The 45,087-nt window shown below is 68.2% G+C and carries 41 protein-coding genes, 4 tRNA genes and 1 pseudogene; 19 read left to right on the top strand and 27 right to left on the bottom strand.

Annotation, left to right across the window (positions count from 1 at the left end; all coding sequences use genetic code 11):
- Positions 1 to 157: 157 nt before the first annotated feature.
- Positions 158 to 628 (bottom strand): nitroreductase/quinone reductase family protein, encoded by a 471-nt coding sequence (locus UK23_RS23390; RefSeq protein WP_045313754.1) that lies wholly within the window; start codon positions 626 to 628, stop codon positions 158 to 160.
- Here UK23_RS23390 and UK23_RS23395 point away from each other — a divergent pair.
- From UK23_RS23395 to UK23_RS23410, 4 genes are all read left to right on the top strand, one after another.
- A complete protein-coding gene (locus UK23_RS23395) occupies positions 627 to 1,589 on the top strand; it encodes a lycopene cyclase family protein (protein ID WP_045313755.1) in 963 nt (320 codons plus the stop codon). The two genes, UK23_RS23390 and UK23_RS23395, sit on opposite strands and share 2 nt — an antisense overlap.
- 42 nt (positions 1,590 to 1,631) lie before the next feature.
- On the top strand, positions 1,632 to 3,308 hold the full coding sequence (locus tag UK23_RS23400) for a GGDEF domain-containing protein (RefSeq protein ID WP_045313756.1): 1,677 nt from the start codon (positions 1,632 to 1,634) through the stop codon (positions 3,306 to 3,308).
- Positions 3,309 to 3,436: 128 nt separating this feature from the next.
- A complete protein-coding gene (locus UK23_RS23405; RefSeq protein ID WP_045313757.1) occupies positions 3,437 to 4,525 on the top strand; it encodes a carboxylate-amine ligase in 1,089 nt (362 codons plus the stop codon).
- Between the two features lie 71 nt (positions 4,526 to 4,596).
- Positions 4,597 to 5,397, top strand: a complete 801-nt coding sequence (locus UK23_RS23410; protein WP_045313758.1) for an SAM-dependent methyltransferase — start codon at positions 4,597 to 4,599, stop codon at positions 5,395 to 5,397.
- 7 nt (positions 5,398 to 5,404) lie between these two features.
- Here UK23_RS23410 and UK23_RS23415 read toward each other — a convergent pair whose 3' ends face one another.
- The 3 genes from UK23_RS23415 to UK23_RS23425 are packed head-to-tail and all read right to left on the bottom strand — an operon-like array spanning position 5,405 to position 8,582.
- The gene (locus UK23_RS23415; RefSeq protein WP_045313759.1) at positions 5,405 to 6,235 is read right to left on the bottom strand and encodes a UbiA prenyltransferase family protein; all 831 of its coding nucleotides are present in this window, start codon (positions 6,233 to 6,235) and stop codon (positions 5,405 to 5,407) included.
- Positions 6,223 to 7,314: a cytochrome P450 gene (locus tag UK23_RS23420; protein WP_045313787.1), complete on the bottom strand. Its 1,092-nt coding sequence runs from the start codon at positions 7,312 to 7,314 to the stop codon at positions 6,223 to 6,225. Before UK23_RS23420 ends, UK23_RS23415 begins: the two co-directional genes overlap by 13 nt.
- Positions 7,311 to 8,582: a prenyltransferase/squalene oxidase repeat-containing protein gene (locus tag UK23_RS23425; RefSeq protein WP_045313760.1), complete on the bottom strand. Its 1,272-nt coding sequence runs from the start codon at positions 8,580 to 8,582 to the stop codon at positions 7,311 to 7,313. The genes UK23_RS23420 and UK23_RS23425 overlap by 4 nt, the downstream gene beginning before the upstream one ends.
- A 136-nt stretch (positions 8,583 to 8,718) precedes the next feature.
- Here UK23_RS23425 and UK23_RS23430 point away from each other — a divergent pair, with 136 nt between their 5' ends.
- Positions 8,719 to 9,129: a CBS domain-containing protein gene (locus UK23_RS23430; protein ID WP_045313761.1), complete on the top strand. Its 411-nt coding sequence runs from the start codon at positions 8,719 to 8,721 to the stop codon at positions 9,127 to 9,129.
- On the opposite strand, the gene UK23_RS23435 is transcribed toward UK23_RS23430, so the two are convergent.
- The 15 genes from UK23_RS23435 to UK23_RS23500 all read right to left on the bottom strand — a co-directional run bounded on the left by UK23_RS23435 (position 9,120) and on the right by UK23_RS23500 (position 17,950).
- Entirely contained in the window at positions 9,120 to 9,563 is a 444-nt protein-coding gene (locus UK23_RS23435; RefSeq protein WP_045313762.1) for an NUDIX domain-containing protein, read from the bottom strand. The two genes, UK23_RS23430 and UK23_RS23435, sit on opposite strands and share 10 nt — an antisense overlap.
- Before the next feature lie 21 nt (positions 9,564 to 9,584).
- Complete coding sequence (locus tag UK23_RS23440; RefSeq protein ID WP_045313763.1) at positions 9,585 to 9,995, bottom strand: hypothetical protein; 411 nt, start codon at positions 9,993 to 9,995, stop codon at positions 9,585 to 9,587.
- Between the two features lie 71 nt (positions 9,996 to 10,066).
- Positions 10,067 to 10,141 (bottom strand) — tRNA-Val (locus tag UK23_RS23445).
- 1 nt (position 10,142) lies between these two features.
- Positions 10,143 to 10,219 (bottom strand) — tRNA-Ile (locus tag UK23_RS23450).
- A 93-nt stretch (positions 10,220 to 10,312) separates the two neighbouring features.
- A tRNA-Leu gene (locus UK23_RS23455) sits at positions 10,313 to 10,385 on the bottom strand.
- Between the two features lie 99 nt (positions 10,386 to 10,484).
- Positions 10,485 to 10,557: transfer RNA gene (locus UK23_RS23460), tRNA-Gly, on the bottom strand.
- A 520-nt stretch (positions 10,558 to 11,077) separates the two neighbouring features.
- A complete protein-coding gene (locus tag UK23_RS51840) occupies positions 11,078 to 11,215 on the bottom strand; it encodes a hypothetical protein (RefSeq protein WP_156213326.1) in 138 nt (45 codons plus the stop codon).
- A 173-nt stretch (positions 11,216 to 11,388) separates the two neighbouring features.
- Positions 11,389 to 11,754: a metal-sulfur cluster assembly factor gene (locus UK23_RS23465; RefSeq protein ID WP_045313788.1), complete on the bottom strand. Its 366-nt coding sequence runs from the start codon at positions 11,752 to 11,754 to the stop codon at positions 11,389 to 11,391.
- Positions 11,755 to 11,792: 38 nt separating this feature from the next.
- Positions 11,793 to 12,233 carry a Fe-S cluster assembly sulfur transfer protein SufU gene (sufU, locus tag UK23_RS23470; protein WP_045313764.1) on the bottom strand — a complete coding sequence of 147 codons (441 nt, stop codon included), beginning with the start codon at positions 12,231 to 12,233 and terminating at the stop codon, positions 11,793 to 11,795.
- The gene (locus UK23_RS23475) at positions 12,233 to 13,510 is read right to left on the bottom strand and encodes a cysteine desulfurase (protein ID WP_045313765.1); all 1,278 of its coding nucleotides are present in this window, start codon (positions 13,508 to 13,510) and stop codon (positions 12,233 to 12,235) included. Before UK23_RS23475 ends, sufU begins: the two co-directional genes overlap by 1 nt.
- A 26-nt stretch (positions 13,511 to 13,536) precedes the next feature.
- A complete protein-coding gene (gene sufC / locus UK23_RS23480) occupies positions 13,537 to 14,310 on the bottom strand; it encodes a Fe-S cluster assembly ATPase SufC (RefSeq protein WP_045313766.1) in 774 nt (257 codons plus the stop codon).
- A gap of 47 nt (positions 14,311 to 14,357) precedes the next feature.
- Positions 14,358 to 14,672, bottom strand: coding sequence for a non-heme iron oxygenase ferredoxin subunit (locus UK23_RS23485; RefSeq protein ID WP_045313767.1), 315 nt, complete (start codon positions 14,670 to 14,672; stop codon positions 14,358 to 14,360).
- Positions 14,669 to 15,826: a Fe-S cluster assembly protein SufD gene (gene sufD / locus UK23_RS23490; protein WP_045313768.1), complete on the bottom strand. Its 1,158-nt coding sequence runs from the start codon at positions 15,824 to 15,826 to the stop codon at positions 14,669 to 14,671. Before sufD ends, UK23_RS23485 begins: the two co-directional genes overlap by 4 nt.
- Position 15,827: 1 nt before the next feature.
- Positions 15,828 to 17,282 carry a Fe-S cluster assembly protein SufB gene (sufB, locus tag UK23_RS23495; protein WP_045313769.1) on the bottom strand — a complete coding sequence of 485 codons (1,455 nt, stop codon included), beginning with the start codon at positions 17,280 to 17,282 and terminating at the stop codon, positions 15,828 to 15,830.
- Entirely contained in the window at positions 17,279 to 17,950 is a 672-nt protein-coding gene (locus UK23_RS23500) for a metalloregulator ArsR/SmtB family transcription factor (protein ID WP_330770193.1), read from the bottom strand. Before UK23_RS23500 ends, sufB begins: the two co-directional genes overlap by 4 nt.
- Before the next feature lie 287 nt (positions 17,951 to 18,237).
- Between UK23_RS23500 and mptB the strand changes: the two genes are divergently transcribed.
- The 4 genes and pseudogenes from mptB (at position 18,238) to UK23_RS53895 (ending at position 24,287) form a co-directional block, all read left to right on the top strand.
- The gene (mptB, locus tag UK23_RS23505) at positions 18,238 to 19,770 is read left to right on the top strand and encodes a polyprenol phosphomannose-dependent alpha 1,6 mannosyltransferase MptB (protein ID WP_045313771.1); all 1,533 of its coding nucleotides are present in this window, start codon (positions 18,238 to 18,240) and stop codon (positions 19,768 to 19,770) included.
- Positions 19,767 to 20,591, top strand: coding sequence for a serine/threonine-protein kinase (locus UK23_RS23510; protein WP_045313772.1), 825 nt, complete (start codon positions 19,767 to 19,769; stop codon positions 20,589 to 20,591). The genes mptB and UK23_RS23510 overlap by 4 nt, the downstream gene beginning before the upstream one ends.
- A 146-nt stretch (positions 20,592 to 20,737) precedes the next feature.
- Positions 20,738 to 22,330 (top strand): annotated as a pseudogene (locus UK23_RS55065) (patatin-like protein); the annotation flags it as partial.
- Positions 22,278 to 24,287, top strand: a complete 2,010-nt coding sequence (locus UK23_RS53895; protein WP_419503899.1) for a DUF3376 domain-containing protein — start codon at positions 22,278 to 22,280, stop codon at positions 24,285 to 24,287. The pseudogene UK23_RS55065 and the gene UK23_RS53895, both read left to right, overlap by 53 nt.
- Here the strand turns inward: UK23_RS53895 and UK23_RS23520 are convergent.
- Both UK23_RS23520 and UK23_RS23525 read right to left on the bottom strand, forming a co-directional pair.
- On the bottom strand, positions 24,268 to 26,253 hold the full coding sequence (locus tag UK23_RS23520; protein ID WP_045313773.1) for a glycosyltransferase: 1,986 nt from the start codon (positions 26,251 to 26,253) through the stop codon (positions 24,268 to 24,270). The genes UK23_RS53895 and UK23_RS23520 overlap by 20 nt on opposite strands.
- On the bottom strand, positions 26,250 to 26,825 hold the full coding sequence (locus UK23_RS23525; protein WP_045313774.1) for a DUF998 domain-containing protein: 576 nt from the start codon (positions 26,823 to 26,825) through the stop codon (positions 26,250 to 26,252). The genes UK23_RS23520 and UK23_RS23525 overlap by 4 nt, the downstream gene beginning before the upstream one ends.
- 177 nt (positions 26,826 to 27,002) lie before the next feature.
- Here UK23_RS23525 and UK23_RS23530 point away from each other — a divergent pair, with 177 nt between their 5' ends.
- Genes UK23_RS23530 through UK23_RS23540 form a run of 3 tightly spaced genes read left to right on the top strand, consistent with a single transcriptional unit; the run spans position 27,003 to position 29,621 of the window.
- Positions 27,003 to 27,932: an ABC transporter ATP-binding protein gene (locus UK23_RS23530; RefSeq protein ID WP_231114634.1), complete on the top strand. Its 930-nt coding sequence runs from the start codon at positions 27,003 to 27,005 to the stop codon at positions 27,930 to 27,932.
- Positions 27,929 to 28,687: an ABC transporter permease gene (locus UK23_RS23535; RefSeq protein WP_045313776.1), complete on the top strand. Its 759-nt coding sequence runs from the start codon at positions 27,929 to 27,931 to the stop codon at positions 28,685 to 28,687. The genes UK23_RS23530 and UK23_RS23535 overlap by 4 nt, the downstream gene beginning before the upstream one ends.
- Positions 28,688 to 28,706: 19 nt before the next feature.
- Positions 28,707 to 29,621 carry a COX15/CtaA family protein gene (locus UK23_RS23540; protein ID WP_045313777.1) on the top strand — a complete coding sequence of 305 codons (915 nt, stop codon included), beginning with the start codon at positions 28,707 to 28,709 and terminating at the stop codon, positions 29,619 to 29,621.
- Here UK23_RS23540 and UK23_RS23545 read toward each other — a convergent pair.
- The gene (locus UK23_RS23545; RefSeq protein ID WP_045313778.1) at positions 29,600 to 30,694 is read right to left on the bottom strand and encodes an ankyrin repeat domain-containing protein; all 1,095 of its coding nucleotides are present in this window, start codon (positions 30,692 to 30,694) and stop codon (positions 29,600 to 29,602) included. The genes UK23_RS23540 and UK23_RS23545 overlap by 22 nt on opposite strands.
- A gap of 9 nt (positions 30,695 to 30,703) precedes the next feature.
- Positions 30,704 to 31,168 carry a GbsR/MarR family transcriptional regulator gene (locus tag UK23_RS23550; protein ID WP_045313779.1) on the bottom strand — a complete coding sequence of 155 codons (465 nt, stop codon included), beginning with the start codon at positions 31,166 to 31,168 and terminating at the stop codon, positions 30,704 to 30,706.
- A gap of 139 nt (positions 31,169 to 31,307) precedes the next feature.
- Here UK23_RS23550 and UK23_RS23555 point away from each other — a divergent pair, with 139 nt between their 5' ends.
- From UK23_RS23555 to UK23_RS23575, 5 genes are all read left to right on the top strand, one after another.
- Positions 31,308 to 32,807 carry a glycoside hydrolase family 88 protein gene (locus UK23_RS23555; protein WP_082114911.1) on the top strand — a complete coding sequence of 500 codons (1,500 nt, stop codon included), beginning with the start codon at positions 31,308 to 31,310 and terminating at the stop codon, positions 32,805 to 32,807.
- Positions 32,808 to 32,809: 2 nt separating this feature from the next.
- A complete protein-coding gene (locus tag UK23_RS23560) occupies positions 32,810 to 34,366 on the top strand; it encodes a carbohydrate-binding protein (protein WP_045313780.1) in 1,557 nt (518 codons plus the stop codon).
- Positions 34,367 to 34,577: 211 nt separating this feature from the next.
- On the top strand, positions 34,578 to 36,644 hold the full coding sequence (locus UK23_RS23565) for a molybdopterin oxidoreductase family protein (RefSeq protein WP_045313781.1): 2,067 nt from the start codon (positions 34,578 to 34,580) through the stop codon (positions 36,642 to 36,644).
- Positions 36,641 to 38,077, top strand: coding sequence for an FAD-dependent oxidoreductase (locus UK23_RS23570; protein ID WP_045313782.1), 1,437 nt, complete (start codon positions 36,641 to 36,643; stop codon positions 38,075 to 38,077). Before UK23_RS23565 ends, UK23_RS23570 begins: the two co-directional genes overlap by 4 nt.
- A gap of 351 nt (positions 38,078 to 38,428) precedes the next feature.
- Positions 38,429 to 39,709 (top strand): MFS transporter, encoded by a 1,281-nt coding sequence (locus tag UK23_RS23575; protein ID WP_045313783.1) that lies wholly within the window; start codon positions 38,429 to 38,431, stop codon positions 39,707 to 39,709.
- A 35-nt stretch (positions 39,710 to 39,744) separates the two neighbouring features.
- Here UK23_RS23575 and UK23_RS23580 read toward each other — a convergent pair whose 3' ends face one another.
- From UK23_RS23580 to UK23_RS23595, 4 genes are all read right to left on the bottom strand, one after another.
- On the bottom strand, positions 39,745 to 40,212 hold the full coding sequence (locus UK23_RS23580) for an ATP-binding protein (protein ID WP_196777840.1): 468 nt from the start codon (positions 40,210 to 40,212) through the stop codon (positions 39,745 to 39,747).
- 130 nt (positions 40,213 to 40,342) lie between these two features.
- Complete coding sequence (locus tag UK23_RS23585; RefSeq protein WP_196777841.1) at positions 40,343 to 40,888, bottom strand: DUF742 domain-containing protein; 546 nt, start codon at positions 40,886 to 40,888, stop codon at positions 40,343 to 40,345.
- A 2-nt stretch (positions 40,889 to 40,890) separates the two neighbouring features.
- Positions 40,891 to 41,310: a roadblock/LC7 domain-containing protein gene (locus UK23_RS23590; protein ID WP_045313784.1), complete on the bottom strand. Its 420-nt coding sequence runs from the start codon at positions 41,308 to 41,310 to the stop codon at positions 40,891 to 40,893.
- A complete protein-coding gene (locus UK23_RS23595) occupies positions 41,307 to 43,940 on the bottom strand; it encodes a nitrate- and nitrite sensing domain-containing protein (RefSeq protein ID WP_052684970.1) in 2,634 nt (877 codons plus the stop codon). The genes UK23_RS23590 and UK23_RS23595 overlap by 4 nt, the downstream gene beginning before the upstream one ends.
- Positions 43,941 to 44,273: 333 nt before the next feature.
- On the opposite strand from UK23_RS23595, the gene UK23_RS23600 reads away from it, so the two are divergent.
- Together UK23_RS23600 and UK23_RS23605 are read left to right on the top strand one after the other, a co-directional pair.
- Positions 44,274 to 44,684, top strand: a complete 411-nt coding sequence (locus UK23_RS23600; RefSeq protein WP_045313785.1) for a DUF485 domain-containing protein — start codon at positions 44,274 to 44,276, stop codon at positions 44,682 to 44,684.
- The coding region (locus tag UK23_RS23605) for a cation acetate symporter (protein WP_045313786.1) at positions 44,681 to 45,087 on the top strand (407 nt) is incomplete at its 3' end. The genes UK23_RS23600 and UK23_RS23605, both read left to right, overlap by 4 nt.

A 45,087-nucleotide genomic window follows, 5' to 3' on the forward strand; every position in this document is an offset into this window, starting at 1 on the left:
CAAAGAACACGCGCTCACCGCAGTTACGTCAGCTTTTCGGCTGATTACTTCCGGGGCTTGTGTTGCCAGGCTCGTTCCGGCTTGTTTTCCGGCCCGTGTCGCTCTGACTTGGAGAACATTACATGGGGGTGTTTCGATCTCCAAATCGGGGGGTCACTTAGGCCTCTGCACCACCGTTGACCTGCGTGTTCTCGACCTGGAAGACCGGATGGCGCGAAGCCTCGGCCTCGAACGCCGAGACCGGGTCGCCGACGCGTGCGTCGAAGAAAGACCTAGTCACGGGCTCCTTCACGACATAAGCCGCCAGTACGGGCGCCGCAACGGCCGCGGAAACCTCCGTCAAACGAACCTGACGTGACCTACGTCCCCTTCGCACGACCGCCGAGCCGGCCGCCCGTGCGTTGCGCACCCAGTCGCGGACCCCGTACGGCGCGACGAACCACTCCTGGTCGTCGAAGCGCATCAGACGGATGGGGATCGTCCGCTCCGCACCACTGTGGCGTCCGCGGATGGACAGCAGCACGTAGTGAGAGGGCGCGATGCCGAGCTTGACGGCGCCACCGATGACGACGTTGCCGACGCGGCGGATGAGGGTCGAGCGGTAGGTCTTGGCCACAACGTCAATCATGGACCCCGTGTACGACGTGCTCGTGATCGGCGGTGGCCCGGCAGGCCGTGCGCTCGCCCGCGCGTGCGCACACGAAGGACTCCACACGGCGATCGTCGACCGCCACCCCCACCGCATCTACACGGCGACCTATGGCGCGTGGGCCGACGAACTCCCGCCCCACACATCCACCAAGACACGAAGCACGACCGTGAGGGCTTACGCGCGCGAAGAACACCTGATCCCGCGCACCTACGTCGTCCTCGACAACGCCCAACTACACCAACTGCCGGAACAAGTAGAGATCCTCAAGGCACCAACAGAGGCGCGCTACACCTTCAACGCCACAGGCGCACGCAAGGGCCGTGCCGAGCAAACGGCCGTGGGCACGGTCATCGAGTCGGACAACACCGATACGACGCTGATGGACTGGCGCAACGGCGACACGTTCCTCTACACGGTCCCGCTAGGCGACAACCGGACGCTCGTGGAAGAGACCTGCCTGGCAAGGCGCCCAGGCATGCCACTCAGCGAGCTCAGAAGAAGGCTCCACTCACGGCTGGAACCAGGCTCGCAAGAGGAGCGCGTCCGCTTCCCCCTTGACGCACCACGAGCGCCCAACGCGTTCGGCGCAGCAGCAGGGTTCATCCACCCGGCCACGGGCTACAGCGTCGCCACTTCGCTGCAACTCGCCCCGAAAGTCGCCCAGGCCATCAAGGCCGGCGAGAACCCAGAACACGTCATCTGGTCGCGAAAAGCCCGGACAGTGCATGCGCTGAGGCGATTCGGGCTGGCAGCGCTGCTGCGCATGGACGCGGAACAGACCAGGGACTTCTTCGAGCTGTTCTTCCGGCTCGACCCGGACCTGCAACGCGCCTACCTCTCCGGCCGCGAGGACGTACGCGGTACGACGGCCGCGATGGCGAAACTGTTCCGAGCGGCACCGTGGCGCCTTCGCGCCAAGATGATGAACACCTGGTGAACGCCCTTGGTGCAGGTCAATCGCACCGGCACGATCTGAGACGTGCCCGCATTGCTGGATGACGTCAGGTTCGCCTTCCAGCCGCTGTTCAACCTGAACACCGGGGGCGTCGTCGCGGTGGAGGCTCTGGCCCGGCCGCACGACGGCAGCGTGCAGGATCTCCTCCAGGCCGCCTTCCAGGCCGGACTGCTGGCGAACGCCGACGTCGGACTCGCCTGCCGCGCCATCCGCTCCGCGGCCGACTTCGACCTGATGCTGCCGTTGCACGTGAACCTGCTCGCGATCACCGTCGCGGACAAGCCGGAGATCATGAGCCCGCTCTACGGCGCGCTCAGGGACGCCGGCCGCTCCCCCGACAGCATCGTGATCGAGATCGGCGAGCCGTACTCACGCGCTAACCGCGCCCGTCTCGCGCGTGGGATGCAGACGCTGCGGAACAACGGCTTCCGGATCGCGCTCGACTGCGTGGGCGAGGGCGACGTGCCGCTCAGCCTGCTGACCAGCGCAGCGCCGGACTACGTGAAGCTCGACCGCGAGATCGTCCGCACGTTGCCCGGCGACGCAGCGCGCGGCGCGCTCGTCAAGTCGTTGGTGCACCTCGGCGAGTACACGGGCGGTCAGGTCGTGGCCGAGGGCGTGGAGACCGACGCGGAACTGACGTACCTGCGCAAGCTGGGAGTGGGGTACGCGCAGGGCAAGCTGCTCGCACCTCCGCAGCGAAGACCGGCTGTGAACGCCCGCATCGCCCCCGAGGCCGTCACGGAGACCGGGGAGATCCGCCGCCACAACACTGGTCCCCGGATCACCGCCTTCCTGCACCCCGCCACGACGTTGCCCGAACACGCCACCAGCGAAGAGGTGCGCGAGGTCCTGGCGGGCCAGCCGTCGGTCACCGGCGTGGTGCTGGTGGACGACGAGGGCCGCCCCAAGTGGTCCGTGGACCGCAACAGGTTCCTGCTCGCGGTCACCGGGCCGTACGGACACGCTCTGCACGCCAAACGGGAAGCCGCACGGCTCGCGGACAAGCCTCACATCATCGGCACCGAGTCGTCGGCGCTCGACCTCCTCGACGTGGTGGCGAGCGCGAACCGTGAGCGCACCAACGACGACCTCATCGTCGTGGACCACAACGAGCGGTGCATGGGCGTCGTGCGCGTGGCGGACGTCGTGCGCGGCGTCGCCGAGCTGAAGGTCGAGCAGGCGGCCGCGCTGAGCCCGCTCACGAGGCTCCCCGGCAGCGACGCGATCTCCACGGAGGTCGACCGGCGCATCGGGCTCGGCGAGATCTTCGCGGTGTCCTGGCTGGACGTCGACAGCTTCAAGCTGGTGAACGACACGGTCGGGTTCGCGGCAGGCGACGACCTGATCCGCGAGATAGGGCACGACCTGGCGGACCTCGCGCACGTGTTCCAGGGTGTGCAGGTCGGCCACGTCGGTGGTGACGACTTCCTGATTCTCGCCGGGCTGGACGAAACGGTGCCGCTGAGTGCTCGTTTGCTGGACAAGCCGTACACGGCAGAAGGACGACACATCACCCTCTCTCTTGCGACCCTTATCTGTGCACCGGGGTCAGTGGGGTCGTACCGCGAGGTGTCACGGTTGCTGGCACCCGTCAAGGAGCACGCGAAGTCGCTAGCCGGGTCGAGCTGGGTCATGGGCCGGCCGGGCACCGATCGACGCGACGTGCTGAGGGGTGTCGCGCAACGCGCCGTGAGCTGAAGTACAACCGAACGCCTCCTGTGCGACGACCTGATCACTCATAGCATCGAGGTCGTTACTCAGCGCACAGGAGGTTCGGCGTGCAGGTCGGCAGCAGAACTCAATCGGTACCCGCGCAACGCACGAGCATGGACGGCCTCCTCACCGTTGGGGTGGAAGAAGAATTCGTTCTCGTCGAGTCCTCGACCGGGCACTTGGCCAACCGTGCCAACGAGGTTCTCGCCGGAGCCGACCGCTACCAGGTCGACCTGCAGCAGGAAATCGCGCAGTACCAGGTGGAATCGGCGAGCGGCATCTGCACCGACATGAGCGAGCTGCGCGACGAACTGGCTGTCGCGCGCCGGGCGTTGATCGAACGGGCGGCGCGGCACGACGCTCGCCTTGCCGCCACAGGAACTCCCGTGCTGGGCCTGACGATGCCGACGCCGTTGACGAACTCCCCGCGCTACCACCGGATGGCGCAGGAGATGGGAGCGCTCACCAACGACCTCGCGATCTGCGGCTGCCACGTGCACGTCGGGCTGCCCGACGACGAGTCGAAGATCTTCGTGAGCAACCACCTGCGGCCGTGGTTGCCGACCTTGCTGGCGCTGGGCGCGAACTCGCCGTACTGGCTCGACGCCGACACGGGCTACGCGAGCTGGCGCTACGTCGTCTGGAACCGTTGGCCCACTTCGGGTGCGCCTCCCCACTTCGACTCCGCGGCCGAGTACTACGCGGCTCGGGAGGAGATCGTCGCGAGCGGCGCGGCGATGGACGCCGGGATGCTCTACTGGGACGTCCGGCTCTCCGCGCGCCATCCCACGCTCGAGCTCCGTGTCTCGGACGTCGCACCGACCGTCGAGGAAGCCGTTCTGATGGCCGCTCTGGTGCGCGGAATCGCCGCCACCGCACTGAGTTCCGGTGCCGCGCCCGCACCGATCCCCCCGCACCTGCTGAAGGTCGCGTTGTGGCGGGCCGCGCGCGATGGCCTGGAGGGCTTCGGCATCGACCCGGTGACCGGCTCGCCCACGCCCGCGTCCACGATCGCGGCGTCGATGCTGAGGTGGATCCGGCCGGCGCTGGAGTTCTCCGGCGACTACGAGATGGTGAGCGACGGCATCGACCGGTTGCTGCTCGACGGCACGGGTGCGGCCCGGCAGCGGAGGGCGTTCGCTCGTCGCGGCAGGCTCGACGACGTGGTGGGATTCCTCGTCGCACAGACTGCGCCGGTCTGACGTTCACTCGATCGGGTACATCTTCAGTCGGCTTGGTGTGCCTCCAAGCCTGGATCCGGTAGTTAGTCCCCGTGGCCACCCCCGTCTGGGCACCGGGAGTGAACGGTCCGGAGAAACCCAACACCGCACGCGTCAGGGACTACTGGCTCGGCGGCACCCACAACACGGAGGCCGACCAGGAACTGGCGGCCCATCTCGTGTCCGCGGCACCGCATCTGCCGTACCTGTGCCGCACGCACCGCTCGTTCCTGGGCAGAGTCGTGCAGCGGCTGAGCGCGCTGGGGATCCGGCAGTTCCTCGACCTCGGTTCCGGCCTGCCGACCGCGGACAACGTGCACCTCGTCGCGCCCGACGCGCGCGTGGTTTACGTGGAGATCGACCCGGCGGTGGCGAGCGAGGGCCGTGAGCTCGTCGCGCGCAACCCGCGGGTCTCGTACCTCTGCGCGGATCTCTGCCAGCCGGAGAAGGTGCTGGAGTCGGCGGAGGTCCGCACGACGCTGGACCTGTCCGAGCCGGTCGCCGTGCTGGTGCTGGACGTGCTGCACTTCGTCCCTGACGAGGCCGAGCCGCACAAGGTGCTGGCCAAGTACATGGACGCGTTGGTGCCCGGCAGCTGTCTCGGGCTGTCGCACACGTGCCGCGACCCGTTCATGCTGGCCGCGGTGGGGCTTTTCGGTGCCATGTACGAGGATCAGCCGCTGCCGGCGTTCACGTTCCGGTACCCGGAGCAGGTCGTGCAGTTCTTCGACGGCATGGAGATCCTGGAGCCGGGCGTGGTGCCGATTCCGTTGTGGGACCCGGATCCCGACGAGATCGAGGACCGCAACCCGGAGAACTTCCAGGGATGCGGCGGGCTGGCGCGCAAGATCTGAGCCTTGTCTAGGCGAGCAGGGGAATCGCGGCCAGCACGATCGTCGACACCACCGCCATCGACATGCCGTACCGCAGCTGCTGTCTGGCGGTCGGGAGATCTCTGGCGAGCAGGAACGCCGAGCACGCGGCCACGCCCACCGCTGCCCACATCCACCCGAACCTGAACCACAGCCCGCCGCCGACCAGCAGCAAGCCGCCGACGGTGAGCTGGGTGGTCGCGTTGATCGCATGTCTTGTGCCGTAGACGACCGCGGGCGTGTTCGAACCGACCCTGGCGTCGCCGGCGCGGTCCGGCACGGCCCACCACAGCGCCCGGCCGGTCGCCAGTGCCGCGACACCGGAGAAGACGAGCCACACCGCCGGGTCCGCCTGCCCGCCGGCTGCCGCATAAGCCGTGACGCTCGGCAGCAGCCCCGCCGCGATCGCGAGCACGACCGGGCCGGAATAGCCGCGGCGTTTCAACCTGATCGGTTCGAGGTTGTACGCCAGGTACAGCGCCAGGATCAGGCCGACGCCGACCGCCACGCGCCACGACACGGCGATCGCCAGCGCCTCTGCGAAGATCATCTCGAAGATCGCCAGTGCGAGGACCTTCCGCGCGCCGATCTCCTGGACCGCCTGCGCCAGATGGCGTTTCTCAGCGGTGTGGATGTCGTTGCGGATGTCGGCGTAGGCGTTGAGCGGGTTGCCGGAGATGATCGCGACGAAGTTGGCGAGCACCGCGATGATCACGGCGAGGTCGAATCTCGTCGCGTAGCAGGCACCCCAGGCGGCGCAGCACGCGTAGTGCACGCCGAAGGGGTGTTCCAGGCGGTGGAGGTAGGTCAGCGCCGGCACGTGGCCACCATCGCGAGGCTCGGCGGAGGCGCCATCGCGGCGCCCCGCAGCTGGGGTGTGCAGTGGGTGCTGTTGAGCCGGATTCTCCGGTGCCGCAGCAACGCCCTGACGATCGTGCGGATTTCCGTGAGTGCCAGGTCTTTGCCCGGGCAGTGCCGGACTCCCCCGCCGAACGGGAAGAACGCGCCGGGCGGCGGCTGGCTCCTGGTCGGGTCGAACGTGTGCGGGCGGTCGTAGGTGGCGGCGCGGCGGTGGGCGAGGTAGATGCTCGGGGTGATCACCATGCCGTCGTCGCTCATCCGGTTGCCCGCGAGCGCGGCCGGTGGGGAGAGCCTCAGCGACTCCATGATCGTGGCTTCGAGCAGGTCCAGGTCCAGGTCCGGGTTCAGGTCCGGGTTCCGGTCGAGCCAGTACAGGGTCCAGGCGGTGGCGCTCGCGGTCGTCTCGTGGCCCGCGAAGAGGAGTGAGACGACCTGGTCGCGCAGGTCTTCGCCGGGCAGGTAGGCGGCCAGTGCCGGTGGTTCGGCGGTTCTGGCTCTGTGCAGGAGCATTCGGTCGAGGTGCGGGTCGAATCTCGTGGTGCCCGGCGTCAGGTATCTGTGGGCGAGGGTGCGGACCCGGCTGTTCAGTCTGCGGTCCAGCCAGCGGGTGAACGCTTGGAGCAGCTCCTCGTCGTCGACGCCGAAGACGATGCGGCCGATGATTCTCAGGGTGAGTCTTCTGGTCCAGTTCGGCAGGCTCACCGGGTCGCTCGGCAGTTCGGCGATCGAGCGCTCGACCATCTCGTCGATGAGTGCCTGGTATCTGTTGCCGCGCAACATGGGTGCGAGGGTGCGGCGGTATCTCGTGTGCTCCTCACCGTCGAGCCAGAGCACGGATCTGGTGCCCAGCAACGGGCTCAGCGTGCGGCTCGGCGGGTGGTGCAGCTCGCGGTCGTGGCGGAAGAGCGCGGCGATGACGTCCGGGTGCCAGACGAGCCAGCGCTTGTCCCTCAGCTTGACCATGCCGTCCTCGAAGTCCTGCAGTGAGTCGAGGAACGGGATCAGGTGCAGTGCGAACCGCAGCTCGGTCCGGTTCATCGGCACACCGCGCAGGCGAGGTGGAGTGCTGCCATGCCTTCAGCTCTGACGATTCGCGTCGGGGTGTAGAGGTCCTTGTCGTGCCACAGCGGTGGGTGCTCCCGGTCGCCCCAGTCGTGCATGAACCTCGCGCCGCGGGTGATGGCTGTGGTGACCGGTTTTCGGGAGTGCGACAGGATTCTGATGGCGTAGGCCGTCTCCTCGTAGGTGCCTTCCCATCTGCCCCACGAGCCGTCGGTTCGTTGCGTCCGCAGCACCCAGTCGACCGCCTTCTCGTTGCCTTGCAGGGCATTCGTCACGCACGCGGTCGCGTAGTAGGGCGAGGCGTGCCACTTGTCGCGCCAGCAGCCTTCTGGTTCCTGCATGTCCCGCAGCCACTCCTCCAGTTTTTCGTCTTGTTCGAGGGCCTGGAGGGCGTGGGCGTTCGTGCTGGTGGACGGGGTGCGTTCGTGCGGGAAGCAGGCGAAGTGGCGGGCTTCCCGGTAGCGGTTGAGCACCTCGGTCGGTCGCGGGCTGCCGCACAACGCGAGGGCGTGCAGTGCGGTCGCGGTGTCGTCGGCGTCGGCGGGGAGCCCTGGTCCGCCTGCCGCGCCCTCCTCGGTGAGCTCGATCTGCTCGATCATGGGATCGGGGACGTCGAGGCCGGCGGACTTGAGGGCGACGATGATCCAGGAACGTTCGAAGAGCGGGACCGGAACGCCTGCCGGGACCGGTCCGCCGTGTCTTCTCTGGACGGCTTCGAGGTAGTCCAGGCTCTGGCTCCTGGTTGGTCTCCGCAGCTGAGTGGCGGTCGCGGCGGGGCTGGCGGCGACGATGCCGTTCGTGGTCTTGACCTCGGGGCGGGGGCCGAAGATTTCGAGGGTGTGCCAGAGCTTCTCGGGCAGCGGGCGGTGTCTGAGGGCGTGCAGCGGGCGCGGGTCGAGCGGAGTGCGCAGGCCGAGTCTCTCGGCGAGCGCGGGCACGATGAGCTCGACGGCCACCGTGTCCGGCAGTTTGAGCGGCCGTCTGAGCAGCTTTCTGAGTGCCTCGAAGCCTTTGCGCGCCGCCGGGTGGCGTTGGAGTGCGTCCACCGCGCTCAGCGTCGGGACCAGCGCGTACTCGCCGGGTCCGCCCCACGTGCCGTCGGAGTTCTGGGTGTCGATGAGGTAGCGGATTCTGGCGTGGTGGCCTTCGAGCCACGGTGCCAGCGCGACGAGTCTGCCGGTCTCGTACACCGACGGTGTAACACCGCTCCAGGGATCGTCGGTCAGTTCCGCTAACAGGTTCATCGCGGCCCCCGGAGATAGCAACTGCGTAACCGTAGGACCACAGAGAGTAGCACTTTGGACCATTGAGCCCGCAAGCGTCTAGGCCGTTCAGAGGACCACCCTGCAGAGTGGTTTAGCCAGGCGGATCCTGGGAGACATGACCACAGCGCGCGAGATCATGCACCCAGGAGTGCAGTGCGTGGACGAGGACGCCAGTTTGCTGGACGCCGCCCGCATGATGCGGGACCTCGACGTCGGCTCCCTGCCGATCTGCGGCAAGGACGACCGGCTGCACGGAATCATCACCGATCGCGACATCGTGATCAGGGCCGTCGCCGCGGGCATGGACCCGGCGACGACCCGCGCCGGCGAGTTCGGCGGCCACGTCCACTGGGTGGACGCTTCGGACTCCCTGGCACACGTGCTGGAAACCATGGGAGACAACCAGATCCGGCGGTTGCCGGTGATCGACGACCACCGGCTGGTCGGGATGGTGTCCGAGGCGGACCTCGCGCGGCACCTGCCGGAGGACCAGCTGGCGTTGTTCGTGGAACGGGTCTACGCCTGACGACCGTGTTCCAGGTAGCGGGTCTCGCCTGACTCCCGGGCTTGCAGCGCTTGACGGACGCGCCGTGCGAGCCTGGGGATCAGGCGGTCCGGCACCTGGTCTGGACTCACGAACTCGCAGGACCTGAGTTCCGCTGCTTGGAGGCTTATCCCGGCCGGGTCGGTGATCAGGCCGCCTTCGAAGACGAACAGGATCCGGTCGTCGTCCTGTCGTGGTGCCCAGTCGACGACGAGCAGCCTGCCGGGTTCTCTGATGAGACCGAGCTCTTCCTCGATCTCGCGCCTGCAGGCTTCGCGCGGGGTCTCGCCCCGCTCGATCACACCGCCCGGGATCTCCCAGTGCGGTTTGTAGTTGGGTTCGACGAGCAGGAGACGGCCCTCGTCGTCGAAGAAGAGGGCGCCGGCCGCGGAGATCGGTCTGCTGCTGTGATCCACAGCTCCTTTGTACGCGGGCGTTCAGCTCCACGGCGCGAAGTACCGGTGACCTCCGCAGCTCGGCTGCGAGGCGTGCATGAAGCAGACCTGGACCTCGATGTTCTGGGGCCTCCTGATGGGCAGCGCTCCCGAGCTGAACGGTCCAGCGTTGTCGCAGTGACTTGCCGGTGACGACTTCCACCGCTCGTCCATGAGGCTGTACTCGAGCTTGATGTCGCGACGCGACCCGCCGCAGTTCGAGCGGAGGTCACCGGTGACCTTGTAGGTGTCGTCCGACATGCGCCACACGGCACCCTTGAACGTCACGTTCTGCTCGCCCCACCAGTGCTGGGTGGAGAACTCGATTAGCCGCTCGACCTCGGGCCCGGCTTGGGCGGGCCCGCCCCAGAGCATCAGGGCCGTCGTCGCCAGCAGTGCCGTTGAGGTCCGCATGCGCTTGGACGTTAGAAACCAAACGGCTCAACCACCAGTTCCCAGGAGGCCCTTCACTCGAAGGTGGGGCTTGGTCGTCCGGCCAGGTTTCGAACCTGGGACCCTCTGTTTGTAAGACAGATGCTCTTCCGCTGAGCTACCGGACGGTGGTCGTCCCGCCAGGACTTGAACCTGGGACCTACCGCGTATCAGACGGACGCTCTCTCCAGCTGAGCTACGGGACGACAGTGGAAGACGAGGGTGTCGAACCCTCCAGGGCGATCTTGCAAGGATCACCTGCGCGCCGGCGCGTCCCCCGTCGATGTTCAGTTGTCGAGTGCCCTCACCAGGATTCGAACCTGGACTGGACGCGTTCTGAGCGCGTTGCCTCTCCCGTTGGGCTACAAGGGCGTGCGGATCCGGGGAGTCGAACCCCGACTGTCATGGCCCTCAACCATGTGCCTCTACCAGTTGGGCTAGTGGCGTGGCCCCTAGATCCACTTCGTCGCGAGCGGCCGGAGGGCATCGAACCCTCTGCTTCGGTTTGGAAGACCGACGTGTCCGCCGAGTTCACCACGACCGCATTGCGGTATTCAGTTGTGCGGCACCGACGGAAGGAGTCGAACCCTCGGGAAACGGGTTTGGAATCCGTTCCGCTTCCAAAGCTCGTCGGCATTGTTGGGCAGGGCAAAACAAAAGCCGCCTGGGATTCTCCCTGGCGGCTCCGAGGTCAGGACCTGCTACGAGGTCATGGCCTGGAACCCCACGCCAGCACCAGAAGGCAACCGGCGAGGAAGGCGAGAATTCGCCATCCCGCGAGCTGAGCCTTGGCGAGCATGTCTTCCTCCGGTTGATCTCTGTCGTTCGTGATGGGAACAAGTTAAGCGACGGCCACGAGAGCCCGCAACACATTTAATGGAGCTCTGCGCCACGTTCCAGATAGTGGATTCATTCGATGGGGACCAGGGGATCTCAGCCCTGGATCACGGCGTCACAGGATGGTGGCTGTCGCGGCCTCCATGCGGAGCGACTGGGCAGTCGTGCCCGCCTGCCTGCACTGGTCAGCACCGACGCAGTCGTACCGCTGCCACCCGCAGGCGAAGTCAGCCGACCGGATGATGGAGCTCGGCCGCGCGGGCCGCACCGAACTGCGCCGTGAGCGCTTCGTTGATCACCTGGTCGGCGGTGACGCCCTTCTTGGCGGCCACTTGCTCGATCACCGCGGTCGCGTACTCGGTCATCGCGGTGGGGTCGGCCTTCCACTCGCCGCCCTCACGGGCTGCAGGACACGGCGAACAACGCCAGCACAGCCAGGACCAGTGGTTTCACCGGCGGAGCGTAGCGCGCGCACCTGCCCCACAACGCCAAAACGGCGCGCACCCGGTGGATGCGCGCCGTTAGGCGAACGAGAACGTCAGACGGTGAAACCGAGCGCGCGCAACTGCTCGCGGCCGTCGTCAGTGATCTTCTCCGGGCCCCACGGCGGCATCCACACCCAGTTGATGCGGAAGTCCGACACCAGGCCACCGCCCCCGCCGCCGGTCAGGGCCGCTCGGGTCTGGTCCTCGATGACATCGGTCAGCGGGCAGGCCGCGGACGTCAGCGTCATGTCGATGGTGGCGACGTTCTTCTCGTCGACGTGGATGTCGTAGACGAGACCCAGGTCGACGACGTTGATGCCGAGCTCCGGGTCGACGACGTCGCGCATCGCCTCTTCGACGTCGTCCAGTGCGGCGACGTCCAGTCCGGCGACGTCAGCCTTGGGCTCGTAGACCGGCATGCCTTCGGCGCCCCGGACTACCTCTTCAGAACCGGTGCTCATGCTGCTCCCTGGCTTCGTGCTACTGCGTCTTTGAAGGCCATCCAGCCCAGCAGCGCGCACTTCACGCGCGCCGGGTACTTCGCGACGCCGGCGAAGGCGATGCCGTCCTCCAGGACGTCCTCGTCCGGCTCGATCTGGCCGCGGCCCTGCATCAGCTCGACGAACGCGTCCAGCTTCTTGAAGGCCTCGGGTACCGGCTTACCCACGACGAGGTCTGTCAACACCGACGTGGAGGCCTGGCTGATCGAGCAGCCCTGGCCGTCGTACGAGACGTCCCGCACCACGTCGTCGACCACGTGCACGCGCAACGTGACCTCGTCGCCGCAGGTCGGGTTGACCTGGAACGACTCCGCGTCGAACGGGTCGCGCAGGCCTCGGCCGTGCGGGTTCTTGTAGTGGTCCAGGATGATCTCCTGGTACATCTGCTGCAGCTGCATCAGGCAACCCCGAAGAACTTCTGCGCCTCGCGGACGCCGTCGACCAGTGCGTCGACCTCGTCCAGCGTGTTGTACAGGTAGAACGTCGCGCGCACCGACGACTGGGCGTTCAGGCAGCGGTGCAGCGGCCACGCACAGTGGTGGCCCACGCGGACGGCGATGCCCAGGCTGTCGAGCACCTGGCCGGCGTCGTGCGGGTGGACGCCCTCGATCTCGAACGGCACTGCGCCGCCCCGGTCGACGGCGTCGGCGGGACCGATCAGCCGGACACCCTTGATGCCCGAAAGACCTTCAAGCGCGGCAACGGTCAGCGCGTGCTCGTGCGCGTGGATCCGTTCCATGCCGACGACGGACAGGTAGTCCACCGCGGCACCCAGGCCCACGGCCTGGGACGTCATCGGCGAACCGGCCTCGAACCGCTGCGGCGGCGGCGCGAACGTCGAGCCCTCCATCTTCACCAGCTCGATCATCGAGCCGCCGGTGATGAAGGGGGGCAACGCTTCCAGTAGCTCACGACGTCCATAGAGGACACCGATGCCGGACGGGCCGAGCATCTTGTGGCCGGAGAACGACGCGAAGTCGACGCCCAGCGCGCGGAAGTCGACCGGGCCGTGCGGAACCGACTGGCACGCGTCCAGCACCGTCAGAGCGCCAACGCGTTGAGCCGCCGCGACCAGCACGTCGACCGGGTTGATCACGCCGGTCACGTTCGACTGGTGCGTGAACGCCACGACCTTGGTGCGCGGGGTGATCACACTGTCCACATCGGACAGGTCGAGACGACCGTCCGGCGTGAGCTTGAACCACTTGAGCGTCGCACCGGTCCGGGCAGCGAGCTGCTGCCACGGAACGAGGTTCGCGTGGTGCTCCATCTCGGTCACGACGATCTCGTCGCCGGGACCCACGACGAAACGCGCGGCCTCGGGACCCGAGGTGGCGGCGTTGCCCATCGCGTACGCCACGAGGTTGAAGCCCTCGGTGGCGTTCTTGGTGAACACCAGCTCACCGAAGTCGGCGCCGACGAAGTCCGCGATGCGCTGACGCGCACCCTCGTACGCGTCGGTCGCCTCTTCAGCCAGCTGGTGGGCACCCCGGTGGACCGCCGCGTTGGCGGTCTGCAGGAATGCCTTCTCCGCGTCCAGAACCTGCGTCGGGCGTTGCGAGGTGGCGCCGGAGTCCAGGTAGACCAGGCGCTTCCCGTCACGAACGGTGCGAGACAGGATGGGGAAGTCCGCCCTCAGGGCGATTACATCCAGTGGTGCTGCGGTGGTGGTCACAGCGCCTCCTCTCAACACCTTCAACGCTAGGAAATGGCTGCGGCTTCCGACTTTCCGGTGTACTTCACGTAACCCTCGGACTCGAGCTGGTCGGCGAGCTCGCGGCCACCGGACTCGACGATCCGGCCGTTCGCGAACACGTGCACGAAGTCCGGCTCGATGTACTTGAGGATCCGGGTGTAGTGCGTGATCAGCATGACGCCGACCTCACCGGAGGCCTTGTAGCGGTTGACGCCCTCGGACACGACGCGCAGCGCGTCGACGTCCAGACCGGAGTCGGTCTCGTCGAGGATCGCGACCTTCGGCTGGAGCAGGCCCAGCTGAAGGATCTCGTGGCGCTTCTTCTCACCGCCGGAGAAGCCCTCGTTCACCGAACGCTCGGCGAACGCCGGGTCGATGTCGAGGTCGGCCATCGCACCCTTGACCTCCTTCACCCAGTGGCGGAGGTTCGGGGCCTCGCCGCGGACGGCGGTGGCGGCGGTGCGCAGGAAGTTCGACATCGAGACGCCGGGAACCTCGACCGGGTACTGCATGGCGAGGAACAGGCCCGCGCGGGCGCGCTCGTCGACGGACATCTCCAGAACGTCCTCGCCGTCGAGCGTGACGGTGCCCGAGGTGATCGTGTACTTCGGGTGACCGGCGATCGCGTAGGACAGCGTGGACTTGCCGGAGCCGTTGGGGCCCATGATGGCGTGGGTCTCGCCGGCCTTGATCGTCAGGTCGACGCCCTTGAGGATCTCCTTGGGAGCGTCCTCGCTGACGACCGAGACGTGCAGGTCCTTGATCTCAAGGGTGGCCATGACTTGCCGTTCTCCTGGTGCCAATAAAACTAGCGCTGTGCTAGAAGTCAGTTCGTGGTGACGGTGACGTCGACGAAGACGTCGCCATCACGGATGTCGACGGCGTAGACGTCGACCGGTTCGGTGGCGGGCGGCGAGGAGGGCTTGCCGGTCTCCAGGTCGAAGCACGACCCGTGCAACCAGCACTCGATCCCCTTGCGGGAGACCTCGCCCTCGCCCAACGACACCGCCGCGTGTGAGCATTCGTCCGCCAGCGCGTGCACCCGCTCGCCGTCCCGCACCAGAACGACAGCGACGTCGTCGATCTCGGTCTGAAACGGCTTGCGGTTGTCCAACGAGGACAGTGCACACACGCGAATCACGCCCCGACCGCCTCGAGCTCAGCCTCGATGGCGGCCTCGAGGCGCTCGCGCACCTCGGGAACGGCGATCTTCGCGATCAGCTCCTGGAAGAAGCCGCGCACGACGAGACGACGTGCCTGCTCCTCCGGGATGCCGCGCGCCTGCAGGTAGAACAGCTGCTCGTCGTCGAACCGGCCGGTGGCGCTGGCGTGGCCCGCACCCTCGATCTCGCCGGTCTCGATCTCCAGGTTCGGCACCGAGTCGGCGCGCGCGCCGTCGGTGAGCACCAGGTTGCGGTTGAGCTCGAACGTCTCGGTGCCCTCGGCCGCCACGCGGATCAGCACGTCGCCGATCCACACGGTGTGCGCACCCTCGCCCTGCAGCGCGCCCTTGTACGTGACGTTGCTGCGGCAGTTCGGCTGCGAGTGGTCGATGAACGGCCGGTGCTCCTGGTGCTGACCCGCGTCCGCGAAGTACAGGCCCTGCAGCTCGGCGTCGCCGCCGCGGCCCGCGTACTGCACGACCGGCGTGATGCGCACGGCGTCGCCGCCCAGCGTCACGACCGTGTGCTTGATCGACGCGTCACGGCCGAGCTTCACGTGGTGCTGCGAGACGTGCACGGCGTCGTCGGCCCAGTCGTGGATCGCGATCACCTGGAGGTGCGCGCCGTCCGCGACGAGGATCTCGACGTTCTCCGCGTACGCACCGGAACCGCGGTAGTCCAGGACCACCGTGCCCTCGGCGAACTGCGCCGCCTTCACGAGGATGTGGCCGTACGCAACGGTTCCGGAGCCCGCGCCGGTCACCGTGACGGTGGTCGGCTCGGACTTCGCGTCACCGGGCAGCGTGACCACGGTGGCCGAAGCGAAGGACGTGTACGCCTGCGCCGCGATGCGGTCGCCGGGCACACCGGCCTTGCCGAGGCGGTCGTCGTCACGACCGACCGTCTCGACGGTGACACCGGAGGCGGCGTTCACCTCAACGGCAGCGGAACCCGTTGCCGCAGCGCCGGAGTGCAGACCGGCAAGACGCTTGAGAGGTGTGAAGCGCCAGATCTCCTCACGGCCGCCCGGCACCTCGAACGCGTTCACGTCGTAGGACGTGAAGTGCTCCGCGCGCGAGGCGACCGGGACGACGGCACCGTGGGAGTGAGGTTGAGTCGACAGGGCGGCCATGTCAGCCGACGGCCCCTTCCATCTGCAGTTCGATCAGGCGGTTGAGCTCGAGGGCGTACTCCATGGGGAGCTCGCGCGCGATGGGCTCGACGAACCCGCGCACGATCATCGCCATGGCCTCGTCCTCGTTCAGGCCGCGCGACATCAGGTAGAACAGCTGGTCCTCGGAGACCTTCGAGACCGTGGCCTCGTGGCCCATCGCGACGTCGTCCTCGCGGACGTCGACGTACGGGTAGGTGTCCGAGCGGCTGATGGTGTCGACCAGCAGCGCGTCGCACTTCACCGTGGACTTCGAGTGGTGCGCCCGCTTGTTGACCTGGACCAGGCCGCGGTACGACGTGCGGCCACCGCCACGCGCCACCGACTTCGACACGATGGTCGAGGAGGTGTGCGGTGCCATGTGGACCATCTTGGCGCCGGCGTCCTGGTGCTGGCCCTCGCCCGCGAACGCGATCGAGAGGACCTCGCCCTTGGCGTGCTCGCCCATCAGGAAGACGGCCGGGTACTTCATGGTCACCTTGGAGCCGATGTTGCCGTCGACCCACTCCATGGTCGCGCCCTCTTCTGCCTTGGCGCGCTTGGTGACCAGGTTGTAGACGTTGTTCGACCAGTTCTGGATCGTCGTGTAGCGGCAGCGGCCGCCCTTCTTCACGATGATCTCGACGACCGCGGAGTGCAGCGAGTCCGACGAGTAGATCGGCGCGGTGCAGCCCTCGACGTAGTGCACGTAGGCACCCTCGTCGACGATGATCAGCGTGCGCTCGAACTGGCCCATGTTCTCGGTGTTGATCCGGAAGTAGGCCTGCAGCGGGATGTCCACGTGCACGCCCTTGGGGACGTAGATGAACGACCCACCGGACCACGTCGCGGCGTTGAGCGCCGAGAACTTGTTGTCACCCGCCGGGATGACGGAACCGAAGTACTCCTTGAAGAGCTCCGGCTGCTCCTTCAGGGCCGTGTCGGTGTCCAGGAAGAGGACACCCTTCTCCTCCAGGTCCTCGCGGATCTGGTGGTACACGACCTCGGACTCGTACTGAGCCGCGACACCGGCGACGAGGCGCTGCTTCTCAGCCTCGGGGATGCCCAGCCGGTCGTAGGTGTTCTTGATGTCCTCCGGCAGGTCTTCCCAGCTCTGGGCCTGCTTCTCGGTGGACCGCACGAAGTACTTGATCGAGTCGAAGTCGATCCCAGAGAGGTCGGCGCCCCAGTTCGGCATCGGCTTGAGGTCGAAGAGCTTGAGCGCCTTCAACCGGTACTCGAGCATCCACTCGGGCTCGTCCTTCTTCGCCGAGATGTCGCGGACGACATCCTCGCTGAGGCCTCGGCGGGCGCTCGCGCCGGCAACGTCGGAGTCGGCCCAGCCGAACTCGTAGTTGCCGAGAGACGCAATGGTCTCTTCCTGCGTGAGCGGAGACTGCACCGTGGTGGGCGTGCGCTGCTCGGCAGCGGCAGTCATGCGGGCTCCCCTCCATCATCTGGGATCCGTTGAACGTTCGGGATGTGCGTCGTGCACACGGCGTGGCCGCTTGCGATCGTCGCGAGGCGCTGTACGTGAGAACCGAGGAGGTTGGCGAAAGCTTCCGTCTCGGTCTCGCACAGCTGGGGGAACTCAGCCGCCACGTGGGCTACCGGGCAGTGGTGCTGGCACAACTGCTCGCCCACGCCGACGTGACGTGCCGACGCAGCGTAGCCCTCCCTGGTCAACGCGGTCGCGAGGGCCTTGGCCCGGTCAGCGGGTGTGGCCTGGGCCACGATCGCTGAACGATGCCGGTCCACGAGCGCGTCGACACGACTCTGCGCGAACGCCTTGACCGCTTCTTCCCCACCCGTCTGGGCGAGGAACCTGATCGCGGCGACCGCGAGGTCGTCGTAGGCGTGGCCGAACCGGGCGCGTCCGGCGTCAGTGAGCAGGAAGAGCTTCGCGGGACGGCCACGACCGCGTTGGGTCTGGCGCGGCTGTTCCCTGGTGAGTGCCTCGCCGTCCGCGAGCAGTGCGTCGATGTGCCGGCGCACCGCTGTCGGGCTGATGCCCAGCTCCTCGGCAACTGCTGCCGCGGTGACCGGGCCCTGCTCCAACAGGAGCCTGGCGACAGCACGCCGAGTCTTGCCGTCGTGCTGAGGCACGGCGTCAAGGTGGGTCTCGGCGTTTTTCACAACACCAGTGTTGCGTATTTCGCCGGAGGTCGCAAAGATCGTGGCTACAGGGTGACCTGACTCACGGCTGAACGTGCCTAGTGCGGTGGTCGGGGCCCCTTGCCCCGGCTTTCGACGGTCAGACGGGTGGATCGTGGTGTCGGCCCCGCGTCCCCATATCGGGCATACGGGCGCGGGGCCGACGCCGCGAGGTGCCCTGCTGAGCGCCGAAAGACGCGGTGAGGGGCCCCGACCACCGCACTCGATAGTCTGCCCGCATGCCCACTTCCGGCGGAGCCGTGACTCCGGAGAGCGACCTCTTGAACGGTCGAGAGCGTCGTCAGCTGGACATCGTCCGTCGCTGGGGCACGATCGGTGCGCTGCTGCTGACGGTCGGGTCGCTCGGTGGCGGCGCCGCCCCGATCTACTCGCCGCTGTACGGCGTACCTGTTCTCGGGCTCTTCTCGCGGATGCCCTCGGTCGCGATGGGGGTCGTCTGGACCGGCATCTTCATGATCGTCTCGGCCTGGCTGGCACTGGGCCGCTTCGTGCGCCCCGGCCGCCCGCGCCTGGTCTCGCGCAGCCAGATGGACCGCACGCTGCTGATGTGGACCGTGCCGCTGGTGTTCTGCGTGCCGATGTTCTCGCGCGACGTCTACTCGTACCTGGCGCAGAGCGAGATCGCCGCGCGCGGTCTCGACCCGTACGTGCTGGGCCCGGCCAACGCTCTCGGTGTCGACCACGTGCTGACCCGCGGTGTGCCGAACATCTGGCGTGAGACGCCGGCGCCGTACGGGCCGTTGTTCCTCGCGTTCGGCCGCCTGACCGCGATGCTGACCGGTGACCACGTCGTGTCCGGCGTGTTCGTGCACCGGCTGCTGGTGTTGTGCGGCTTGGCGATGATCGTGTGGGCCCTGCCGCGGCTGGCCGCCCGGTTCGGCGTGCCCCCGGTCGGCGCGTTGTGGCTGGGCGCGCTGAACCCGTTGGTGCTCTTCCACCTCGTCATCGGCGTTCACAACGACGGACTCGCGCTAGGCCTGATGCTCGTGGGCCTCGAACTCGCGATGCGCGGCCTCGAACCGTTGAAATGGACGTGGATCACCGGCGGCGCGGCGATCATCGTCTGCGGAGCCATGGTCAAGATCCCCGCCATGGCCGCGCTCGGCTTCCTGGGCGTGATGGTGGCCCGCAAGCTGGGCGGCAAGTTCAAGCACCTGGCCCTGGTGGCCGGAGTCATGACCGCCGTCGCCGCCGTCGGTGTGGTGGCGATCTGCCTGGGCACCGGTTTCGGCTTCGGCTGGATCACCACGCTGGACGTCGCCTCGACCGTCAAGTCCTGGATGTCGCCGCCGACCACTCTCGGCATCGTCGGCGCGGGCATCGGCATCACGCTGGGCCTGGGCAACCACACCGACGCGATGGTCGCCGTGGCCCGCATCCTGGGTCAGGGCATCTCCGTGGTGATCACGATCGGGCTGCTCTGGCAGAGCTTCAAGGGCCGGATCAAGGCCATGAACGGCCTGGGCGCCTCCCTGGGCGCGATCCTGGTGCTCGGCCCGGTCCTGCAGCCCTGGTACGTCCTCTGGGCGGCCCTCCCGCTGGCCGTCGCGGTCGTGGGCCCGAAGTTCCGCGCCTTCGCCATGGTGACCTCGGCGGTCATCGCGGTGGTCCTCCCGCCCACCGGCTCGGCGTTCGACGGTCGCGCCTACACGATCCCGCAAGCCGTGGCGGGCGCCGTGATCACCTTCGCGGTCTGCGTCCTGATCGCCCGCAAACGCGTCGGCCCGTTCCTCAAGTCCGACCCGGCGTGAGGGACTGGCTCGCCCAGCAGTCCGACGCCGAACTGATCTCCCTGCTGGAGCGCGGAAGAGCGCTCGGCTCGGGCGCGGGTGGCGGCCCGGTTCTGCTCGACGTCGACGGCACGCCGGTGTTCGCCAAGCGCGTTCCGCTGACGGATCGGGAGCTCACGCGGCCGTTCTCGACCGCGAACCTCTTCGGGCTGCCGGTGATCTGCCAGTTCGGCATCGGGTCGCCGGGTTTCGGCGCGTGGCGCGAACTGGCCGCGAACCAGCTCGTGTCCGGAACCCTCGGTTTTCCCGCGCTGCACCACTTCCGCGTGCTGCCGGGCCGTCCGCCGGTCGCCCCGCTGTACGCCGACATCGACAAGGCCTCCGCGCGACTCGGTGGCTCGCGGGAAATCCGCGCGCGTTTCACCGAGCTGGCCGCTGCCACGCACAGCCTCGTGCTCTTCTTCGACCACATCCCGTTCGCGATCCGCGAGTGGCTCACCGTCGAGCGCGTTCCCGAGCTGGAACGGCAGCTCACCGAGCTCGTGGCCGTGCTGCGGGCACGGGATCTGCTGCACCTGGACATCCACTTGGGCAACATCCGCTCAGACGGCTCTCGCGTCTACCTCGCCGATTTCGGGCTGGCCACCTCGCCGCGGTTCGACCTGGATCCCGTGGAGCGCGAGTTCGCGCGCGTGCACGCCGGCCACGACGCGGAGCTGGTCGCGGTGCACTTGTTCAACTACCTGAAGGAAGCGGGCGTGACCGAATCCGAGCTGCTGACCCGGCTGGAACCGACCGCGACTCGCCTGAACGCGTTCTACGCCCGGCTGATGGGCCAGTAACCACACCCGTTCGGCGGGCGACTCCTTGGTCAGGGGAAGATCGAAGCCGGAGGGGGTGATGCGGCATGACCGAGCAGCAACCCATGTCGCGCGAGGAGGTCCGCTTCGCCGTCGTGCTGAACGGCGGCGTCAGCCTGGCCGTCTGGATGGGCGGCGTAGTCCTGGAACTGGACCGTCTGACCAGGCCGAATTCCACCTACCAGCCGCTGCTGGACCTGGTCGGCTGCACCGCGAGAGCGGACGTCATCGCCGGCACGTCGGCGGGCGGCATCAACGGGGCTGCACTGGCGTTGTCCCAGGTCAACAAGCAGGCGGACCTGAGCAGGCTCCGCGACCTGTGGGCTGAACAGGGCCGGATGGAACAGCTCCTCAGGACCCCGTTCCGGGGCGAACCGGCGTCGTTGCTCAAGGGCGACGAGTTCTTCCTGCCCCGCCTCCAAGAGGCCCTCGCACGCCTGACCACCGACTTCACCCCGACCGAGCCGGACCAGCGCCCGATCGACCTCAGAATCACCACCACGCTGCTGGGCGGCGTACCGGAGATCACCTACGACGACCTGGGCCAGCCGCTGACCCAGTCGGTCCACCAGGGCAGCTTCAGCTTCCGCCGCGACCCCTACAACTGGGTCAGCGAGCAGACCAGGGACGACTTCACCGCGGACACCCTCAACGACCGCGTCCTGCAGCTGGCCCTGGCCGCGAGGAGCAGCGCCAGCTTCCCGTTCGCCTTCGAGCCGAGCTTCATCCCGGTGGGCGGCCAGGCCTCCCCGGACCGCCCGGACATGGCCGACGTCGCCAACTGGTCCAACGGCGGCGATCGCAGCAGGTTCGCGGTCGACGGCGGCGTCCTGGTCAACACCCCCACGCGGGAAGCCCTGGAAGCCATCGACCGCATGCCGGCCGACGGCCCGGTCCGCCGCGTCATGCTCCTGGTCTTCCCGCACGCCGAACCTCTCGGCTCGGAACCGGTCGCGGATACCCTGGCCAAAGGCCCCACCACGGTCAGCTCGGGCGCCAAACTCCTGAGCGCCATGTCCAGCCAGGCGAACCGCACCTACGTCGAGAAGATCGAAGAGCACAACCGCCGGGCGGCCAGCAGCAGGGGTGGCCGCATGGCCCTCCTGGAACGCCTGCACACCAACGACAACAACGTGGTGGACGAGGTCTACTCGTTGGCGGACAAGCTCTTCGGCCACTACGAGGACGTCGAGATCAGGCTGGCCGCGCGCCAGATCACCACCCAGCAGTTCGAGCTCCCCAAGGGAAACCCGGCCAACTGGTCGTTCGAACGCGCGCGCAGGGCGGCGGAGTCCGCCCAGCGCGACTGGAAGAAGAGGCACGGCGTGCTGCCGTACGTGCCGGGTGTGAAGCTCCCCAGCCCCGTCTGCCGCGAAGGTGTCGGCTGGGAGTGGGGCATCACGATGGCCGAACGTCTTGGGGCGTCGGCACTCGACCTGCTCAAGCGCCTCGTGTGGGTCGCGCCGGACGGCAAGGCCGACCAGATCGCCACGTCCCGGCGCGAGCTCCACCAGGTCCGCGCGGAGCTGCGCAGGCTGCGGGGTGAGCCAGGAGTACTGGACCGGCCGGCTCGCCAGCTACCACGAGAACATGATCGACGGGCACCTCGGCCTGGAGGTGAAGGCGCAGATCGCGGAGATCGGCCGGATCGTCGGCGAGGCCCAGGAAGTGATCACGAGCCTCGACGAGCACCGGCTCAGGCTGGGCGGACTCGGTTGCTGGCACGCGCTGCTCGACCAGCAGCCGACCGAGCAGGAAGCCGGGCTGTCGGACGCGCAACGCTGCCTGAGCAGGCTGCTCGCGCTGGAGATCGCCGGCACCTGCCTGTCCGACGACGCCTCCACGGGCCTGGACACGCCGGTCGAACTGGTCCAGGTCTCGCTGCAGACCCGCAACGCCTTCGCCCAGCAGTCGATCACCGCCGACGACAAGGCCGGCGGCGCGTCGCTCAGCAGGTTCTCCGGGTTCCTCAAGCGGTCCTGGCGGGTCAACGACTGGATCTGGGGCCGCCTCGACGGCGCCACGATGCTCTGCCGCGTGCTGTTCGACCCACGCCGCCTGCGCAGGATGGACCTCCTCGGCCGCCCGGAGAACGACCCGCGCACGCCGGAACAACGCGCAGAAGCGGTCGTCGACAGCGTCATCGAGCACATGTTCGGCCCAGAGCTGCCCATCCAGGTCGCGAACTGCGCCGTGGAGGCCAAGAAGGAGCTGCAGGGCATCTACGAGGCGGAGCACGAGCTGTCCCCGTCGTCGATGAAGCTCGCCGAACTGGCCGCGTGGGGCCTGCACTGGCGGATCATCTGCGAGGAGCTGCCTCGGCTGAGGGCCGCGATCATCGCGGACAGGGGCGACGGGGCGGACAAGCGCTCACGAGGTGAGCTCTTCCTGGAGGAACACGCGGATCTGTTGCGGCGCTTGGAGTTCCCGCAGGAACACACGGTCACGATGGGCATGGCCGCGCTCAACGCCTTCGACCGCGCGGGGATCGGCCGCGAGCCGCTCACGCAGGAAGCCGCGTCGGACCAGATGATCCGCACCGCCGCGACGGCAGCAGCTGTCGCGGTGACGGTGGCCGACTCCGAACGCGCGGGGTTCGCCGCGGTCCGCCCGGTCACCCGCGCGGTGCGAGGCGCCGCGCTGCTCCCCTACTGGACGATCACCGGCCTCACGCGCGGCGGAAACCTGGCCCAGTTCCTGGGTTTGCTGGGCCTCGCGGTCGGTGGCGCGCTGGTCGTGATGGCGTTGTTCGGCATGCTCCCGACCTGGGCGGCGGGTCCGGGCGCGGCGATCGGCGCGGCCTGTCTGCTGGCCGCTTTCGGTTACGCGGCACTGAGAAGCGGCACGATGCTGCACGGACTTGTGCTGCTCTCGCCGGTGATCCCGTTGACAGCCATAGCGGTCGACCGGCTGCCGGACGACCGCTCGCAGATCACCACGGGCACGGTGACGGTCGCGGGAGTGGCGCTGGTCGTCACGGCGCTGCTGGTCCTGGGCTCGCTACCGGCCCCGATCCGCACCCCGCTCGCGGTGCTGGCCGACTTCAGGCCGTTGCAGATCATCAAGCGCCGCTGGAAGCAGGCGGCGACAGTGCTGGTGGCACTCGGGCTGGTGTGGGCGATCTGGCAGTTCGAGCTGCACACCAAGCCGTGGCTGGTGATCCCCACCTCTGTCCTCTGTGGAGTGTTCGGCATCTACATGGCGTTGAGCGGCGGCAAGTCGCTGCAGCGCTGGCGCCGGGTCGAAGGCGAGTGGGGCACCGAACGCGCGGAACCACCGGCAGCGGCCACTGCGGGATGGGCCGCGGTCTACGGCGTCGGTTACCTCGCGGTCGCCGACGTGCTGCTGCTCATCCGGCCGAGCGGATGGGGCTGGCAGGCGGTGATCGGCACGGCGCTGGCGTTCGGGCTGACGCTGCTGCTGATCACGTCCTGGTACGTGCCCCGGGTGGAACGGCGCAGGATCCGCCGCCAGCTCGTCAGCGAGGCGATTCCGGCGGTCTACCCGGACGGGTGCGATGTCGCGGAGATGCTGCGCGAACGGCTGGAAGGCCACGCGTCGCTCTACCGGTTCCTCATCGCGGGAAAGGGCGAGCACCCCTCGGAGCTCACCCTCTCCCAGACCGGACTCGTTGTCGCGCAACGGATCGAGCAGAAGCTCAGGCCGCCAGTGCGATGACCGGTGCCGTGTGGCCCATCGCTCGTGCGTAGAGCGCTTCGAAGCGCTCCAGGGTCGCCGCCAGCGCGTGGTGCGAGATGATCTCGCTGCTGGCGGCGCCCATCCGGGCCCGCATCGGCTCGTCGTGCACGAGCGTGTGCAGGCGCTGGGCCAGCTGGTTCACATCACCCGGCTCGAACAGCCAGCCGTTGCGGCCGTGGTGCACGAGGTGTGGCAGTGCCATGGCGTTCGCGGCGATCACCGGCTTGCCCGCGGCCATCGCCTCCATCGTGGCGAGGCTCTGCAACTCGGCGACGCCGGGCATCACGAACAGGTCCGCGCGGGCGTAGGCGTCGAGCAGCTCGTCCTCGGACACGAACCCGTGGAACCGCACCCGTTCGATGATTCCCAAGTCGCGGGCCAGCAGCTCCCACTCGGCCTTGCACGTGCCGTCACCGACGATCTCGCCGAACGCGCCGGGCACGCGGGCCAGTGCGCGCAGGAACTCGTCGACGCGCTTCTCCTCGTCCAGCCGCCCGACGAACAACGCCGTGGGACGGTCGTTGTGCGTGACCTCCCGCTGGTAGCGGGCGATGTCGATGCCGCACGACACCGGTACCGCGCGTTCGGGGAAGCCGCTCTCGTGCAACAACTGCACGGCCCGCGGTGTCGGCGCGGTGACGAGGTCGGCCCGCCCGAACACGCGCGCCAGGTCGCGGTAGGCGAACTTGCGGGCCATGCCCTGCAGGAACGCAGGCACGTGCGCGTGGCTGAACAGGTTCTCCGGCATGAAGTGGTTCGTGGCGAGCGTGGGAATGCCCTGGGCGACGGCGGAGTTCAGGACGAACCGGCCCACCACGAAGTGCGCTTGGACGTGCACGACGTCCGGCTTGAGCGACTTGATCAGCTCGTCGGCCTCCTTGGCGGCCTGCCACGGCAGGCAGAAGCGGAAGTCCGGGTAGAACGGCAGCCGGTGCGAGCGCAGCCGGTGCACGGTCACACCGTCGATCTCGGTGGCCTTCGGCGAGTCCGGGGCGATCACGTGGACGTCGTGACCGCGGGACGCGAGGCCCGTGGCGAGGCGCTGGGCGAACCGCGCCGCTCCGTTGACGTCCGGCGGGAACGTGTCGGCGGCGATGACGACGCGCAGCGCGCTGGAGGTGTTCACGGGAAGCTCCGATCGAGTAGAGACACGAGGTTGACGAGCGAGGGCGAACACACCGCTGGCTGCGGCGAACGCGCAGGCGATCAGCGCGGCACCGGTCCACGGGGACAGGTGCGCGGCCTCGCCGAGGAGGAAGGCGCCGATGCCGACCGCGATCAGTGGATCCACCACGGTCAGGCAGGCGACGGCGAGATGAGGGGGCCCGCCGGCGTAGGCGTGCTGGACGAGCCAGCCGCCGACGGCGAGCGAGAGTGCGATGCCGAGCACGGACGCGAGGTGACTCAGTCCGAACCCGCCTTGCTGCACCGACTGGCTCACGGCGCGCATGAGCACGGACACGTACCCGTACGCGACACCACCGGCCGATGCGAACGCCACGGCCCTGACGCGCGCGTTCGTCGTTAGGGCGGCAATGACTCCGGGCACGGCGATCGCGCCGATGACTATTAGTCCGGCCGTGAGCTCGGCGTCCGGTGCGACTTGGGTTGCGGTCGCACTGCCTGATGCGAGGAACACGAACGCGCCCACGCCCACGGTGGTGATCAGGATCGCGGGCAGCTCGCTCGTGCGGCGGTCCATGAGCGCCGTGATGCCGATCGCCAGGACGCCGATCGGCTGGACGACCGTGAGCGGCGCCATGCCGAGCGCGACGGCGTGGATCCCGGCACCCGCGACGAGCAGGGCGAGGCCTGCCAGCCAGCGCGGCTGCTTGAGGACGCCGACCCGTGCCCCGGTCTCCGCGACCGCGTCGTGCTGCAGGCGGGCCGCGAGCGCGAAGCACACGGCGCCGAACACGGCGAGCGTGATGGCGAGCATGGTCATGTCGTGCGCCTCACCTGTAGGGCCGCGATGGCGAAGAGAAGTCCGTAAAGGGATGCGAACAAAACGCGTTCGGTCAGTCCGCGCGCCTCAAAACCGGCGAACGAAACGTGACTGACCAGAAAAGCCGCACTCGACACGCTCGCCGTTATTGCGATACCGAGAAGGGCCGGAAATTTCTTCGCGATGAGCACACCAGCCGCCGGCAACGCCACGAACATGACCGCGCCCGCGTACCTGTGGACGTAGCCCGACAACGACGTCGGCGCGCCCGTCGGGTCGGTCGGGAAGATCGTTGACACGGTCAGCCCTGCCGACCAGACCACGATGAGCCACCGCGCTGACCTGCCGACTCCCCTCAGGTTGACGGCAAGCAACGCGGAGATGGCCGCGAGGCTGAGCGAGGTCGCGGCCAGCCACTCCGTGCCGTTGTGGACGAACACGTAGTCGCTGATCACGTCGGTGATCGGGTTGAGCTGCCCTGCCGACACCACATGCAGGTAGAAAACCGGGACCAGTGAGAACACCAGTCCCCAGATCACCAATCCCCGTCTGTTCGCCCCCTGCTCGAGCATGCCAAAAGTCTCTGGTGATCCCGTTGATCAACCAATGGGGAACTCCCCCGAGCAAACCCTGAGGTGTCCCTGAGTGCCCGGGGTAGGGCCAGCCCCACCTTTTTCAGCGCTCGTTCGGCAAACGGCCGCGAGCCCCACGTTCGGGCGGATCGCCGCGACCGCCTAGGCTGACCGTTCGTGAGCCCGAATCCCCAGCCTGCGGTGGAAGTGTCGGGGCTGGTCAAGAGGTACGGCTCGAAGACCGCCGTTGACGGCCTCGACCTCGTTCAGGAACCCGGCACCGTTCTCGCCCTGCTCGGGCCCAACGGCGCGGGCAAGACGACGACCGTCGAGATCTGCGAGGGCTTCCGCTCCCCCGACGACGGCACTGTGCGCGTGCTCGGCCTCGCGCCCGGTTCCGAAGAACTGCGACCGCGCATCGGCGTGATGCCGCAGGGCGGTGGCGGATATCCCGGCATCCGCGCCCTGGAGATGCTGAACCTCGTGGCGGCGTGCGCGGCCAACCCGCTCGATCCGAAGTGGCTGATCGAGGTGCTCGGGCTCTCCGGCGCGACGAAGACGCCCTACAAACGACTCTCTGGCGGGCAGCAGCAGCGGTTGTCGCTGGCGTGCGCCTTGATCGGCCGGCCAGAGCTGGTGTTCCTGGACGAGCCGACCGCGGGCATGGACCCGCAGGCCCGCCGTCTGGTGTGGGACCTCGTAAATGCCCTGAAAGACGACGGTGTGGCCGTGCTGCTCACGACGCACCTCATGGACGAGGCCGAAGCGCTCGCCGACAACGTCGTGATCATCGACCAGGGCCGCGTCGTGGCGCAGGGCTCGCCGGCCGAACTGACCGCGAACCGCGCCGACGACCAGCAGCTGCGGTTCCGCGCGCGGCCTGGTCTCGACACGTCGCTGCTCTCCGCCGCGCTGCCCGAGAAGCTCAAGGTGCGCGAGGCGACGCGAGGCCAGTACGTCGTGGAAGGCCTGATCGACCCGCAGGTCGTGTCGACCGTCACGTCGTGGTGCGCGCAGCAGGGGGTGCTGGCCGAGGAGCTGACCGTGGCCAAGCGCAGCCTCGAAGACGTTTTCCTGGAACTGACCGGCAGGGAGCTGCGTTCGTGACCACCTTCGCTCCCGGCACGTTCAAGCCGGCGCCCGGCCGCGGGTCGCTGCCGAAGATGCTGCTGACGCACGCCCGCACCGAAGCGGTGCTGACGTTGCGCAACGGCGAGCAGATCCTGCTGACGGTCATCATCCCGCTGGCGCTGCTCATCGCGCTGAGCCTGATGTCGGTCATCCCGATGCCGGAACCGCGCGTGGGTTCGGCCACCGCACGGATCTTCGCGCTGGCGATCATCTCGTCGGCGTTCACCGGACAGGCCATCGCGCTCGGCTTCGACCGGCGTTACGGCGTGCTCAAAAGGCTTGCGGCCTCGGCACTTCCCCGCTGGCTGCTCGTCGCCGGACGGGTCTGCGGCGCACTGGTCGTGGCCGCGATCCAGGTCGCGCTGCTGGCCGTGACCGCGTTGTTCCTGGGCTGGCGCTTCCCGCTGAGCGGCCTGCCCTGGGTCGTCGTCCTGATCGTCCTCGGCACGCTGACGTTCGGCGCGCTGGGTGTCCTGCTCGGCGGAGCACTGCGCGCCGAGATCGTGCTGGCACTGGCGAACATCATCTGGTTCGTGCTGCTGATGGTCGGCGGTGTCGCGCTGAGCGTCCCGGTCGGGTTCGTGCACCTGCTGCCATCGGCCGCACTGGCCGAGGCACTGGAAACCGCTGTGGTGCACGGCACCGCGCCCGGTGTGGGCCCCGTCGCAGTGCTCGTGGCCTGGGGCGTTGTCGCCGGCGCACTGGCGACCCGGACGACCCGCCTCACCTGACCCGGCCTACCATCAGTCCGTGTCCCGATTGACCGCATTCCTCGTTCCGTTGCAACGCGCCCTTGCGATTGCCGCCATCATCGCGCAGGGCGGTATCGCGGTCACCGGGTCGATCGTGCGCGTCACCGGCTCCGGGCTCGGCTGCCCGACGTGGCCGGAGTGCGTCGAGGGCAGCATCGTCCCCGTCGAGCACCCGGACGTCGCCGCGCTGCACCAGTGGGTCGAGTTCGGCAACCGGACGCTGTTCGGTGTCATCGGCATCATCACCGGGCTGTGCCTCATCGCCGCGTGGCTGAACAAGCCGCGTCGCAAGCGCGTCCTCTGGCTCGCCGCCGCCCAGGTCGGCGGTGTGCTCGCGCAGGCCGTCATCGGTGGCGCGACCGTCCGCCTCGGACTGGTGTGGTGGAGCGTGTCCGTCCACTTCATGGTCTCGATGGTGCTGGTGTGGTTCGCCGTGCTGCTGCTGAGGTCGCTGAGCGAGGGCGACGGACCGGCGCGCTGGCTCGTTCCCGCTGGGGCGCGCGGACTTCAGGTCGTCATGGCGGTCGTGATGTACCTGCTGCTGATCGCGGGCACGTTCGTGACGGCGGCCGGCCCGCACGCCGGTGACTCCGCGACGCCGCGCCTCGCCGTGCCCGTACCCACGTTGGCCCAGCTGCACGCCGATCTGCTGTTCCTGTTCCTGGGCATGCTGATCGCGATGGGCTTCTTCGTCCGCAACCGCGCCTACTGGACGTTGGTCGGCGTCGTCGTCGCGCAGGGTGCGCTCGGCATGGTCCAGTACTTCACCGGCGTGCCCGAGGTGCTCGTGTCGCTGCACGTGCTGGGCGCGGGCGCGGTTGTCGTTGCCACGGCCATGCTCTGGACCTCGAGCCGCGAGCGGACCGTCGAGGTCCAGGTTCCCGCCGAGGATCAGGCGCTCAGCAAGGCCTGAGCGTCCTGCTGGGAGTTGTGCCCTGCCCAGTTCGCGGGCGTCGAGTCGTAGTTCGCGTCCGTGATGGTCCGGTCCGCGCCCGCGTCGAGCAGGATCCGGATGACTCCGAGGTGGCCGCGTTCGGCCGCGAGGTGCAGCGCAGTCACGCCCTCGCCGTGCATCGGACCGCCGAAACCCGTGCGCTGGTTGGGATTCGCGCCCAGATCGAGCAGCGTGCGGGTGGCGTTCTCCAGACCGCACCACGCCGCCCATGCCAGCGCCGTGCCGCGGTAGACGTCCGCGTCGATGCGAGCGCCCCGCTTCAGGAGATCACCGAACACCTCGACCCGGTCGTTGCGCGCGGCCCACGACAGAGCCTCGTCGAGCACTTCCTGCGGGTCGGCAGTCGGCCACCAGCGCGGAAAGCCGCTGTGCGGGCGGTAAAAGCCGCGCTTCGCCTCTGGTTCGACGGCCAGGTCCAGGTTGCCCAGACCGGCCGCCACCCGCAGGTTCGGCGGATGCACGCCCAGCAGCGAGGCGACTTCCCTGTTGCCCCAGAACAACGCGACCGTGAGCGGAGTGCCGCCCTCGCCGCGGGCTTCGAGATCGGTCCTGGCGCCGGCCGCGAGCAGCATCTCCGCCATGTACCGGAGGTTCATGCACGCGGCCTGGTGCAACGCGGTCCAGCCGTGCACGTTCTGGTGGTCGACGTCCGCGCCGTCCTCCAGCAGCACCTGCACGAACCGCTCGTCGCAGGTGGCGGACGCGAGACCGAGCAGGTCGTTCCCGTTGGTACCGCTGGCTTTCACGAGCCACGGGTCCCGCATCAGGATCGCCTTGAGCTCACCGAGGTTGCGCGTCTCGATCGCCTGGAACGCGCGGGCGAACGGCCTGGGCCTGCGGATGTTGGCCTGGAGCGCCTTCCAGTCCTCACACCCGTGCGCGCGGGCGAGGACGTCGTGCGCGCCCTCCTCCGTCAGCGGCTCGCCGTCGAAGACCTCGAGCGCGCCCGGTGTCCCGTCCCACGCGGAGGCGAGCAGACCGCGCGCACGCTCCTCGTAGTACTCGATGTCATCGCGAAACGGGTGCCACATGGCACCACGCTACTTGGGCGAGGCGGGCCTGCGCTCCCACAAAGCCGGCAGTTCCGCTGAGAGCCAACCGTAGAGGTGGTCGACGGTCCTGAGCCGCATCGCGCGCTCCGGATCACCGCTGAGCAGCCGCATGCCGTCGTCGGTCAACGTCTGGACGCTCGCGATCGCGGTGAGCTTGCGCTGGATGAAGTCCGTCCAGGCCTTCTCGTTGATCCGGTACTCGGCTGCTTGGCGGCCACGCCGGGTCCGCTTGGTCACCAGGCCGACGTTGACCAGGTACTTCAGGTTCGTGCTGATCGAGCCGCTGCTGGCCTCGAGCTCCTGCGAGAGCTCGGCGGCGGTGCGCTCGACCGGCTGGCAGATCAGCAGGTAGCCGAGGATGCGGCCGCCGATCAGCGGAATGCCCTCCTCGGCGAAGTGGGCCGCGAACCGCTCGATCCAGGCAGACAGCCGGGTTTCCCGTCCGACGCTCATGCTGTGCTCATCTCCGGGCGATCCCTTTCGGTCGACACTGAAATCATCGTAGCGATCTTGTCAACGATTTCCTTGTCATTCAGAGTCAATGAGTTGACACTTGGTCCGCCGCCGCCCGAACTGAAGGGCTGGGTGTGCGGTGCGCGTTCTCAGATCCGTGGTCGCCCTGGTGTTGGTCGCAGGCCTCGTGCCGGCGACTGCGCAGGCGGCCGTCTCGCAATACGAGGCAGAGTCGGCGGTGATCTCCCAAGGCGTGGTGGAGTCGAACCACGCCGGCTTCACCGGGTCAGGTTTCGTCAACTATGACAACGCGGTCGGCTCGTACGTCGAGTTCACCGCGACGTCCGACGGCCCGCTGACCTTCAGATACGCGAACGGCACGTCGGTGGACCGGCCGCTGGCCATCTCAGTCGACGGCGGTCCCGCGACGACGGTGTCGTTCCCCGGCACCGGTGCGTGGACCACGTGGCGCACGCAGCAGGTGTCGCTGACCTTGCCCGCGGGCGGGGCGAAGGTCCGGGCGACGGCGACCACCGCGAACGGCGGGCCGAACCTCGACTCGCTGACCGTCGGATCGAGCGGGTTCGACTGGTCGGTGGCCGTGGTCGAGTCGACGATGGCCTCGAAGACACCCGCTCAGCTGGGCGGCTGGGGTTATCAGACCGGGCTGTACCTGTACGGGCAGTACCTCGTGTACCAGCGCACGCACGATCCGCGGTACCTCGCGTACATCAAGGCGTGGGTCGACCGGTTCGTCGACTCGTCCGGCAACATCTCGCAGAGCTTCAACAACCTCGACAGCATGCTTTCGGGGCGGTTGCTGGTGGCCCTGCACCACGAGACCGGTCAGGCCCGCTACGAGAAAGCCGCGCGCAAGATCCGGACGCGGCTGAACACGTACCCGCGCACGTCCGACGGCGGGTTCTGGCACTCCACGTCCGAGTCGCGGCACAACCAGCTGTGGGCGGACGGGGTGTTCATGCTGAACCCGTTCCTCGCCGAGTTCGGCGCGGAGTTCGGGGACTCCGCCTATGCCAACGAGGAAGCCGCGAAGCAGATCAACGTCTACGCGTCGCATCTGCAGCAGCCCAACGGGATTCTCAAGCACGCCTGGGACGAGTCGAAGTCGCAACCGTGGGCGGACAAGACCACGGGTCTCGCGCCGGAGTACTGGTGCCGTGCCATGGGCTGGTGGGGCATGGCGTCCATCGACGTGCTGGAGAAGCTGCCCGCGAACCATCCGCGGCGAGCTCAGATGATCACTGATCTGCGCGAGTACGCGGCAGGTGTGCGGTCCTATCAGGACTCTTCGGGACGCTGGTTCCAGGTGGTGGACAAGGGATCCCGCTCCGACAACTGGACCGAGACGTCCTGCTCGATGATGTTCACCTACGTCTTCTCGAAGGGTGTCGAGCGGGGCTACCTCGACCCGTCGTTCAAGGACGCGGCGGCGCGCGGTTATGCAGGCGTGCTGGCGAAGACGTCCGTGAACTCCAGTGGCCGCACGGAGATCCGTGACATCTCCATCGGCACGAACGTGGGCGACTACGCCTACTACATCGCACGCGACCGGGCCACCAACGACTTCCACGGCCTCGGCGCGTTCCTGATCATGAACGAACAGCTGCGGAAAGGCTGACCATGTTGCGCAAAGCTTTGTTGGCAGCGGTTCTGGTCGTCGGCCTGATGCCGTCCGCGCCCGCCATGGCGTTGGAGAACGGCCTGGCGCGTACTCCCCCGATGGGCTTCAACAACTGGAACTCCACGGGCTGTCGAGCGGACTTCAACGAGGCCATGGTGAAGGGCATCGCGGACATCTTCGTGTCGCGCGGCCTGAAGGACGCGGGCTACCAGTACGTGAACCTGGACGACTGCTGGGCCAAGACGTCCCGCGACTCGTCCGGCAACCTGGTGCCGGACCCGGTGCGTTTCCCCAACGGCATCAAGGCCCTCGCGGACTACATCCACGGCAAGGGTCTGAAGATCGGCATCTACACCTCCGCCGGCACCAAGACGTGCAACACGGCGGGCTTCCCCGGCGGCCTCGGCCACGAGCAGCAGGACGCGAACCTCTTCGCCTCGTGGGGAATCGACTACCTGAAGTACGACAACTGCAACAACCAGGGCGTCGACGCGCAGCAGCGGTACAAGGCGATGCGCGACGCCCTGGCGCGCACCGGCCGTCCGATCGTGTACTCGATCTGCGAGTGGGGCCGCACGGACCCGAAGGTGTGGACGTGGGGCGCGCCGGTCGGAAACCTGTGGCGCACCACAGGTGACATCTCCGACAACTGGGGATCGATGATCGGCAAGGCGCAGGCGAACCGGGCGCTCGCCCAGTACGCCGGGCCGGGGCACTGGAACGACCCGGACATGCTGGAGGTCGGCAACGGCGGCATGACCGCCACCGAGTACCGCACGCACTTCTCGTTGTGGGCGATCATGGCGGCGCCGCTGCTGATCGGCTCGGACCTGCGCAAGGTCAACGCCGACACGTTCACGATCCTGGAGAACCGCGACGTGATCGCGATCGACCAGGATCCGCTGGGGCGTCAGGGAACCGTGGTGTCGTCGTCATCGGGCAAGGTCGTCTACTCGAAGGTGCTGGAGAACGGTGACCGCGCCGTCGCCCTGTCCAACGAGACGACGTCGACCCAGACGATCTCCACCACGGCGGCGGCGATCGGCCTCGGCGGCGGGGCGTCGTACACGCTGAAGGACCTGTGGTCGAAGCAGGTGCGGACGGTGTCGAGCACCATCAGCGCGTCCGTTCCGGCACACGGGACCGTGCTGTACCGGGTGACGCGCAGCGGGTCGATGACGCGCTACGAGGCGGAGTCCGCGCTGATCTCGGCCGGTGTGGTCGAGTCGAACCACGTGGGCTTCTCCGGGACCGGGTTCGTCAACTCCGACAACGCCGTCGGTCCTTACGTCGAGTGGACGATCAACTCGGCCGCGGGTGGCGCGGCGACGCTGTCGTTCGGCTACGCCAACGGGACCACGGTGTCGCGGCCGCTGGACGTGTCGGTGAACGGGGTGCTGGCGCGCGACGAGCTCGCGTTCGCGGGCACTGGTGCCTGGACCACCTACCTGGCGGTGCAGCTGCCGGTGACGTTGCAACCCGGTGAGAACAAGATCCGGGTGACGGCGACGACCGCGAACGGTGCGCCGAACCTCGACTACCTCGACGTCGGGTAATCGGTAGCCGAACCGGCCGGTCACGTGCCTCGGGCGCGTGACCGGCTTACTATTTGTCGACACAAATACCGGCACGCTCAGGACATTTCTTCGAATAAGTCCCATTCATGCCCAATGCAAAGTGAGGTAGCTCTCTTTTGGTGGCACTCCGCAGTGGATCGAGGACTCTGGGTAGCGAGGGAGTCATGCGGAGCCAAAAGTCGAGGTCCTCATGGAAGTTTTGTCCGATTCTGTTCGGACCGGTACTGCAACACATTGTCCGTATTGTGCTTTGCAGTGCGGTATGACCGTAGATCAGGAACTCGTGGTGCGTCCACGCGAGTTCCCCACCAATCGGGGTGGGCTGTGTCAGAAGGGCTGGACATCGGCATCCTTGCTGGCCAGCGACCGTTTGACGACACCACTGCTGCGCGGTTCGGACGGAACGTTGCAGCCGGCGAGCTGGGACGAGGCGCTCAGTTTCGTCGCGCAGCGAATTCGTGAGATTCAAGGGGAATCCGGGCCGGACTCGGTTGCGGTATTCGGCGGAGGAGGTCTCACCAACGAGAAGGCGTACCTGCTCGGGAAGTTCGCCCGAGTGGCGTTGAAAACGTCGCAAATAGACTACAACGGTCGCTTTTGCATGTCCGCCGCAGCCGCTGCCGGAAACCTCGCATTCGGCCTCGACCGGGGTATGCCGTTTCCGGTGACCGATGTGGACACCGCCGATGCCGTGCTGCTGGCCGGCAGCAACGTGCACGAGACGATGCCGCCGTTCTCGCAGCACCTGTCCGGGGCCGCGGTGATCGTCGTCGATCCGCGCAGGACACCGACCGCCGAAGCCGCCGCGCTGCACCTGGCGCCGCGTCCGGGCACGGATTTGGCGCTGGCACTGGGGATGCTGCACGCGGCGGTGGTCGAGGGTCAGGTCGATGCCGCGTATGTTCGTTCGCGCACAACGGGTTTCGACGCGGTGTGGCGAATCGCGGCGCAGTGGTGGCCGGAGCGGGCCGAGCTGGTCACCGGCGTCGCGGCCGCTGATCAACGTCGTGCCGTGCGGATGCTCGCAGAGGCGTCGTCCGCGTACGTGCTGACCGCGCGGGGCACCGAGCAGCATTCGCGTGGCACCGACACGGTTTCCGGCTGGATCAACCTGGCGCTCGCGCTGGGCCTGCCGGGTGTTCGCGGCTCCGGTTTCGGCTGTCTGACCGGGCAGGGCAACGGCCAGGGCGGCCGCGAACACGGCCAGAAGGCCGACCAGCTGCCGGGTTACCGCAAGATCGACGATCCCGAGGCGCGTGCGCACGTGGCCGGGGTGTGGGGGGTTTCGCCCGCGGAGTTGCCGGGGCCGGGGCGTTCGGCGTACCGGCTGCTGGAGTCACTGGGAACTCCTTCTGGCGCAAGGGGATTGCTGGTGTTCGGCAGCAACCCGGTCGTGTCGGCGCCGCGGGCGGCGCGGGTCACCGATCGGCTGGCTTCCCTGGACCTGTTGGTGGTGGCCGACTTCGTGCTGTCCGAGACGGCTCTGCTGGCCGACGTCGTACTGCCGGTGACGCAGTGGGCCGAGGAGGACGGCACGCTGACCAACCTGGAGGGCCGGGTGTTGCTGCGGCAGCGCGCGGTGCCGCCACCTGAGGGCGTGCTTTCCGACACCGACGTGCTGGCCGGTCTGGCGGTGCGGCTCGGACAGCCGGCGGAGCGGTTTCCCGTTGCGGCGGAGGAGATCTTCGAGGAACTGCGGCTCGCTTCGGCCGGCGGCAAGGCGGACTACTCGGGTGTCACGTACGCGCGGCTGCGTGCGGGTGAGGCGTTGTACTGGCCGGTTCCGTCTGTGGATCACCCTGGTACACCGCGGATGTTCCTGGACGGGTTCGCGTTTCCCGATGGCCTCGCCCGGTTCGTCGCGGTTGATTTCGCCGGACCCGCCGAGGTTGTGGACTCGTCGTTTCCCTTGTGGGCCACCACCGGCCGGGTGTTGCAGCACTACCAATCGGGCGCGCAGACGCGTCGCGTGCCGGAGCTGATGGATGCCGTGCCCGAGGTGTTCGTCGAGGTGCATCCGGACGTGGCGGCGCGGGCCGGCCTCGACGACGGCTCGTTGGCGCGCGTGGTGTCGCGTCGAGGTTCGGTGGTCGCGCGGGTGCGGTTCTCGCCGTCGATCCGGCTCGACACCGTGTTCCTGCCGTTCCACTTCCCCGGTGCCGGCCGCGCCAACCTGATCACCAACCCCGCTCTCGATCCCATCAGTGAAATGCCCGAGTTCAAGGTCTGCGCGGCACGTCTGGAGGTGGCGTCATGAATGCACGTCGGGTGGTCGTCATCGGACACGGCATGGCCGGATCCCGGGTGGCGTCGGAGGTTCGCCGCCGCGACCCGCTCGGCGAACGCGTGGCGCTGACCGTGGTGGGCGCCGAACCGCATCCCGCCTACAACCGGGTTCTGCTGTCGGCCGTGCTGGCCGGTGCGTTGAAGCCGGACGAGGTCACGCTGCAGGACTCGGTGTGGGCTGCTGACAACGATGTCTCACTGCTGACCGGTGTTTCCGTTGTACGCGTCAACCGTTCATTGCGCTGTGTCTCGCTGTCCGATGGAACGTCTGTGGCGTATGACGCTCTTGTGCTTGCGACGGGCAGCACGGCCTGGATCCCGCCGACCGATGGGCTTCTCGGGTCTGACGGGTCGCTGGCTTCCGGTGTCGTGCCGTTCCGCACGGTCGACGACTGCGCCGCGATCGTGTCGCTGGCCCGGCCCGGTGCACCGGTCGCGGTTCTGGGTGGCGGTCTGCTCGGTCTGGAGGCAGCGCGCGGACTGGCGGGACGAGGCAACGCGGTCACCGTCGTCCATCCGGTCGGCCACCTGATGGAACGCCAGCTGGATCCCGCCGCGGGCGCGATGCTCGCGTCGACGCTGGGCACGTTGGGCATCGAGTTCCGCTTGGGCCGCCTGGCGACCGAGTACGTCCCCGGCGACGGCCTGGTGCTGGACGACGGCTCGTTCGTCCCGGCGGATCTCGTGGTGGTCTCCGCCGGTGTCCGCCCGGATGTGGCTCTGGCCTCTGATGCGGGTTTGTCCGTTGATCGCGGCGTGGTGGTCGACGACGCCCTGCGCACCTCGGACCCGCGGGTCTACGCGCTCGGCGACTGCGCGCAGCACCGCGGCTCTGTCGGTGGCCTGGTGCAGCCGGCGTGGGAACAGGCCTCCGTCGTCGCTGATCTGTTGTGCGGCACCAACCCGGCGTCGCGTTACTCGGGCACACCGGTGGTCACGCGGCTGAAGGCCAAGGGCGTGGAGCTGACCGCTCTGGGCGACGTGCACGACGACTCGCCCGACGTGGAACTGCTGCGCTTCGAGGACGCCCGGCGCGGCCGCTACGCCAAGCTCGTCCTGCGCTCGGACCGCGTCGTCGGCGCGATCATGCTCGGCGCGCCGGACGCGGCGGCTGCTGTGGCCCAGCTCTACGACAGCGGGTCTCTGGTGCCTGAGGACCGGCTCGGGCTGTTGCTGGGGCGTGCCGTGGGTGTCGCGTCGGCCGGCCCTGCGGATCAGCCAGACGACGCGGTGGTGTGCCGCTGCAACACCGTCACGAAGGGCGCGCTGGTGTCCGCGTGGGAGTCGGGCGCCACCTCGGTGCCCGGCCTGGCGGACGCGACCCGGGCCACGACGGGCTGCGGTGGCTGCAAGGGGGCCGTCACGCGCATCACCGAGTGGCTGGCCACCCGCCAGCCGGCCTGACCCGCCACTGGCCCGGCCCGGGCATGAGAGCTACCTGGCCAACCCAGGTGCTCTGGTCGGGGCCTCGGATCCACCTGCCGAGCAACGGCGCTCGGCAGGTGCCTTCACGCCGCGCCCACGCTCGCGCAGGGGTCCCCTCTGCCGGAGACCCCTCGCAACCCGAGTTACTCAGCAGGTCTGACACTCCCCGCCGATCACCGCCGCTCGACGGCCGAGTCACCGGCTCCCCGCCAGGGCAACGCCGCCCCACTTCTCACCGGCCAACACAGCCATCCACCTGCCAACACCACTCGTCACCTGCCCGCCCCTCGGCAGGCGATGTCCCCTGCCCTTTTCAGCCAGGAGAACCCATTGAGCACCCACCTGCGGCAGCGCCCCACGCCGCCCTCCCCAGCCCGCAAGCGCTGGATAGACGACTGGCGCCCCGACGACCCCGCGTTCTGGCGACAGGGAGGCCGCCGCACCGCCCTGCGCAACCTCCTGGTCAGCATGACCACCCAGCACCTGGGCTTCGCGGTCTGGCTGCTGTGGAGCGAGGTCGCGGTGAGCCTGCCCGCTGCGGGCTTCCACTTCACCGTCGACCAGCTGCTCTGGCTGACCGCCCTCCCGAGCCTGCTCGGATCCGGCCTCAGACTCCCCTACACCTTCGCCGTCACCAGGTTCGGCGGCCGGACCTGGACGGCGGCCAGCGCCGCGCTCCTGCTCATCCCGACAGCCCTGCTGGCGGCGTGCGTCAGCAACTCCGGCACGCCGTACTGGATGTTCCTGGCGGCATCGGCGACGGCCGGGCTCGGTGGCGCCAACTTCGCCAGCTCCATGGCCCACGTGTCGTTCCTCTACCCCGGCAAGCACAGAGGCCTCGCGCTCGGCATCAACGCGGCCGGCGGCAACCTCGGCGTCGCGGTGGTGCAACTGGCCGTGCCACCGGTCATCACCGCGACCACGGGCATCCACCTGGCGTGGGCCGGCCTGATGTGGATCCCGCTGATCATCGCCACGGCCACCGCGGCCCTGCTCTGGACCGACAACTTCACCGAGGCGAACACCAACCCGCGGGCCTACAAGGAGGTGCTGAGCCACAAAGACACCTGGCTCACCTCGGCGCTCTACCTCGGCACCTTCGGCTCGTTCATCGGGTTCAGCGCGGCACTGCCCCTGCTCATCCAGACCCAGTTCCCCGAGGCGCACGCGAGCTACTTCGCCTTCCTCGGCGCGCTCACGGGCTCGGCGGCACGACCGGTGGGCGGCTGGCTCGCGGACGAGCACGGCGGCGGCAAGGTCACCATCGCGGCACTGACCGGCGTCATCGCAGGCGTGGTGGCGGTGATCGAAGCGCTCGCCGAGCACAGCTTCGCGCTGTTCCTGGCAGCATTCCTGTGGCTGTTCATCACCACGGGCATCGGCAACGGCTCGACCTACCAGCTGATCCCGCGCCTCTACCCGACCAAACAGCAGTCGGCGGCGGCCATCGGCATCATCGGCGCGATCGGCGGGCTGGGAGGCTTCCTGATCACCAGCGCGTTCGCCGCGTCACTGCACGACGGCGGCGGCCTCACCCCGGCGCTGACCATCTGCTGCGCCTACTACGCGGCCTGCCTGGCCATCACGGCGAAACGCTTCCGGCGGAGCTGAAGCGGGGCGCCCCGCGAGGAGCGCCCCGTCCAAGCTCAGCACACAGGTGCGAGCGGCGTCGTTTCGTCAGGCCCCGGACGGCGCCGCCACCGGTCCAGCTTCGCGTGTTCCGCCAGCGAGATGAGCGTCTCGCGCACTGACAACCGCACCCGAGGATCGCAGTTCACCACAGGGACCCTGGGATCGATGCCCATGCCGTGGATGATCGCCTTCACGTCCGAGCGCACCGACGCGTGCACGTTGTTCAACGCCAGCACGTACGGGATCCGGTGGTCCTCGAAGTACCGCATCGCGTCCACGGAGTCCGCGGGACGCATCACGTCGAACAGCACGACCGCACCGACGGCGCCGCGCACCACGTCGTTCCAGCCCGCGCGCGGGTCCTGCCACTGCGGGGCGACGAACAGGTGCAGCGCCAGCCCGGGATCGAGCCACACACGGCCGAACTGTATGCGCACCAGCTCGGTGACCAAGCCCGTGCGCTCCGGTGGGAGCGCTGTCATGGTCAACAGATCGTTTTCCACGATGGACCTGATGAAGGTGCTCTTGCCGACGCCGAAGCCACCGGCGACCACAACCTTGGCCGAAGTCAGCTCCCGTCCAGGCGGCCCGGGGGGCCCGAAGTCGGGAAATCTAGAGCCGACGTAGTCCACTAAGCACTCTCTCCATCAACCCGAGGTCCGGCGTGTCACCGCCTGCGGAAGCGGTCTGGTGCACGTCCACCAGACCTCGTTCCGCCATGTCGCCGAGCAACACCTTCACGACTCCGAGTGGGAGTCGCATCAGTGCGGCCACCTCCGCGACGGATCGCGGGGAGTGGCAGAGCTCGACAACGCGTTGGTGCTCAGCCTGCAAGATACCCGCAGACTGCCGACTCTGATCATTGGCGGAGACAAGTGTCTCGATCTCGAGGTCGATGTTCGACCGTGTGCGCCCACCCGTCCAGGCATATGCACGAACGATCGACGCGTCCTGAACCTCCGCGCCGGGAGGTTCAGCAGCGGGAAATTCTTCTTGCGGTACAACGGGAGTCGCTTCCCGCGCGGGCACCGCGGACGACGTGCGCGATCGCTTGCGACCCGAGTCCAGGGAGAACCCGTTCATCAGGTCGGCGAACGTCTGCTCGGCGGGCGACTCAGCCCGCCTGCGTCGCCGGTGCGCGTCAGCGGCCGAACTCATGATCACCTCACGCTGTGCAGCTGCGCTCGCAGTTCGGGGGTGAGGATCTGGCCCACCTGATCAACCACCACGGTCATCTCGTAGGCCACTTGGCCGACGTCGCTGTCGGGCGCGGCGAGAACCGCCAAACAAGACCCGTCTCGAATGGACATGAGGAGCATGATCCCGTAGTCCATCTCGATCACGGTGCGCAACACTCCGCCACCTTCGAAGCAACGTGAGGCGCTCAGCGTGAGCGCCGTGACGCCGGAGGCGATGGCGGCCAGCTGCTCCGCGCGGTCCGGCGGCAGGCCCGTCGACTTGGTGAGCAGAAGACCGTCCACCGAGATCACGATCGCGTGCGCGACCCCGGCCACGCGGTCGACGAAGTTCGTGATGAGCCAGCCGAACTGGTCCACCTGGCGCGACTGAGGCGTGCTCATGCCTTTTCCCCGTTCCCCTGGCCGTTCGCCTGGCCGTTTCCGTTCCCGTTGCTGCCCAGCGGCATCTGGCGGATGCCTGTCTGGTAGCTGGCGAGGAAGCCTCGTGCTCGCTCCGGATCGCGCTTCGGCTTGGCCGCCGGGCGCGCGCCGTTCTCGGGACGTTCCGCGAGGTCGGGGAGCAGATTCTTACGCGGCGCCCGTTTCGGCAACCCGGCATCGGTCTCGCCGGCGTCCGTCGCCGGATCTCCCGACTGTTCCCAGACGCCGCCCGCGGGCTTCTTGCCGAACCAGGCGGCCGCTACCGCGGGTGACGGTCCAGGTCCTGGCGCCGCCGACGAATGATCACCATTGACCGTTTCGTCCGCAGCACCGGCTCCGGCGAACCAGGAAGACGTTGTCTCAACTGGAGCGGGCCGCGTCTCGTTCGGCGACCCGTTGGCCCCGTTCGTCCGCGGTTGCCGCTGGGGCAGCGGCGGCTCCTCGATCGCGGCGCCGCGGAACGACGTCCACTCGGCCGACTCGCGCGGGTGCTCGATCGCGGGGGCCGGAGCGGGCGGCGGGGCCAGGTTCGGGGTCTTGACGACGACGTGCGGCTGCTTGGCGGCCGGCTGTTTCGCGGACAGCGCCGGCTTCGGCTGGGGCAGCGCGGCGTGGCGCGGCTGGGCGGGTGCATCAGGTTCCGCCTGCGAGCGCACGAGCTCCGGCGGCACGAGGACGAACGCGCGCAGACCCTCACGGCCCTCCCCCGCCCCGCGCAGCCGGACGGTGACGCCGTGGCGGGCCGCGAGACGACCGACGACGAACAGACCCATCTGGCGTGAGACCGGCACATCATCCTCTGTACCAGAGGACAGCCGCTCGTTCGCCTCGGTGAGCTCGGCGGGCCCCATGCCGATGCCCTGGTCCGCCACCTCGACGAGCACCGAGCCCTGCTGGTCGATCCGCGAGCCGATCATGACCTGCGTGGTGGGCGCGGAGAACGCGGTGGCGTTGTCCAGCAGCTCCGCGACGAGGCGCACGAGGTCGCTGGCCGCGTAGCCGACGATCTCGACGGACGGCGTCGACTTCACCACGACGCGCTGGTAGTGCTCGATCTCCGACGCGGCGGCGCGCAGCACGTCCGCCAGCGGCACCGGCTGGTGGAAGCGGCGGGCCACGTCGGTGCCGGACAGCACCATCAGGTTCTCGTTGTTGCGGCGCATGCGCGTCGCGAGGTGGTCCAGCTTGAACAGGTTGGCGAGCTGCTCGGGGTTCTCCTCGTGCCGCTCCAGCTCCTCCATGAGCTTGAGCTGGCGCTCGACGAGGCCCTGCGAGCGACGCGACAGGTTGACGAAGATGTTCTTCATGCCCGACCGCAGCGACGACTGCTCGACAGCGGAACGGATGGCCTGCTCGTGCACGGCGTCGAACGCGCGCGCCAGCTGGCCGAACTCCTCGGTGGTGTGCACGGGCACCGGTTCGATCTCGGTGTCCGGCGCGCGGTCGGCGCGGATCGCGGCGACGACCTCGGGGAGGTGGTGGTGCGCGACGTCGAGCGCGGAGCGCCGCAGCTCGGACAGCGAGCGCAGCAGGTAGCGGCCGATGACGAAGCCGAGCGTGCCGGCGATGATCAGCATCGCCAGCAGGATCACCGCGGCGGCACCGGCCTTGTTGGACGTGTCGTCCTGCAGCGCGGCCGCCGAGTTCGCGAGCCCGTCCTGCAGCCCGCGGATGACCTCATCCATCAGCCGCAGGGTCGTGCCGGACGCCTTGTTCCACTCGTCGACGGCGATGCCGAACGACGGCGGCGGCTTCGGCTGGCCGGGACGCGTCGTCACCTGGACGCCGTCCGGCTGGGTGAGCGCGCGTTCGGTCAGCACCGTCCGGCTCGCGACGGCGGCGCCGGTGACGGTCTGCTCGTAGTTGCGGCGCTGCTCGGTCGTGCCGATGGCCTGGAAGTCGTTGATGCGGTCCTGCAGCCGGATGTCGGACTGCTCGAGCGCGCGGGTCTCCGCGCCGAGCAGCTTGCCCCGGCCGATCCCCGCTAACACGATGGCGTGCTGCTGCGAGATCTGCTCCTGCGCGATGACCATGTTGTGCAGCGCGAGCGCGGTGCCGGAGATGCCCTGGTCGCTGAGCTGGCTGATGAGCGACTGCTCGAAGTCCAGCAGGGCCTTCACGACCGTGGTGTAGCCGATGGTGCCGCCGTTGGGGTCACCGCCGTCGCCGCCCTGCGTGACCTTCTCCCGCAGGCTCTTCAACGTCTCCAGCTGGCTGCCGAGCTCGGTGAACCGGTTGCGCGAGACCTCGCTCAGCCCGGCGGTGCGGTCGACGCGGCGGCGCACGGTCGCGGCAGCGTTGTCGGTGGCGCTGATCTGGTTCTGGTAGGCGCCGACACCGGACCCGGACGTCGCGCTCTGAGCGGCGAGCGTGCGTTCCTGCTGGACGCTGGAGATCAACGGCGCGAGATCCGCCCGCAGGCGGACCAGTCCCTGCATCTGCACGTAGTTGTTCGACCGGTCGACGTAACCGGAGATCTGCAGTGCGCCCGCGCCGATCGCCACGGCGACAGGCACCAACAGCACGACGCCGAGCTTGACCGGCAGGCGCCAGTTGCGCCAGTCGCTGATCTTTCTCCACTCGACATTCACGAAATGATCCCCAAGGCGCGCTCGAAGTGCCCCACTATCGGCTACCTCCTGGCCTGGTGAATCCCCGCGACTTGAGACACCCGCCGCTCGATATCGAGATCAGTCGTATCGGGTGTCAGCGGATAGTAGGCCAGAGAGCGTGACGCGACAACGACCTGGGGCGTGTACGACTCGTCACCCAGTGTGACAGCCCACCTCATGGGGTGGTCCTGCGGGTTCAAGGGATTGACTCGCCGCCACGCGTGGTTACGCTTGCGCCCTCCACCCCCGGTCCGGTTGCAGCCTGTGCTCAGGCGCTCACCGGGTACTCCCCGTAACGAATGCGAGCGGTTGATGACGAAGGCGCTGCCCTCCGTGTCACGCCCGGCGCAGCCCGGATTCGCGACCTTTGAAGAGCATCATCACTCATTGCTGATCGATGGTGACGGTGAGCCTGATTTCGGTGCCATCCAAACGAGTGAGGATTTCCTCGCGCTGAAGCGGCGAGTGACGCGATTTATTCTCCCCGCGACGCTGCTGTTCCTCGCTTGGTACGTCACGTTCGTATTGCTTTCGGCTTACGCCGCGGACTTCATGAGCACGCCTCTGTTCGGAACGGTGAACGTCGGGCTGACGATGGGATTCCTGCAGTTCGTCACGACCATCATCATCACGATGGCCTACGCCCGTTACTCCAAGAAGGTGCTCGACCCGCAGGTCGAAAAGGTGCGCGCACTCGCAGAAACCGATGAGGAGCTCGCGTGACCGGGACGAACACCGCGATCAACCTGTCCGTTTTCGGCATCTTCGTCCTGCTGACGCTCTACATCGTGTACCGCGCCTCGACGCGGAACGTGAGCGCCTCGGACTACTACGCCGCGGGCAGCAGCTTCACCGGCACCCAAAACGGCATCGCCCTCTCGGGTGACTTCCTCTCGGCCGCGTCGTTCCTCGGTATCTCCGGCGCGATCGCGGTGAACGGCTACGACGGCTTCATGTACTCGATCGGGTGGGTCGTCGCCTGGCTGATCGGCCTGATGCTCATCTCGGAACGGCTGCGCAACACCGGCCGCTACACGATGGGCGACGTCATGGCGTTCCGCATGCGCCAGCGCCCGGTCCGCGCGGCCGCCGCCAACGCGACGCTCGTGATCTCGCTCTTCTACAT

This window comes from Lentzea aerocolonigenes (assembly GCF_000955955.1).
In the GTDB taxonomy this organism is placed as follows: domain Bacteria; phylum Actinomycetota; class Actinomycetes; order Mycobacteriales; family Pseudonocardiaceae; genus Lentzea; species Lentzea aerocolonigenes_A.

What these genes read in the sequence shown, in the direction of transcription:
- sufC (WP_045313766.1), bottom strand. Translation starts at nt 14,310, where the DNA reads ATGGCCACCCTTGAGATCAAGGACCTGCACGTCTCGGTCGTCAGCGAG.
- UK23_RS23550 (WP_045313779.1), bottom strand. Translation starts at nt 31,168, where the DNA reads ATGAGCGTCGGACGGGAAACCCGGCTGTCTGCCTGGATCGAGCGGTTC.
- UK23_RS23440 (WP_045313763.1), bottom strand. Translation starts at nt 9,995, where the DNA reads ATGCGGACCTCAACGGCACTGCTGGCGACGACGGCCCTGATGCTCTGG.
- UK23_RS23565 (WP_045313781.1), top strand. Translation starts at nt 34,578, where the DNA reads ATGGAAGTTTTGTCCGATTCTGTTCGGACCGGTACTGCAACACATTGT.
- UK23_RS23395 (WP_045313755.1), top strand. Translation starts at nt 627, where the DNA reads ATGGACCCCGTGTACGACGTGCTCGTGATCGGCGGTGGCCCGGCAGGC.
- sufU (WP_045313764.1), bottom strand. Translation starts at nt 12,233, where the DNA reads ATGCAGCTGCAGCAGATGTACCAGGAGATCATCCTGGACCACTACAAG.
- UK23_RS23425 (WP_045313760.1), bottom strand. Translation starts at nt 8,582, where the DNA reads ATGAACCTGTTAGCGGAACTGACCGACGATCCCTGGAGCGGTGTTACA.
- UK23_RS23390 (WP_045313754.1), bottom strand. Translation starts at nt 628, where the DNA reads ATGATTGACGTTGTGGCCAAGACCTACCGCTCGACCCTCATCCGCCGC.
- UK23_RS23600 (WP_045313785.1), top strand. Translation starts at nt 44,274, where the DNA reads ATGACGAAGGCGCTGCCCTCCGTGTCACGCCCGGCGCAGCCCGGATTC.
- UK23_RS23430 (WP_045313761.1), top strand. Translation starts at nt 8,719, where the DNA reads ATGACCACAGCGCGCGAGATCATGCACCCAGGAGTGCAGTGCGTGGAC.
- UK23_RS23585 (WP_196777841.1), bottom strand. Translation starts at nt 40,888, where the DNA reads ATGAGTTCGGCCGCTGACGCGCACCGGCGACGCAGGCGGGCTGAGTCG.
- UK23_RS23405 (WP_045313757.1), top strand. Translation starts at nt 3,437, where the DNA reads ATGGACGGCCTCCTCACCGTTGGGGTGGAAGAAGAATTCGTTCTCGTC.
- UK23_RS23570 (WP_045313782.1), top strand. Translation starts at nt 36,641, where the DNA reads ATGAATGCACGTCGGGTGGTCGTCATCGGACACGGCATGGCCGGATCC.
- UK23_RS23465 (WP_045313788.1), bottom strand. Translation starts at nt 11,754, where the DNA reads ATGCCGGTCTACGAGCCCAAGGCTGACGTCGCCGGACTGGACGTCGCC.
- UK23_RS23580 (WP_196777840.1), bottom strand. Translation starts at nt 40,212, where the DNA reads ATGACAGCGCTCCCACCGGAGCGCACGGGCTTGGTCACCGAGCTGGTG.
- UK23_RS23560 (WP_045313780.1), top strand. Translation starts at nt 32,810, where the DNA reads ATGTTGCGCAAAGCTTTGTTGGCAGCGGTTCTGGTCGTCGGCCTGATG.
- UK23_RS23525 (WP_045313774.1), bottom strand. Translation starts at nt 26,825, where the DNA reads ATGCTCGAGCAGGGGGCGAACAGACGGGGATTGGTGATCTGGGGACTG.
- UK23_RS23590 (WP_045313784.1), bottom strand. Translation starts at nt 41,310, where the DNA reads ATGAGCACGCCTCAGTCGCGCCAGGTGGACCAGTTCGGCTGGCTCATC.
- UK23_RS23545 (WP_045313778.1), bottom strand. Translation starts at nt 30,694, where the DNA reads ATGTGGCACCCGTTTCGCGATGACATCGAGTACTACGAGGAGCGTGCG.
- sufD (WP_045313768.1), bottom strand. Translation starts at nt 15,826, where the DNA reads ATGGCCGCCCTGTCGACTCAACCTCACTCCCACGGTGCCGTCGTCCCG.
- UK23_RS23420 (WP_045313787.1), bottom strand. Translation starts at nt 7,314, where the DNA reads ATGAACCGGACCGAGCTGCGGTTCGCACTGCACCTGATCCCGTTCCTC.
- sufB (WP_045313769.1), bottom strand. Translation starts at nt 17,282, where the DNA reads ATGACTGCCGCTGCCGAGCAGCGCACGCCCACCACGGTGCAGTCTCCG.
- UK23_RS23520 (WP_045313773.1), bottom strand. Translation starts at nt 26,253, where the DNA reads ATGACCATGCTCGCCATCACGCTCGCCGTGTTCGGCGCCGTGTGCTTC.
- mptB (WP_045313771.1), top strand. Translation starts at nt 18,238, where the DNA reads ATGCCCACTTCCGGCGGAGCCGTGACTCCGGAGAGCGACCTCTTGAAC.
- UK23_RS51840 (WP_156213326.1), bottom strand. Translation starts at nt 11,215, where the DNA reads ATGACCGAGTACGCGACCGCGGTGATCGAGCAAGTGGCCGCCAAGAAG.